We start from the raw sequence: 56,236 nt of genomic DNA on the forward strand, positions 1-56,236 counted from the left end.
TCGACAACGCTTACGGCGACAGAAACCTAATCTGCACATGCCCCCCAATGGACGCTTACGAAGAAGCCGCAGAGTAAGCGGGCTGAAACTCACGGCCGATCCCCAAAACTTCGGGGGTCGGCAATAAGGAATGGGCGGTGCCCCGAGGGACAAAGCCGAAGACCATCAGGTGGAGGAACAATGAAACACTATGTCCTCAAAAATGCCCGTTCACGGCAAGCCTGCGTTGCCAGGCAAACACCCAACAGAAATCATCACGTCGATGTTGTCCTCTCTGGCGCGGACATCGAAGCATCTGCACAGATCGTCCTGGATTTCTTTGATGCCTTGAACAGGCTGGTCGAACATCATTCTTACATCATCAACATTCGCAGGTTGGCTAAAGACCCGGTCGGAGGGCCGCTGTACTGGTCTGGGCGAACGGCACTGTTTTGGGGGGATATCCACGAAAACTGGCGGTTGGATGACTCTGAGAAATCCTGGACCTCACAGGTTGTGAACCTGTCGTCACGCACAATACTTGTCGGCAGTGCCGTTTTGCTGCTTGCTCAGATCGGGCGGGCAGAAAAAACAGTCGCCGCAGTGCACCCCAACTTCACGGCCGCAGCGCAGGAAATCGGTCTGATCGAGGATGGCTCGGGAATCCACATGGCCTATGATAACCGTTTGCACAGCGCATCGACCCGGTTAAGCGCATTACGCTTGTTGTCCAATTTCGTTTCGATCGATCACGGAGAGCACCTCGCAGACACTCTGCGTGGATACATCGGCCTGTCCGAGCCCAAAAGGACCGCCAAGAGCCATCTTGCAGTCCGGCTTTTCCAACGGTCCGAGGCCGATCCACAAGTGCGCCGAGCCATCGAAACGATGAGTGATAATCTTGAGGAGCCGTTGCGGATCTCGGATCTGGCGCAAATGCTGGGTACGTCTACCCGACAGTTGCAGCGTCGGTTCCTGAACAGAACCGGCACAAAGCTTTTGACAACGTACAGAGAACTTCGTCTGGAACGGGCTGACACGTTGCTTCGGACAACGGATCTGTCGCAGCGAGAGATTTCGGCAGCCACCGGGTTTTCTTCTGCCGTCGCTTTGGGTCGCGCCTTTCGCGCCCATTACAAGACATCCCCGGACGACATCCGAAATCAACGCTTTGCGGGACAGTTATCCGCCAGGTAGGACGAAAAGGACCGCGCCCTGGTAAACAGTCGGTTCGTCACCCCCACCTCAAGTCAAACACACTCGCTGACTCACGCATCGGGTGAGTTGCCGCTCCCATTGGGCCGTCTTCAGAGTGCGCACTGAAGCCGTTTTGGTTGGCCCAGTCTTGTAGATTGTAGGCGCGCTTATCGCTGGCACATGACCGCCTGCCCCCGCCTTTTGAAGTTACGACGGGCGCAACTCCCTGCATTTGTCAGGGATAGGGTGCACAAACGTGAGGCGCCGCCCGGCTTTCGACCAGGCGCGCCAATTCAAAGGCCGAAACGCGGGTTCCTATGCCTTTCAGATCGAACGGTCCCGCCGGGGTCATATCTATCCGGACCTGACGCGCAGTTGCATTTGAGACAAGCACCTGACCGTCCTTGGCGATTTCACACAGGCGTGCCGCCAGATTGGGCGCAGGCCCGATGGCCGAGTAATCCAGACGACCCTCAAAACCAATCCGACCCAAGGTTGCTGCGCCCGTTGCGATCCCAATGCCGAGGCCAAGACCATGCTGCGCTATACCGGCCCTGTATGGGACCATCGCCTTTCGGACATCCACTTGCATTTTCTGGGCCAGATCAACGGCTCTTTGTGCAGCATCATCCAGCGGCACAGGCGCGCCGAACAAAACCATCAAACCGTCGCCGAGAAACCGTTCCAACGTTCCCCCGCAGGCCTCAACAAGCGGCCCGCAAGTGCCGTGAAATGAGTTCAGGGCCGCGACGACCTGATCCGCATTGGCAACGGTGGCGAAGGCCGTGAAACCGCGCAGATCGGCAAAAAGAACTGTGATCTCGGCCTTACGGGTTCTCAAGACATCCGCCTCATCCGTCGCGCCGACAATCATCGCTGCCACCTGAGACGGCAGGAAGCGCTTCAGACGATTGGTGCGCTCGATCACTTCTATCTGGTTGGCGACCCGAGTTTCCAACGCTGCATTCAAATCGGCCAGTTGGGCTTTTTGCACTTCGACTTGCCCGTAAAGCGCACCCAGTTTTTCGCTGGTCTGGTTCACGTGGTTCGCCAGCTCGCCCAGTTCGTCCCGATTGGGAACCGTAATCCGGGTGTCGAACCCACCCCGGGACAGCTTGCTGAGCACCGCATGGATGCGTTCGATTGGCCACAACAGGGACGACGAAATCGAATATCCCAACAAAAGGGCAATCCCAATCGCCGCGATCGCCGCAGCCGTAATGCTTAGACGTGAAGTCAAAAATGCCTGTTCTGTTGTCCTCGCCAGTTCGCGCACTTCCTGTTCGACATCCTGCGCCACGGTATACGCCTCGCGCTGCATGGCTTGGAGCGGCTCGAACATGTGGTCGATACCGTGTTGCGCTGCGGATAACAGATCGCCTTCGCGGTTCAGACGGCGCAGTTCAGTGATTGCCGGTAAAATGTCCTGAAGGTCAGATCGAAGGTTCGCGATCGCCTGTGCATCCGGCATTCCGGGCTGCCCGAAACTGCGAAAACCAAGGGCAAGGTTGCGCTCCAGCGCCGCCGAGACGTGAAGTATCGAACGCGTTGAAGCCCCCAGAATTCCATTGTGGTGAAGAGGGTCTTTCAGATTCTGCGGAACGAACAACGACAGAAGATGTGTGTTCAGGTTCGAGATCGTCGTTTGGGTGTCATTGAAAAACGCAATACGCTCCTGATCGCGCATCATCGTCTCTGACCGCAGATTGGCCTGATGTAAGGCATATAGACCAAACAACACCAAACAGACCAGCAGACCGGTTATTCCTAGAAAAGCCACCAGCAGCTTGGCCCGAACCGAAAGAGCGACCTTGGCGACGCTGAGCGCAACCAAGGGCGGCCTGTCAGGGCCACCGTTGCGGTCGTGTGTCATGCTGCACCCCCCGCCGAAATACGCGGCAGAACTGGCATGATTGTACACAAATATGCGAAAAAACGCTAGCAAATATGCTGAAATGTCTGCGCAAATAACCCTGTGAAGCGGAATGTACGCTACTTCTCGGACGAGTCGCTTTCGGCGTAGTCGCGCAGGCTTTGGATATCCGCGATTTCGGCGTGATTACGGTTGATTTTCACACCCACCGGCTTGAGCCGCGAAAACGCCCGGCTCAGACTTTCGGGTTTCATGCCCAAGCGCCCGGCAATCAGCATTTTATCATAAGGCAGCTCAACCTCGCAGCCGCCGGACACCTTGTCGGACAGGTTCAGCAAAAACTCGGCCACCCTTTGCGCCCCGGTCTGGGCCTTGAGTTGCTCTAGCTGCGCGACCAGTGAATGCAGATGGGTAAAGGTCGAAGCCAGGATCGACACGCCAATCTCAGGGTCTTCGCGCATCAGGGACAAAAGAAGCGGGCTGGGAATATGCATGATTTCGCAGGCGGAAACAGCCTCGGCAGAGACTGGGTAAGGCACATTGCGCAGCGCAACCGCCTCACCAAAGCTTTCGCCACGGGTAAAGACGCTGACGACGGCCTCGGCCCCTGTTGGCGCCATGCGAAACAGCTTGACCCAACCCGCCAGAACCACGTGAACCGCCTTGGCCTCTTCCTCCTGCAGAAAGATCGTCTCACCCCGGTCGTAGCGCCGCCAGATCGCATGGCTGAGCAGCTTGTCGATATGGTGCTCTGGCAGGCTTTTCAGCAATAGCGACTGTCTGGCGATTGCCTTTTGTGTTTCATGGGCCAAGAAGTGCCCCCTTTTTCCCTGGCCAATCTCTCAGCCGGTACATTCGTTGCCTTATCGCTATGCCAAACCTGAATCCTCTGCACCAGCTTTTTCCTGCGCCACAACTTGACAATTGTCATGTCATCGCACCGCCACCATGCCTAACCTCAGGTCAAAGCCAGTATTCCCGGGAGTGTGTGAGATGGACTACCAGCGATTTTTCACCCAGAGCCTTGATGATTTGCGGGATGAAGGAAACTATCGCGTTTTCATAGATCTGCAACGGAACTGCGGGGCCTTCCCGAACGCGCGCCAGACTGATGGAGCGGTGCAGCGAGATGTGCGGATCTGGTGTTCCAACGACTATTTGGGCATGGGGCAGCATCCGGAGGTGATTGGTGCGATGCATGACGCACTGGATCGCTGCGGTGCAGGTGCGGGTGGCACGCGCAACATCTCGGGCACAACACATGACCACGTGCTGCTGGAAAATGAACTGGCCGATCTGCACGGGAAGGAGGCCGCGCTGCTGTTCACTTCGGGTTATGTCTCGAACTGGGCCGCACTAGGAACTCTGGCGGCCAAAATCCCTGGGCTGATCGTTTTCTCTGATGCGTTGAATCACGCGTCGATGATCGAAGGCATCCGCCATTCGCGCGCGCAAAAGGTCATCTGGAAGCACAACGACCTTGAAGACCTCGAGGCGAAACTGGCCGCGGCCGCCCCCAACGCGCCCAAGATGATCGCGTTTGAATCTGTCTATTCGATGGATGGCGACATCGCTCCGATCAAGGATATCTGCGATTTGGCCGACAAATACGGCGCGATGACCTATCTGGATGAAGTTCACGCCGTTGGTCTTTACGGCCCCCGTGGCGGTGGCATTGCTGAGCGTGAGGGGCTGATGGACCGGCTGACCGTGATCGAAGGCACGCTAGGCAAGGCATACGGCGTGGTTGGCGGGTATATCGCCGCCTCGGCTGCGCTGTGCGATTTTGTTCGCAGCTTTGCCAGCGGGTTCATCTTTACCACCGCCCTGCCCCCCGCAATTGCGGCAGGTGCTGCCGCCTCGATCCGACATCTGAAGCAGTCGAATGCCGAGCGTGACTTTCAAAAAGCGCGCGTGGATAAGGTCCGGGCCCGGTTGGATGCCGAAGGGATTCCACATCTACCCAACCCTAGCCACATTATCCCGGTGATGGTCGGTGATCCGGTGAAATGCAAATTCATCTCGGATACGCTGTTGGAAGAGTTCGGTATCTATATCCAACCGATCAACTACCCCACCGTTCCGAAAGGAACCGAGCGTTTGCGTATTACCCCTTCGCCCGTGCATACGGATGAAGATATCGACCATCTGGTCGGCGCTCTGTCGGCGCTGTGGCACCGCTGCCAGATCGCGCGGATGCCGATGGCGGCGCAATAGTCAAAGCGCCCCCTCGTTTCAAAATCGCCGCCTCATCGAGACGGTTTTCTCGGCGCGACAAACTTCTGCCCAATTCACATTCTAACCGGAAAGCATGAAGCAGTTTATTCCTTTAGGTTGTATAGTCCTCGCCCTCAGTGGGTGCAGCCGAGAAACCCCACGCGACAAGATGTTCGATGAATTGCGTACGCAAAAGAATGTTCAGACGCCTTTTCCAAGCGCAGGTTTTACCTATGCCAGCTTTGACACCGGCCACGGCTATCAAATCGAGTATCTGGATTCCAATGGGCGCGCTTTTCTTTGGTACCCGGGCAATCGCAGTGCTGTGTCGGGCGAATGGAAAATCGTGCTGGACGAGATTTGCTATCGCTACGATTCGAACACGTTCAACCCTCAAACATTGCAGCGAGGCGGATCTTGGAGCTGCAATTTCACGGGACGGGCTGGCTATCTCGTCACTGCCTATCAAAAAGGTGATCCCTTCAATCTGATATCCGGGAAAATCCCTTATGCCCGCAGCAAATGCGATCTTCCCAAAGAATTAAATAACATCAAGAAAGTGAGTTGCGAATGAGGATTGTATTATCTGCTGTGGTTCTTGTTCTCATGAGCCACGCAGCAGTTAGTGCCTGCACCAGCATGAAGCGCTTGCCCGTATTCAACTATAAGAAACATGCCAGTGGTGACGCTGATTTCTATGGCCTAGACCCCAAGAAAGGTCGATAAATCGTCATCCAGCACACGGGCGGCATTTCTAAAATCGAAATTTCAGCAAAACGTGGTGCAAAGGCGCAATACACCCGAGCGGGTACCGGAGACCCCTTGCCTGTGACCGTTATGGTTTCCGAAAACCTCTGCGCTCAAGGAAGTAAGCGTCTGTTCACAAAGAAATTTCATGCCCGATTAAAGGAACAGTACTCAACGCAGTTCTTTTTGCCGTTTTCCGCTTCTCAAAACAAGACCCCGGCTATTAATCTGGCTCAATCGGTTCTGCGGGCAACGTACTGCCCAAAGGGTAAAATCGCGCTCAACCACAAGTTTCAATACGTCGACAAGTCCGGCAGCAACCCTGTCGTGAAAACTGCGCCCGCAGCCCGACCCTGGGGGTCCGATCCATTCGATGAAAAGTGGATCATTCAACTGACCTGCTCTGAATGGCGAAGCATCCAATAGGAACTATGGCGGACGGCTTCAGATCAGGAACAGTGCCAGAATAAGGCACCCGAAGGCGATCATGACAAAAGTGAACCCGCGCAGCCACGTGGGGCTATCGGCAAGGTCCAGGTAACGCGCGAGGATCACCCGCGCTTTGATCAGCGCCAGAATCAGAATGCCTCCACCAAGTAAGGCCGAGTGCACTGGCAACATGGTCAGCAATGTGGATGCCAGGCTGAGTGCCAGCAAGGCAATCCATGCCTGTGTCAGCAGATTCGAATGCCTCCGGCGGGAGGAGTTGGGAAAAGAAGAAGCGCTAGGCATGCCTATCAACCCAGCAAATAGATCACGGGAAACAGCATGATCCAAACCAGATCGACCATGTGCCAGAACTGCGCACCTGCCTCGATGTTACGGACATCGTCGCGCCAGGCGACTAATAGCAGGATACCCACTCCGGCCAGCACATGTGCCGCGTGAAAGCCGGTCAGCAGAAAATAGAACATGAAAAACGGGTGGGTCTCAAACGTGATTCCCTGCGCCGCTTTGCCTGCGTATTCGACACCTTTGATGACCAGGAACACCACGCCCAACAGAGCCGCGCCAATCAGCGCGAGGCGGGCGATGCCACGATGGCAAGCACGGCGCCAAAGCAGCGCCTGCGCGGCGAGGTAACCTGACGTGACCAGCACTGCTGTATTGAAGGCCGCACCCGTGCGATAGAGATGCGACTGCGCCTCAGCAAAGCCCGCCGGGTCGGTCAGGCGAACCGCCATGAAGGCGATCAAGCCTGCCCCGAATACCAGCAGCTCCGAGATGATGAGCACCCACATCAACAACTCACCCGGAAGCTCGTCGATCAGGGAGGTGTCGCTCATGCGCCGACCAGTTGGCGGTAGATCTGCGGCAGCGCCATGGTCAGCCGGTGCGGGTCGGGGATGGCGGCGAAACCGCCCTGTCCGAACATGCGGGGGAACCAGCTTTTGCCTGTCTTGTCGATGGTCACACCAAACACTGATTGCCCGGCGCGGCGGGCCTCGCGGACAGCCATGCAGGTGTCTTCGATACCGTGGCGGCCTTCGTAATGGTCCAGATCGTTGGGCTTGCCATCGGTGATGACCAGCAGCAGGCGACGCTTTCGCGATTGTGCCGCCAGGTCGGCTGAACAATGTCGGATCGCAGCCCCGAGCCGGGTATAGTGGCCCGGTCGCAGCGATGCGATGCGCTGTTCGACGGTCGCACCCATCGGCTCATCAAAGCGTTTGCAGCGCTGTACGTAGACGCGCTGGCGTTTTAGCGAACTGAAGGCGTGGATGGCGAAATCGTCACCACAGGCGTTCAGGCCCCAAGCGAGCGCGGCCAGCGCCTCACGTTCGATGTCGATCACGGCCCGGCCTGTGACGGCGCTTTCAGTGGAGCGGCTGACATCCAGCAGGATCGAGACGGCAAGGTCGCGCGCCTCGGGACGGGATTGCATCCAGATACGCTCGGTTCCTTCGCCATTGGCGCAGCGATCGACCTGCGCTCGAACGGCGGCCTCGATATCCAGTTGGTCGCCATCCAGATGGCCGCGCGTCATAACACGACCTGGGCGAAGGGCTTCAAATTGGCGCTTAACGGCGCGGATCCGGCGGGCGGTCGCTGGGTCCTTTCCGAACGCAGCCGCGTCATCGCGAATTTCGGCATCCGAGAGCAGAACGTTCACGTGGTCGGGCAGATATTGCCCCGTGCGCACGTCCCACTCGGGGTAGAGGATGCGGCCCGACAAACGTTCTCGGTTCACATCTTCTGGGGCGAGGTCCAAATGCAGTTTCAGCTTGGTGGGAGGGGCTTTGGAGATTTGTCCTAGGCCAATCTCTTCTTGGTCGTCGGCAGCCTTTTTGGCGTTGTCGGGATCATCGTCATCGATACGGCGATTGATGTTAAGAAACTCAGCCCAGCTGAGGATGGCTTCGAACTTGTGCAGGATGAAACTGTCACTGCGGGATGCCTGATCCGATTTGCGGCGGCGCGCCCGATGGGTCTTTTCGCCCGATTCCTCGGGCGGGCCTTCGGTGTCCGGGTTTTCAACCTCGTTATGTTCGGAAAAGCCGACGGCACGCAATTCCGGCCAAAGCGGAACCGGACGGAAATGCTGATAGCTGCGCGAGGCGGTAAGGTCATCGTCAAGCGCCCGAAGCTGTTCTGCCCGGGGCGAAAGCGGCGTGGTATCACCCAGCATTTGGCGGACCAGTTCTTCGACGGCGGCCTCGACCGGGGGCAGATCGGGTACGTCGCGCTGGTGCAGCAGCCCTTTGCAAAGCTCGGTATACAGCGGGCGAAGGCCGGGGGCGTCCTGCAGCGTCGCCGCAACCATTTCTTGCGCGGCGATCAGCGCACTCAAGTCAGCGCGTAACGGATCATCGTCATCAATTCGGGTTCCGGCATGGGCCGCCGCAGCCGCCAGCCAGACGTACAGTGCGCCGTTGGCCGCGCGCACGGGAAACACCGCCAAACGGTCCGGCAGGCGCAGAACCTCGCCATCAAACGAAGCGCGCGGCATCAGTTCCACCTCAGTGGCCAGCCGACGGCGCCAGCTTAGGCGATGGCGGGAAACCTCGGGTGAGACCGGGCGTAATTCTACGCCCGGACTACCCCCAAGTCCTCGGAAGAGGACAGCCAGCCGCCCCGCGACCTCAGAAAGGTCGACCGCGGCTCCAACATGCACCTCAGGTGCATCGAAGCGGCTGGCAAGGGTGTGCCACAGTTTCCCGATCGTTTCTTCGGGTTCCCATGGCTCAAATTCGATCTTGACCATTGGCCGGCCTCACCCAAAGACAGCCGTGACAAGATCGAGGAGCCCGCGTTTGATATCCTCGTCATCGGTCAGAGGTTCGATCATGGCGGCGAGGATGGCGCGGTCGGTCGACATGCCCTGTGCGATCAGAGTCGCAGCGTAGATGACCAAACGGGTGGAAACGCCTTCCTCTAGATCCTGACCTTTGAGGCCCCTCAGCTTGCCTGCAAGGCGCACCAGTGGCTTGCAGCGTTCCAGTGTTAGACCGCTTTCCTGGGCGACGACTTCGGCCTCCATTTCCGGTGATGGAAAGTCGAACTCCAGCGAGATAAAACGCTGACGGGTCGAGGGTTTCAGGGTTTTCAGGATGTTCTGGTAACCGGGGTTGTACGAGGCCACCAGCATGAAGCCAGGTGTGGCCTCAAGTTCTTCGCCCGTGCGGTCGATCGGCAGGATACGTCTGTCGTCAGTCAACGGGTGCAGTACGACGGTCACGTCTTTGCGGGCCTCTACCACCTCATCCAGATAGCAGATTGCGCCCTCGCGGACAGCGCGGGTCAGAGGGCCGTCGACCCAGATGGTCTCGCCCCCCTTTAGCAGATAGCGACCGATCAGGTCTGCGGCGGCCAGATCGTCGTGGCAAGCCACTGTGTAGAGGGGCCGACCTAGATGCGCGGCCATATGAGCCACAAATCGGGTTTTTCCGCAGCCTGTCGGACCTTTCAGCAGGACCGGCAAGTTGTTGGTATAGGCGGCGGTGAATACATCGCATTCATCGCGTTGGGGCAGGTAGAAGGGGGCGCCAGCCGCCCCCGTTCCCATTTGAATGGAGCCATCCATTTGCATCACTCCGCTGGGGTTTCAGCTGCGCCCGGCTCGATGATCTCTTTGCGAGGCACCCAGACCGAGTAGATGAACAACAGGGCACCAAGGACCACCACAACTCCGGACCCAAAGCGCATCCAGTAGAAGATCGCGATCTGGTCTTGCACGTCCATGAAGTAGTCTCCGACCACGCGCTGCATGTGCGTCTGCACGGTTCCGCCGAAAGTCAGCACGAAGGTCATGAAGACCATACCGCTGGTCATCAGCCAGAACGACCCCATGTTCATCACCTGATTGTACGGATCGCGGTTTTTAAGGATCGGCATGGCATAGCTGAAGATCGCCAGGTTGAGGCAGACATAGGCACCGTAAAAGGCCAGGTGACCGTGGGCTGCGGTGATCTGCGTACCGTGGGTATAGTAGTTCACCCCGTGCAGCGTGTGCAGGAAGCCCCAGACGCCAGCGCCAAAGAAGGCAAGCGTGGCACAGCCAAGCGACCACAGCAGCGCGGCCTTGTTGGGGTGGTCCCGACGGCCCTTCCAGACCATGACGAAGGCAAAGGCCATCATCGCGAAGAACGGGATCACCTCGAGGCTTGAGAAGATCGACCCGATCCACTGCCAGTAGGCCGGTGTCCCGATCCAATAATAGTGGTGGCCGGTGCCCAGGATGCCTGAGAACAGCGCGGCGGCGACGATGACATAGAGCCATTTTTCGACTACCTCACGGTCAACACCGGTCAGCTTCAGCATCAAGTAGGCCAGGATCGAGGCCATGATCAGTTCCCACACACCTTCGACCCACAGGTGGACAACATACCACCAGTATTGCTTGTCCAGCGAGAGGTTGCCCGGGTTGTAGAAGGCAAACAGGAACAGCAGCGCCAGCCCCCAAAGACCCAGCAACAAGATGTTGGTAATCGCGGTCTTCTTGCCCTTCAGAACGGTCATCGACACGTTGTAAAGGAAGATCAGTGCGGCCACGACGATGCCCGCCTTGACCCATTTGGGTTGCTCAAGGAACTCGCGCCCCTCTTTCCCCAGCAGCCAGTTTCCTTCGAACAAGTTGAACGTATAGGTCAAAACCACGCCCAGTGTACCGACAACCAAAATGATCAGTTGCAGATAGGCCAGCATGGGCGAATGGATCTCACGCTCGGCCTCTTCCGGGATCAGAAAATAGGCCGCACCAAAGAAGCCCAGGATCAACCAGACGATCAACGCATTTGTATGTAGCATCCGCACAATGTTGAACGGCAGAAGCTCGCTCAGGAAATTGGGCGATACATAAATCCAGCCGGCGATCAGACCGCCGATTACCTGGATCGCGAACAGGCCCATCGCTACGGCAAAGTAGGCGTAGGCAATTTTTTGGGATTCGTATTTCATTGCTCCGTTCCCTTCCTCAGCCAGCCTCGTTGGGCGGCCAGTCCTGAGCATCGATATTATCCGTCCAGATCAGGAAGTTGGTCAGATCACGGATTTCTTCATCGCTAAGGTTGAATTGCGGCATCTGCCGACGTCCGGGGATGCCGGTAGGCTGTGCTTCCATCCATCCCTTGAGGGCATCAAAAGCCGATTCCGGATCATCCAGAACATCCCACCGGGTCATCACGTTGCCGACCTCGGGGGCAAAGTAAGCCCCTTCACCCAGGATCGTGTGACAATTGATACAGGCGTGTTTTTCCCAGACATGTTTGCCCCGCACCACGCTGTCATCAAGATTCGCGGCATTCTCGGAATTCACGATGTACCAGTGGGAATGGGCCGACAAAGCCAGAAAGATAAGAATAAAGAACAGTGACCCGCCATAGAAAATATTGCGGGCCATGCTCTTGGTCATGACTTCTCGCATCGCGCTCTCCTTTGCGCAGATTAGCTTGTGAAGATCAGCATGCAGTTGGGGACGGTGCAGCGCCTTAACGAAAGTCAAGACTGGCAAACATCGCTGATGAAGCACCCAGAGCCCGCAACAAAAGACCAACCCGACTGTGGCCTGCGGGAGACTATTGCACCTACAATTGGTCTAAATACCCCAAAAATGCCGTCTTAACGCCTTGAAAAACGTCGCCAGACTTAGCAACATTTTTTCGTGAGCACTCAGTAGCGTCGCTTTTGCGCGGCCTCGCAGAAGCAAAGCACACAAAGGTCAGGGTAACGATGGCAATTGATATTTACGGTGCATTCCGTTCTGACTCGACGATGTCGACCAGTCAGGCGCAGCTTTACCAAGTCAATACTACATTCCAGATATCTCAATACAGCCAGATTACGATTTCCGACGGTGCCGATCCTACGATCATCGACGGGGACAACGTATCCAATGAAACTCCCAATGACCCAACCCAGACATATCTTGGGCGCGCGTTTGATTGGGATTACACCATCCGGGTCCGTGATGAAGATGGCAATACTTATGAAATCGGCGTCATGGATTGGGACATCAACAACAACGGGTCTATGAATACCGACTCCGCTGAGCAGGGTTACTTCCTTGGCTTTATTGACGGCAGCGTCCCTCCTCTGAACACGACGCTCACTATTATCGAATTGACCGACAATGGCCCGGACATTCCGGTTGATACGGTTGTGCCGTGTTTCACAAAGGGTACGCTGATCGAGACGCCAAATGGCATGCGCCCTATCGAGACGCTTGCAGTCGGGGATGAGGTGGTGACGATGGACCGGGGTCCGCAGCGTATTCGCTGGATCGGTGCTCGCGCGCTGACCAGCCAGGAGTTGTTGGAAAAGCCCAAGCTCCGACCCATCCGTATCGCGGCGGGTGCACTCGGCAGCGGGCTGCCGCAGCGGGACTTGCTGGTGTCTCCACAGCATCGCATGCTGGTGCGATCAGCTGTTGCGATCCGTATGTTCGAAACCAGCGAAATCCTTGTGGCTGCACACTCGCTGGTCGGCATTTCCGGAATATCCGTCGAGGAAGACGCGGAATCGGTCGAATATTATCACATGCTCTTCGAACAGCATGAGATCGTCTTTGCCGAAGGCGCCCCATCCGAAAGTCTGTTTGCCGGCTCCGAAGCCCTTAGGACTGTGCCGCCCGAGGCGCGGGCAGAAATGCTGGAGCTGTTTCCCGCCCTGGCCACAGAGGGTTTCGTCCCACCATCCGCCCGTCCGATTCCTACCAAAGGCAAGCAGGTTCGGCACATGGTGCAACGCCACATCAAGAACAGCCGATCGTTGATCGAGTGACATTAGCCTCTTGGAACAACGAGGTGTCTAGCTCCGCGTTGCGCGCGGGCCGGTCAAAGCAGGCCACATCGAGATCAGGTAAAGCGCAAAGGCGGTGACCCACAAACCGTCCGACAAAAGCATCGCGACGAGATAGCCCGCATTCAACTCGGCCCCGACCCAGCGCGACAGTGCGGCCACCGCCATCAAACCATAGGCTACAACCATCAGCCCAGGCGCGACCAGCGCGCGACCGCTATGTCCAAGCGCAGCGCGGCTCATGACGGCCAATGTCATGCCACCTACGCAACCGATACCAAGGACATGCAAGGCTGCAACCTCATTGCCAATGCCCAGAACCGCCAACCCCCACAGGATCAGACCCAGTGCCAGCATGCCCAACCCCAGATGCAGCGCCAGCAGGATCGGCTCCCGTGCGGCCCAAGCTGTCCGCCACCGGGCCATGCGCAGGATTTGCACGACGCCCAACACCAGGGCAACTACACCGGCAGCACCCCAATCGCCTGATGCCAAAACGCTCAACGGTAGGATAAGCGACAGTCCGATACCCAGCTTGTCCAATGCACCGACGGAAACGGGCCAATCCGTTTCGGGCACACCGGCGCGTTTCATGGCATTACGGGTAAAGGCCGGCGTGATCCGTCCGCCCAGAATGGCAATCATCGCGCAGAGCGCCAGCAGACCCGCCCGCAGCCCAGATTGCAACGTGTCATCCGTCAACCCAATCCACTCCAGATGGGTCAGCAAGTCCGCGACCCAGATCAAGCTGAGCAGCAAGAGGAAAATCAGGTTCTGTGGTTTTGGTCGGCGCATCAGCTGCGTCGCGATCTTCGCCGCGAGGATCGGAACAAAAGCAAGGTCCACCGCTGCAACCACCACCGGCGGCAATACACCCGAAAACCACATCGCCATACGGCCAGCCAGCCACACCCCGGCCGCGATCGCAATAAACCGCGCGCGCACGTCCGGCGCGCCAGTCCAGTTTGGCACTGCCGTCAGAAAGAAGCCGCCCAACGCTGCGGTCGCATATCCAAAGATCATCTCATGCGCGTGCCACATGGGCGGCGTCATGCCGTAATCCGGCGACAGGTAAGGCACCGTCAACCACAGCCCCCAAACCAATCCGACAAACAGGCCATACAATCCGGCGGACAGAAAGAATACGCGGAACCCCTCACCAAATATCCGGGTGATGATTGCGGGCATGGCTGCTCTCCTTGGTCGTTTTCCCAAGCCCTAACATCCCATCTGTGTGCAGCACTTAACCAAAATCAAAACCGGCGGAAAACATGTCCCTAGAACACAGAATTTCTAAGGTTTTTTTGCGCATTTTTTGCATCCATGCCCCTGTTTGCGCGCCATCCGTTGACTTTCGTCAAGGAGCGGAAGGCCACGATGGGCCACCCTTGGACCTGCCTCACCAGCAAATGGAGAGTGATCATGTCACTTGGAATCAGCTACAAAAAAACTGGCCGTGCCTTTGGGGTCGGTTTGGCGATGCTGCTGGGCAGCGTCGCTGCCCCGACACTCGCCGAAGAGCCAACCCTTGATAAGGACGCCTTTGAATCGTCAAAACAATTGTACTTTGAACGCTGCGCCGGGTGCCATGGCGTATTGCGCAAAGGGGCGACCGGTAAAAGCCTTGAACCATTGGTGGAAACGAAAAACGCCGACGGCACCGTGACCGAATCCGGCACCCTGAAACTGGGACAGGAACGGCTCGAAAAAATTATCGCCTGGGGCACCGAAGGCGGGATGAACAACTTCTCGGACGTGATGTCCGAGGACGAGATCCGCAATATGGCAACCTACATTCAGATGGAGCCGCCCAAGCCGCCGGAAATGTCTCTTGAGCAGATGATGGCGACCCGCAAGGTCTATGTCGAACCCGAAGATTACCCGACCGAGCCACTGCATGGCCGCAACTGGGAAAACTTCTTCGTGGTTATCGAACGTGACGTGGGCAAGGTGGCCGTGATCGACGGCGACACCAAGGAAGTGCTGGCACATATTCCGACAGGTTATGCCGTTCACGTCCTGAAAGCGTCCGAGCATCACAAGCTGGAGGAACCCGAAAACCCTGGCCGCTTCTGGTACACTATGGGCCGCGACGGCAAGATGACCAAGATCGACCTGTGGCAGAATCCTGAAAACATGCTCGTGGCCGAGGTGACCATTGGCTATGACGCCCGCGACGTAGCCGTATCTGGCGACGGTAAATATGTGATCGGTGGGGCATATTGGCCACCGCATTTTGCAATCGTGGATGCCGACACAATGGAACCGAAAAAGGTTGTCTCTACCCGGGGCTACAATGTGGACGGGGACTATGTGGAAGAGGCTCGCGTGGCCGCAATCTACACCACCCCGAATGAACCCACATGGATTGTGGCCGTGAAGGAACTCGGTCAGCTGTGGCAGGTGGATTATTCCGATCTGGACAACCTGCGGATCGACAAGATCGACAGCGCCAAGTTCCTGCATGACGGTTTTTTTGATCCAACCGGCCGTTACTTCCAGATCGCCGCCAACGCGTCGAACAAGATGGTTGTGGTCGATACCGAGACCCACAAACTAGAAGCCATGATCGACACTGCGCCGCTGCCACACCCCGGTCCGGGCGCCAACTGGGAAGACCCGAATTGTGGCCCGGTTGCCGGTACGACCCACCTGGGCGAAGGCACTGTCACCGTCTGGGGCAACGACCCCGAGGGGCGCCCGGACGACGCCTGGAAAGTCTGCTACGAGGTGGAAACCGACGGACCCGGTCTGTTCATTCGGACACACCCGGAATCGGACTATATCTGGGCCGACCAGACCAAGCACCCTGAGCCTGAGGTTCAGCAATCGGTGCAGGTCATCGACAAGGCCACTGGTGAGATCGTGAAAACGATCCAGATCACCGAAGAGGAAGGCAATGTCGCCGTCCACTTCGAGTTCAACCAGGACGGTTCCGAGGTTTGGGTTTCCAAGTGGAACCGCTCGACCTCGAAAGAAGCGAACGGTGAGATCGTGATCTACGACTCCAAGACGCTGGAAGAGATCGGCCGCGTGAAGGGGCTGTTTGCGCCCACCGGCAAATTCAACGTCTACAACCGGTCGAACCACGTGACCTGACGGGTTCTAAACCAACTTTGGAAAGGGCGGGCCCCTCGCCCGCCCTTTCTTTGTTTGACAGCTCAGCCAAATTCACCGGCCTGACAAATGAGGCCAGACAAGAAAGCCAATACGGAGCCCGGATATGACCTCCGAACCAGAAAAAAAGAAACCGATCTGGCGCCGATATTTCCTATGGGGAATGCCCGTGGCCGGTATTGCCGCAGCCTTTGTCGGCGGCATCATCTTCTGGGGCGGATTCAACACCGCCATGGAAGCCACCAACACCAAAGATTTCTGTATCTCTTGTCATGAGATGCGCGATTTTGTCTACGAAGAATACACCGGCACGATCCATGACGTGAACCGGTCCGGTGTCGGTGCAGTCTGTTCTGACTGCCACGTGCCGAAGGACTGGACCCACAAGATGATCCGCAAGATCAAGGCGTCCAAAGAGCTGTACGGCAAGGTGGTTGGCACCATCAATACGCGTGAGAAGTTCGAAGCCAAACGCGTGCATCTGGCGATGAATGAGTGGGAACGGATGAAGGCCACCGACTCGCGTGAATGCCGCAACTGTCACGACTTTGAATCGATGATGCCTGAATTCCAGAAACCCCGCGCGCGTCAACAGCACCTGAACGCGATGACCGTGGGCCAGACCTGTATCGACTGTCACAAGGGGATTGCGCACTCGGACGCCCGCGACCGGGCCGACGAAGAGTATCTGGAAGAGCTTGAAGCGCCGAACCCGGATTTTATTCGTCAGATCCCGCCGGAATACATGGCCAGCCTTGAACGGATCGAAGCCAAGGAAGCCGCAGAAGCCGAAACCGAGAAAGCGGCCAAACTGGCGCAGAATGAAGCCGTGCAAGCTCAGATTGCAGCTGCTGTGGATGCAGCCGTGGCGGAAGAACGCGCCAAATCCAGCGGCGAGGAAGCCGGAGCACCCGCAGGTGGTGGGGATGGTGGCGACGTCGCTGCGAATGTCGACTGGAACGCGGTTGCCAGCGCCGACTTGAAACTGTTCTACCCCGGTCAAGCTTCGTTTGAATGGGTCCAAAACGGTAAGTCCCACGGCGGTGCCCGTCCTCTGACCAAAGGGGGCGACCAGTGTACGACCTGCCACGCCAAAGAGCTGGACACGATCGGCAACAAGATTGTTGCGGGCGGCGAATTGGAGCCGACCCCAATCCCCGGCAAACGCGGCGTGATCGACGCAACCGTTCAGGCAGCGCATGATGACGAGAACCTGTATATCCGCCTGCAATGGCCGGATGCAGGTCACAATCCCGCGCCTTTCGCGGACGGTGGAAAGATGGACCCTGACAACCAGATCAAGGTCGCCATGATGATCACCGGCACTGGGATCGAGCTGGGCGATCAGGTTGGCTGCTGGGCTTCGTGCCATGCCGACAACAGCTATATGCCCTTCGCACCTGAGGCGGATGCGATTGCCGCAAATGGTGACGTTTCGGGCCGTCTGGCCACTCAGGATACGGTGACCAAATACATCAGCGAAAGCCGTACAGATGTCGAGGTCAAAGGCCGTCGCGGCAAAGCTCTGGGCGGTTGGGACAAGCTGGAGGCCGAAGCACAGATCGAGCAGTACCTGGCCGATGGCACCTATCTTGACCTGATGCGGGTCTATGCCGATGGCAGTGCGACAAACGGCTATCTGCTGGAACAGCGCGTAGTCAATGACGGTGAAATCGCCGCCTCGGCCAATCTGGCCAGCGGTATGTGGACCGTTGTGTTTACCCGCCCGCTGAATTCAGGCGCGCCTGGCGACATCCCGCTTGAGCTTGGTCAGACCTACACGGTTGGTTTTGCGATCCACGACGATTTTGCCGCGGCGCGGTTCCACCATGTGACGCTGGATACCAGCCTGGCGCTGGATGACGACAGCGCGTTCATCAACGTGGTCAAACAATAACGAAACGGCGCCGGGTATTCCGGCCCCTTTCTTTTTGGAAAGGAGATTTGGACGATGAAGCCTCAACACCTTCTTCCCGCCTTGCTTCTTCTGTCTTTGCCCGCATGGGCGGATGAGGCCGCCGAGATCTGCGCCGAGGCTGAGGACCGTTATGTCGAGCTTTTGGGTCAATCATCTTCGGCCGTCGAGGATGCCGAGGTGGTGCTGATGTACAAATACAATTTCTGCCCGGCCGAACTGACCGTGAAGGCTGGCACCACAGTCCGTTGGGTCAATGTCGACAAACGGACCAGCCACTCGGTCCTGCTGAAGGATGGCGGCAAGCCGGAAAGCGACCGGTTGTTCCCTGAAGAAACGGTCGAGATTACCTTCCTTACCCCGGGTCCGCAGGAATACCTGTGCGGCCCGCATTGGGAGACACAGAACATGATCGGAATGATCACAGTCGAACCCTGAGCCGAGGCAAAAATACAGGCAGAAAGAAAGGAGCGCGGGCGCAAATCCCGCGCTCCTTAACTTTAGTCAAGGAAGTCGCGCGGTTAATGCGCAAACCTGCCCACATGACACGCCCGGCTGGCCCAGCGACGTCCTCAATTCGCCGAATGGACCCGGGTTTCGAAGACATTCAGACCAAGCGAGTTTGCACATGAGCGGTAAGGTTTTTCTGATTGGTGCCGGTCCCGGCGACCCCGAACTCATGACCCTGCGCGCACTGCGCATGCTGCAAGAGGCCGATGTGGTTGTTTATGACCGGCTGGTCTCGACCGACATTCTGGACCTGCATGCCCCCGGCGCGCGGCTGATCCCGGTCGGCAAAGCGCCCAAGTGCCATTCGGTGCCACAGGATCGCATCAACGACATTCTGGTCAAAGAAGCCCGCGCAGGCCATTGCGTTGCGCGTTTGAAAGGCGGCGACCCGATGATCTTTGGACGTGGTTCGGAAGAGGCCGCGTATCTGATGGCCCACGGTATCGCGATTGAATACGCGCCGGGCATCACTGCCGCACAGGGGGCATCCAGCTCCACTGGCGTGCCGCTGACCCATCGCGGCCTGGCAACCTCGGTTCAATATGTCACCGGTCACAGGCAAGCCGACAAGGTGCTGGACCTGGATTGGAAACGGCTGGCCGATCCTGACGCAACGCTAGTCATCTACATGGGTGTCGCAAATATTGGTCAGATCGCCATGGGCCTGATGACGGAAAACCTGCCGGGCTCGACGCCTGTTTTGGCCGTAGGCAAAGCGACAACGCCAGACGAGCGTCGACTTGTTTCAAGACTGGACAAATTGGCAGCGGATGTGCGCGAGGCGGATCTGAAGGCCCCGACGCTGTTTATCGTCGGGCAAGTGGTTACCCTTTACGCGGATCAACCTGTGACGAACCTGCTGGAGCAGGCCCATGGTTAGTGTCGTCCAATCGAACGGCGGGCTTCCGGCATGGGCCTCACGCGCTTTTCTCACAACAGCCGTCCTCATCGCCACCTCGGCCCTTGCCGCCGACGTGCTGGATGGCAACGCCCTGAAACGGCTTGTGCATCAGGATTGCGGCTCTTGCCACGGGTTGTCTTTGAAGGGTGGCCTTGGGCCGGATCTGCGGTCCAAATCGCTAGAGCATTACGATGCAAACGTTCTGACCGACGTCATCCTTGATGGCATCCCCGGCACCGCAATGCCCCCGTGGCGGCCCCTGATCAGCGAGGAAGAGGCCGAATGGATCGCCCGCTATCTTCTGGAATCGGAGGCACAATGAAACACCTCATCCTTAGCCTTGCAGCCACCCTAATGATGACAACGGCGCAGGCCGAGCCCACCGCCACAGGCGATTTAGGTCTGGTAGTCGAACGTGCCAACGGTTCGGTTCTGCTGGTGGATCAATCTGACCGGGCAGCGTTGGCACGGATCGAAGGCTTAGGTGATCTGTCCCACGCTTCACTGGTCTATTCGCCTGATGAACGTTTCGCGTATGTGTTCGGACGCGATGGTGGGCTGACCAAGGTCGATATTGTGACTCGCCAGATCGTGAACCGGGTCGTGCAGGCAGGCAACGCCATCGGCGGTGCTATCTCGGATGACGGTCAACTGGTGGCCGTATCGAATTATGAACCCGGCGGTATTCGCGTCTTCAATGCCGAGACGCTCGAGATGGTCGCGGACATCCCCACCGATAGCAAAACCATCGGTCTGGTCGATGCACCGGGCCGCCGGTTTGTGTTCACCATGTGGGACACGGGCGAGACCTGGATCGCCGATTTCTCAGCGGGCACCCCCGAAATCACCAAGATCCAAGAGATGGGCAAGAACCCCTATGACGCGCTTATTACCGCCAATGGTCGGACCTACATCACCGGGCTATTCGGCGAAGACGGGCTGACAGCGCTGGACCTCTGGGCCGACAACCCCGAACCAATCCGCGTGTTACCCGACTATGGCCGTGGGCAAGAGGAAATGCCTGTCTACAAGATGCCTCACTTGGAAGGCTGGGCGCTGACCGGGCGCGAATTCGTGTTGCCTGCAGTTGGTCATCACGAGGTTCTATGGATCGACGCCGATACTCTGACCGAGACCGGTCGGACGCAAACTCACGGTCAACCGGTCTTTGCCATGGCGCGGCCCGACGGACGGCAGGTCTGGGTGAATTTTGCCCACCCGTTGAACGACACGATTCAGGTGATCGACAGTGTCAGTAAAAAGATTATCCGCGAGTTCAAACCAGGGCCCGCCGTGCTGCATATGGAGTTCACTCCGCGCGGGCATGAGGTCTGGATCAGCGTGCGGGATGCCAACAAGGTCATCGTCTACGACACACAAACCTTCGAAAAGCTACGCGAGATCGAGGCGGACAGCCCATCTGGTATCTTCTTCACTGCCCGCGCGCACAAAACGGGGCTGTAGGCGATGGAACATATCACCGACCCGATCGATCGCCGCCTGCTGGATGAGTTTCAACGCAATTTTCCGTTAACGGACCACCCTTTCCAGGTTTTGGCTTTCACGTTGGGGCTGGACGAGATTGAAGTGTTGGATCGCCTAGCCCGAATGCGGGCGACCGGCCGGATTACGAGAGTCGGCGCGACCATTGCCCCTGGCGCGGTTTCTGCCAGCACTCTGGCCGCCGTCGCTGCACCGGGTGAACGCCTGGAAGAAGTGGCCGCTCTGATCGACGCCGAACCGGGTGTGAACCATAACTACCAGCGCGAGGACGAATGGAACCTCTGGTTCGTGGCAACCGGTCCGGACCGGGCGCATGTCAATGACACGCTGGCTCGGATTGCCCAGCGCACAGGGCTGCAGGTTCTCGACCTTCGGTTGGTTCGTCCGTTCAACGTGGATCTGGGGTTTCGCATGTCCGGCCAGACCCGAAACGTTCCAAGCCCGCGCAAGATAGATCGATCGGTCTTGCAAGACGGCGATCGCGCGTTGCTTCAAGCCCTCAGTTCGGGTTTGCCGCTGGTCGCTGAACCCTATGCCGTACTGGCCCAGTCAATAGGTCGCGACGCTGCGGATGTGATGGATCGGATCGAGGTACTGCACAGGGCCGGTATCATATCGCGCCTGGGCGTGATCGTGCGTCACCGTGCGCTCGGATGGTCAGCCAACGCAATGATTGTCTGGGACATGCCATCCGAGCAGATCGACACCGCCGGTCCCGCCCTTGCAGCCCACCCCGGAGTGACCTTGTGCTATGAACGGTGCCCGGTCGAAGGGGTCTGGCCTTATCGCCTCTACTCAATGATCCACGCCCGAACCCGCAGCGAAGCGCTGGAGATTCTGGCCAGTGCGCGCGCGCTGCCGGACCTGTTTGGCGCGCAGCACAAGGTTTTGTTCTCGACGCGCTGTTTCAAACAGACCGGCGCGCTGATCCAACCGAAAGAGGCCGCCGCATGACACTGGATGGAACCGACCGCGCGATCCTGAACCGAATGCAGGACGATCTGCCCTTGGTATCGCACCCTTATGTAGCCGTGGCAGAGGAGTTGGGCATTCCTGAAAGCGAAGTGCTTAACCGCCTGACCCGTATGAAAGACGCCCGAGTGATCACCCGCTTTGGTCCGTTCTTCGACGCCGCCGCCATGGGGGGCGCTTTTTGCCTGTGTGCAATGGCGGTGCCAACTGAAGAATTCGAAACCGTCCTGACCAAAGTCAATGCGCATGCAGAGGTTGCCCACAATTATGAACGTACGCACCGGCTGAACATGTGGTTCGTGCTGGCCACCGAAACTCCCGAGGGGATCGTGGGCACTGCTGATGCAATCGAACGGGAAACGGGAATCTGCGTTCTTCGTTTCCCCAAACTACAGGAATTTTTCATCGGCTTTCGGGTGGCGGCATGATCAACGCAAGAGATCGAGAGATTGTCGAGGCGCTGCAAGGCGGCCTGCCCCTTGTGCCCGCGCCCTATGCGCAGGTGGCCGAGATACTTGGCATGGATGAAGATGCCCTTTTGTACCGCTTGGCCGAGTTGAAGTCGCGCGGTGTGATCCGTCGCATCGCTGCCGCGCCGAACCACTACAAATTGGGCATGACATCGAACGGGATGACCGTCTGGGATGTGGATGACGACCGGATCACCGAATTAGGTGCCCGGATCGGTGCGTTGCCCTTTGTCACTCATTGCTATGAACGCCCCCGCGCCCTGCCCGATTGGCCATACAATCTGTTCGCCATGGTACACGGCGCTGATCGTGACGAGGTCGAAGCAAAGCGCGCTGAAATTGCTGCCATTCTGGGCGATGCCTGCCGGGTCAAAGATATCCTTTATTCCACGCGCATCCTGAAAAAGACCGGGCTGCGCCTGAAAGCGAAAGGCTGAGACATGTTCCGCCTGACCGAATACATGCACCAACTGGTCAATCCGACCCTGGTGCGCAAACGCCGCCCCGGACCGGTGAAACCAGTGGTGATCTGGAACCTGACGCGGCGCTGCAATTTGAAATGCCGCCATTGCTATACCGTTTCGGCGGATGTGGCCTTCCCCGGTGAGCTCAGCCATGAGCAAGCCATGGTAACCCTTGAGGATCTGGGCCAATTTCGCGTCCCGGCCCTGATCCTCTCGGGTGGAGAACCACTGGACCGGTTCGATTTCTTTGACATCGCCAAACGGGCCCGCGATTTGGTGCCGATGCTGGCACTGTCGACCAACGGCACGCGGATCTATGACGAAACAGCCGATTTGATTGCCGATGTGGGATTCAACTATGTTGGCATCTCGCTAGACGGGATCGGAGCCACGAACGATTGGTTTCGCGGTGTCGAGGGCGCCTTTTCCGACGCCCTGCGCGGTGTCCGCGAATGTAAGAAGCGCGGCATCAAGGTGGGACTTCGCTTTTGCCTGACTGAAGGTACTCAACACCATCTGCCCGATCTGCTGCAGCTGTGCGACGACGAGGGTGTCGACAAGTTCTACTTGTCCCATCTGGTTTATGCCGGGCGTGGCGACAAAAACCGGGGAGAAGATGCTGAACATCTGCGTACACGGAAAGGGCTGGACCTGCTGTTGGAGCGCGCATGGGAGGCTGCCTCGGGTGGTCGTCCTCTGGATATCGTGACCGGTAATAATGACGCTGACGCGGGGTATTTCCTGAACTGGGTCCGCGCGCGTTTCGATGCTGAAAAAACAGCTCATATACGCAAGCATCTGGCGGCATGGGGTGGCAACTCCAGCGGCCTAGGCGTGGCCAATATCGACAATCTGGGCCGCGTACACCCCGACACTTACTGGTCGGACTACACTGTCGGCGATGTGAAGACCCGGTCGTTCTCGGAACTTTGGACCGGCGATGATCAAATGTTGGCCATGCTGCGCACACGTCCCCGCCCCTTGAAAGGGCGCTGCGGCGCCTGTCAGCTCAAGGATGTCTGTGGCGGCAACACCCGTATCCGGGCTTTGCAGGTGACCGGCGACCCGTGGGCGGAAGATCCAGCATGCTATCTGTCAAACCAAGAAATCGGCGTGGATGAGGCGGGCGGTCGCCTGCAGGTCACGCCGTTCCGGGGGAAACGCCATGATCCGGCGCATCAGTTCTTCTAAGACACTCAAACTCGGCACTCTCTGCTCGCTGTTGTTGATCGGAACCGCATGGGCTGACGCTCCTTCGGATTACGCTGAATTTTGTGCGTCCTGCCACGGCGAAAACCGCTTAGGCGGCGTGGGTCCGGCGCTTATCCCTGAAACGCTGAAGCGGATGCGCGGTCCTCGCGTTGCCGCAGTTATCGCCGAAGGGCGGACCGCAACCCAAATGCCTGCCTTCTCGCACGAGCTCGACGCTTTGCAGATTGAAGAACTGGCGGGTTGGTTGAAATCACCGCTGGAAAGCGATCCCGAGTGGGGTGAGGCCGACATAATGGCCAGCCGAATTCTGGACGAGAATTACGTCGCAGTTGAAGCACCCATCTGGGACAGCGACCCGATGAACATTACTCTGGCTGTTGAGACAGGGGACCATCATGTCAGCGTGCTGGACGGTGACACTTTCGAGGTTTTGGACCGGTTCGAGACACCCTTTGCCGTTCATGGCGGTCCAAAATTCAGCCCAGACGGGCGATATGTGTTCATCATGTCACGTGATGGCTGGGTCCAGAAGTATGACATCTGGGCCTTGGAACAAGTTGGCCGCGTGCGCGCTGGCCTAAACAGTCGCAACATCGCCATGTCGGGCGATGGCAAATGGGTGGCAGTGGCAAACTACCTGCCCAACAGCCTGACCTTGCTGTCGACCGAAGACCTGTCCGTGGTCAAGGTCATCGACATCAAAAGCAAGAAGGGCAAGCCCAGCCGCGTTTCGGCGGTCTATCAGGCCCCCCCACGCGAGAGCTTTGTTCTGGCCCTCAAGGATGTGCCCGAGATCTGGGAGGTCTTCTACGGGGCCAATCCTCCTCAATTTGGTATCGGTCATGATTTCCGCATCGAAGGACAATTCAAAAACCCTGACCCTTTCCCGGTGCGCAAGATCACCACGCCGGACTATCTGGATGATTTCTTTTTCGACCAGAGCTATGAATACGTCATGGGCGCATCCCGAGGCGGCGAGGGCGGTCAGGTGATTGATCTGGTCATCGGTCAGAAGGTCGCCGATCTGGATCTGCCGGGGATGCCGCACCTGGGCTCGGGGATCACGTGGAGGTATGGCGATACGACCGTGATGGCAACGCCGCACCTGACCGATGGCACCGTTTCCGTGATCGATATGGAGACCTGGAAAACTGTTAAGCAGATCAAAACCGAAGGGCCGGGGTTTTTCATGCGCAGCCATGAGAATTCTCCTTACGTCTGGGCCGATGTGTTCTTTGGACCCAACAAGGACGCTATGCATGTGATCGACAAGCAGAGTCTTGAAATCGTTAAGACTCTGCGCCCGGCCCCCGGTCAAACCGTGGCTCATGTGGAATTCACCAAAGATGGCAGCCACGCACTCGTGTCCATCTGGGAAGATGATGGCGCGGTTATTGTCTATGACGCGCAAACATTGGAAGAGGTCCGCCGCCTGCCGATGCGCAAACCTTCAGGGAAATACAATGTCTGGAACAAAATCACCTTCTCGGAAGGCACCAGCCACTGAGGGCAATTGGCCGGTCTGGAAACTGGCCATCCTTTTGTATCCGGCCACGGCTTTGACCGTGGCCATCAACCTGTTTCTAGCGGGGCTGATCGCCAACAGCGCCGGGTTTGGCGTGATTACGCCTGTAGCCGCGATCCTGTGGTCAATTCCCCTGGGCGTACCCGCCGCGTGGTTGGCAGGGCGTTGGTTGCGCGGGTTGATGGATGAAGCGGACGAATAACGCGAAATTTCCTGCAGCCTAACCGAAGTCAAGTATCACCACGCGAGAATCCCCTACGGCTTAGGAACGATTTCCGAGTTGGATTCTCCATGCCCGCCCTTAGCCCTCTGCACAGCCTCCCTGTTCGCGCGTTGCGTGCGACGTGTGCGTTGGCGGGCATCCTTCTGCTGTTGTTGCAAATGCTTGGCCCGGCGCTGGCGAGTCCCGGCCAAAGCATGTGGGTGGAAATCTGCTCGGAGGCAGGAGCGGTCTGGGTCCAGATAGACCTTGAGGAGGAAGATCAAGACCCAGCCGCGCCCTGTCCCAAATGCGCCGACTGCGCTTTGTGTGCTGTCACCGCCGCGGCCCCGGTGCCGGACTTGCCCGTCCTGATACGGGACAGCATCGTTCGCACCGCACGCCCTTCGCCCTGCGATCTGGTCCAGGTCTGCAACTTGAAACGATTGTGGCCTGAAACCCGTGGCCCCCCGGCTGCGCCCAAATACAAAGCCGAACGCGCCCAGCGCGCGTCCATAGCGTCAATCCAAGTATCCGGAGGTGCGCTGTGGTCGTAAGTCGCGCAATCCAATTCCTGCTGGCCATTGCCCTGTCCTGCCTGATGGCGATCAGTGCCCATGCCGACAGCCTCGCCAGCTTCCTGCCTGACATCACCCCTTCTGAGTTGGTTCCCGGTGCCGATGCCTTTGGCCCGGTACGTGATGACGTGCCTGTTGCCCCGGTTCTGAAGGGTGGCGAGACCGTCGCCTGGGCCTTCCTGACCTCGGATTTCGTCGGTACCACCGGTTATTCGGGCAAACCTATCCACGTGGTCGCCGCCATCGACGACGACGCAGTTTTGACCGGTGTGAAACTGGTCAAACACTCGGAACCCATTGTTCTGATCGGCATCCCCAATTCGCGCATGGTAAAATTGACGGAAGGCTATGCTGGGCTCGACCTGAAGGTTGAAGCTGAGACCGGTGGCGAAGGACATGACCTCGATATCATCTCGGGCGCGACCGTGACGATCATGGTGATTGATGACAGCCTGGTTCGTGGCGGCATCAAGGTAGCGCGCGCGTTGGGTCTAGGTGGTCTGTCGCCGCTACAGGCCGATGGTCCCAAGCGCGAAATCGATATGGCTAAGAACTCAGTCTATGACTGGACCACTCTGTCCGGCGATGGCTCGGTCCGGCGCCTGACGCTGGATGTCGGTCAGGTCAATACCGCCTTTGCAGCCACAGGCGATCAGCGCGCCATCAAACGCCCGGAACCGGGCGAGCCGGATGACACGTTCATCGACATGCATGTGGCGCTGGTCTCTGTCCCTTCGATCGGCAAGTCCCTGTTGGGCGAGGCTGAATATCAGAACCTGACCGATCGGCTGGACGAAGGTGAACAGGCCATTCTGGTGCTAGGTCGCGGGGCCTACAGCTTCAAGGGATCGGGCTATGTGCGTGGCGGAATCTTCGATCGGATTCAACTGATCCAAGGTGATAACTCGGTACGGTTCTTTGACAAACAACAAGAGCGCTTGGGCAGGGTCGCAGCATCGGATGCACCCAGTTTCACCGAGCTGGATATCTTCAAAATCCCGGCCGAGGCCGAGTTCGACCCGGCCGAACCGTTTCGCCTGCAACTGCTGGTACAGCGTGCCGTAGGCGCGGTTGAGAAAACCTTCCTGACCTTCGATCTGGGCTACAAACTGCCCGAGCAATATCTGCTGCCCGTCACCGCCCCGGCGGTCGTAGACGATGCCACGGGTGAAGCCGCGGCCAAAGCCGCACTTTGGAAGCGTATCTGGAAGGATCGCACCGTCGAAATTGGTGTCCTTGGCTTCATGCTACTGGTTCTGAGCGCGACTTTCTTCTTCCAGTTCCACGCCACAATGAATGCACGGTTCTTCTACTGGTTCCGCATCGGTTATCTGACCATGACCCTGTTCTTCATCGGCTGGTATGCCAATGCACAGCTGAGCGTGGTGAACCTCATGGCGCTGGCAGGCAGCTTGCGCACCGGGTTCAGTTGGGATGCCTTCCTGTTGGATCCGCTGGTCTTCATCCAATGGTTCGCCGTCGCCGCCGCGCTGCTGTTCTGGGGTCGTGGGGCCTATTGCGGCTGGCTGTGCCCGTTTGGTGCCTTGCAAGAACTGACCAACAAGATCGCCCGCGCGCTGAAAGTGCCGCAATGGACTCTGCCCTGGGGCCTGAACGAACGCCTCTGGCCTGCAAAATACATGATCTTTCTGGGTCTCTTCGGCCTCAGCTTTGTCTCTATTCCGCTGGCCGAAAAATATGCCGAGGTCGAGCCGTTCAAGACCGCGATCATTCTGAAATTCATGCGCGACTGGCCGTTTGTGGTCTTTGCGCTAGCCCTGCTGGGGATCGGGCTGTTCATTGAACGCTTCTATTGCCGCTACCTCTGCCCGCTGGGCGGAGCGCTGGCGATCCCGGCCCGAATGCGCATGTTCGACTGGCTGCGCCGCTACAAGGACTGCGGCACGCCCTGTCAGACCTGCGCCAATGAATGCCCCGTTCAGGCGATCCACCCCACCGGTGAGATCAATCCGAACGAGTGCGTCACCTGCCTGCATTGTCAGGTGCTCTACCAGTCCGAGGACAAATGTCCCGTCGTTATCCGCCAGCTTAAGCGGCGGGCCAAGACAGGGTCGGTCGATCTCAAGACCCCACTCGGACAACCACCGGCGAACCATCCGAACGCCAAACCGAAAACCGTTTCCTAAAGGAGGAACGATCATGTCGGAACATGACAACAAACTGAACATCACACGTCGCGGGATGCTGGGCGCAACCGCAACCGGCGCCGTGCTGGCCGGGACCGGTCTGGGTTCGACCCTGATGACCGCAAAACAGGCCAGCGCCGCCGCCAATGCCAATCTGCAGCCCGGCGAACTGGACGAATACTACGGCTTCTGGTCCTCGGGTCAGACCGGTGAACTGCGTATCCTTGGCTTCCCTTCCATGCGCGAGCTGATGCGGGTGCCGGTGTTCAACCGTTGCTCGGCCACCGGCTGGGGCCAGACCAATGAATCGCTGAAGATCATGACCGACGGCCTGCTGCCGGAGACCAAAGAGTTTCTCGCCAAGCGCGGCCTGAAAACTTATGATAACGGCGACCTTCACCACCCACACATGTCGTTCACCGATGGCACCTATGATGGCCGCTATCTGTTCATGAACGACAAGGCCAACACCCGCGTCGCTCGTGTGCGCTGCGATGTGATGAAATGCGACAAGATCACCGAAATCCCGAACGCCAAGGCGATCCACGGTCTGCGTCCTCAGAAGTTCCCGCGCACCGGCTATGTCTTTGCCAATGGTGAGGATGAAACGCCGCTGGTCAACGACGGCACAGTGCTGGACGATCCGTCGCAATACGTGAACATCTTCACCGCGCTGGACGGCGACACCATGGAAGTCGCTTGGCAAGTGATCGTGTCGGGTAACCTCGACAACACCGACTGCGACTATCAGGGCAAATACGCCTATTCGACCTCGTACAACTCGGAAATGGGTATGAACCTGGCCGAGATGACCGAGAACGAGCTGGATCATGTCGTTGTCTTCAACCTCGCAGAAATCGAAGCAGGGATTGAGGCCGGTGACTATCAGGAACTGAAAGGCGTCAAGGTTCTGGATGGACGCAAGGGTCAGAACAAGAAGTACACCCGTTACATCCCGATCCCGAACTCGCCGCACGGTATCAACACTGCGCCTGACGGCAAGCACGTCTGCATCAACGGTAAGCTGTCGCCGACCGTATCGATCATGGACGTGACCAAGCTGGACGCCCTGTTCGAAAGCGATGCCGACCCACGATCCTGCATTGTGGGTGAACCGCAGCTTGGTCTTGGCCCGCTTCACACCGCCTATGACGGCCAGGGCAATGCGTTCACCACGCTGTTCCTCGACAGTCAGATCGTGAAGTGGAACATCGAAGACGCCATCAAGGCCTATGCCGGTGAGGACGTGGACCCGATCATCTCGAAAGTCGACGTGCATTATCAGCCAGGCCACAACTCGACCACCATGGGTGAAACCAAGGAGGCCGACGGCAAATGGCTGATTTCGATGAACAAGTTCTCGAAAGACCGGTTCCTGAACACGGGCCCGCTGAAGCCTGAAAATGAACAGCTGATCGACATCTCATCCAACGAGATGAAAGTGGTTCACGACGGGCCGACCTTTGCCGAGCCGCATGACTCGATCATGGTTCGCGCCGACATCGTCAACCCGGTCAACGTCTGGGACCGCGCCGATGTCACATGGGAAGACGCCCGCAAACAGGCCGAGGCTGATGGCATCGATCTGGAAGACGGCGCCGAGGAACCAATCCGGGACGGCAACAAGGTGCGGGTCTATATGACCTCGCAGGCCCCGACCTTCAGCCTTGAAAAGTTCACCGTCAAACAGGGCGACGAGGTGACGGTTTACATCACCAACCTGGATGACGTGGACGATGTGACCCACGGCTTCTGCCTGGGCAACTACGGCATCGCGATGGAGGTGGCTCCGATGGCAACCGCATCGGTCACCTTCACCGCCGACCGCCCGGGCGTGCACTGGTTCTATTGCCAGTGGTTCTGCCACGCGCTGCACATGGAAATGCGCGGCCGGATGCTGGTCGAACCGGCGGGAGCATAACCCATGCGTTGGTCCCTGCTCATACCGCTCCTGCTTGGCTCGCCCCTTTGGGCGGCGGACTGGGATGTGCCCAACCGGGCGGGGGCCATCAATGAAACGCTGGCGCAGGCGGCGGATGGGGACACCCTCCGCCTGAGCCCCGGTGTTTACACCGAAACACTTGTGCTGGACCGGCCCGTCACCATCGACGGGCTGGGACTGGCCACCATCGACGGACAAGGTGAAGGCAGTGTCATCACAGTGACTGGGCCCGGCGTAACCGTGCGGGGTCTGACAGTGATCGGTTCCGGTTCAAGCCATGACGGGATCGACAGCGGCATCCAGCTGACCAAAACGGCCAAGGCGCCGGTGGTCGAGGATAACGTGCTGCTGGGCAATCTTTATGGCGTCGACATTCATGGTGCCAAGGACAGCATCGTTCGTGGCAACCACATTGAGGGTCGCCAAGACCAGCGAATGAACGACCGTGGAAACGGAGTCTATGTATGGAACGCGCCCGGTTCCGTGGTGGATGGCAATGACATCCGCTATGGCCGCGATGGGATCTTTGTGAACTCGTCGAAAAAGAACACCTTCACCGGCAACCTGTTCCGCGACCTGCGTTTTGCGGTGCATTACATGTATGCCGACGACTCTGTTGTCAGTGACAATGTCTCGATCGGCAACGATCTGGGTTATGCGGTGATGTTCACGACCAATGTGAAAGTCGCCGACAACGTCTCAATCGGTGACCGTGAACATGGCGTGATGTTGAACTACGCCAACAAGAGTCAGATCACCGGCAACGTCGTGATCGGTGCCAAGGAAAAATGCACCTTCCTTTATAACTCCAACAAGAACGAATTCACCGACAACTGGTTCGAGGGATGCGGTATCGGCATCCACTTTACCGCTGGCAGCGAACGCAACCGCATCGTTGGCAACGCATTCATAGGGAACCGGACGCAGGTGAAATACGTCTCGACCAAATGGGTCGAGTGGTCCGAAGAAGAACGCGGCAATTACTGGTCCGATTTTGCCGCCTATGACGTGAACGGCGACGGCATCGCCGACGCCCCTTATCGCCCCAATGACAGTATGGACCATGTGCTGTGGACCCAACCCGCAGCCAAACTGTTGCTCGGCTCCCCTGCCGTGCAGCTGGTGCGCTGGTCCCAATCGGCCTTCCCCGCGCTGTTGCCGGGCGGTGTGATGGACAGCAACCCATTGATGCAAGCCCCTGAACCCCCAGCTATGAAAAAGGTGCCTCATGACGGATAAGGCCCTGAGTATTACCCAAGTCAGCAAGGACCGAGGTAAAACCCGTGTTCTTGACGATATCACCCTGTCTCTTGCCCCTGGTCAGCGCGTGGCACTGCTGGGCCACAACGGCGCGGGCAAGTCGACCCTGATCAAATCCATCCTTGGTCTGACGCCGATCCACTACGGAACCATCCGGATCGGCGACGCCGCTCCCGGCAGTGCGCAGGCGCGGCGCGAAACGGCCTATCTACCCGAGGCGGTGTCGTTCCATCCGGCACTTACGGGCCGAGAACAGCTGACCCTGTTCGCGCAGCTCTCCGGGTCCAAGGTCGATGTCCCTGGCCTGTTGGACCGCGTGGGCCTTAGCGACGCTCTGGACCGCCGGATCGGAACCTACTCAAAGGGGATGCGGCAACGTCTGGGTCTGGCTCAGGTTCTACTTGGCCAGCCCAAGGTCGCGCTGCTGGACGAACCAACCTCGGGGTTGGACCCGATTTCGCGGCAGGACCTTTACGCTATCATCGACGAACTGGCCGCCCAAGGCACCGCCGTGCTGATCGCCAGCCATGCGCTGACCGAGGTCGAGGCCCGCACCGACCGGATTGCCATCATGCGTAAAGGTCGGATGGTGGCGGATGACACGCTTAACAATCTGTCTGCCCTGGCGGGCCTGCCGATCCGCCTGAAAGTGCGTGCCAGCGCCAACCCAGAAGCACTTGCCGCCGAACTGGGCGGCAACCGGATCAACGGCGCATCGGTCGAATTGCTCTGCTCTCCGGATGACAAGATGGAGGCCCTGCGCCGCATCGCCGGACTGGGCGACGCCGTGGCGGATGTGGAAATGACCCCGCCCAAACTTGAAGACCTCTACCGCCATTACGCACAGGAGGAGATGCAATGACCCGCTTCCTCGCCATCACCCGCACCGAAATGTTGATCCTGCGCCGCAACCGTTGGCTGTTGATGGCCACGCTGATCATGGTGCTGTTCGCTTTGGCCCTGACCTTTGCGGGCAGCGCGCCGACCGGCACGCTGGGCGTCGATATGCTGACCGTCTCGGTCGCTTCGATGACCACGCTTTCGGTCTATCTTGCACCGCTGCTGGCGCTGATGATCGCTTTCGACGCCATCGCAGGCGACGTGGACCGGGGCAGTCTGTCGTTGCTGCTGTCCTACCCCGCCGGGCGCGGAGAAATCTTGCTGGGCAAGTTCGCCGCTCATCTCGCCGCTTTGGCCTTTGCCATGACCATCGGCTTCGGCACCGCTGGTGCGGTCGCCGCTTGGTTCGGCGGCGCAGGCCCCGAAAGCCTGATGGCTCTGGCGCGCCTAATCCTTACCTCCATCTTGCTGGGCGCCGTTTTTCTGGCGCTGGGGTACCTGCTGTCTGCTTTGGCAAGGGGCGCTACGGCGGCGGCAGGTCTGTCGGCCGGGCTCTGGCTGGTCTTTGTCGTCCTCTATGATCTTGGCTTGTTGGGAGCCGTGGTCATGGACGAGGGCGGCACCTTCACCCAATCCGTCTTTCCATGGGTGATGGTGGCCAACCCGGCCGACGCATTTCGGCTGTGGAACATCGCCGCGACTGAAGGCGTCGCAATGGCGTCCGGCATGACCGGTGCGGCCCAAGCCCTGCCCGTCTGGGCCGCGCCCGCCTCGCTGCTGATCTGGCCGATACTGGGCTTTGCCCTTGCCCGTGCCGCTTTCCGGAGGGTTGAGCCATGAAACGTCTTGTGCTGATTGCGCTGATTGCCTTGATGGCTTGCAAAGAGGAGGTCGCCGTTGCCCCCGACCCGGTTGATCTGACTCGCGATGCGCTGAGCTTTTTCTGCCAAATGAACATTGCCGAGCATGGTGGACCCAAAGGGCAAATCCATCTGGAAGGATACCCCACGCCGCTGTTTTTTGCGCAGGTGAGGGACATGGTAGCCTATCTCAAAAGCCCCGAACGGGACGCTGATATCACCGCCGTCTATGTCAGCGATATGAGCGTTGCAACCAACTGGCGTCAGCCAGGCATCTCGAATTGGATCAACGCCGACGGCGCGACATTTGTTGTCGGCTCCAACGTGGCAGGCGGCATGGGTGCGCGTGAGGTGGTGCCATTCTCCAACCCAGACGATGCCGCATCATTCATCGATCAGTATGGCGGTGCCGCTCTGCCCTTGTCCGAGATTCCTGATACCGAGGTGCTAGGCCCGGTCGATCTGGGCTTACTACTGGAGACACCCGCATGACCTTTCTGTCCCGCCGTCGGTTTCTGACCATCTCGGCTGCAAGCGCGGCCTGCCCTGCAATCGCTAGCCCTGCTACAGCGGCACGGTGGCGCGGTTCCGCGTTGGGCGCACCGGCAAGCATGCAGTTGGCCGGGCTGACAGATGTCCAAGCCCACCCGATTTTTGCCGCCATTGAAGCAGAAGTCACACGGCTGGAGGATATATTCAGCCTGTACCGCCCGGATTCCCAACTCTCACGCCTGAACCGCGACGGGTATCTGGCGCATCCGGCACCAGAGATGTTGGACCTGCTTAGCCTGTGCACAGTTTTGCACGAGAATTCGGGGGGCGCATTCGACCCGACAATCCAACCTCTCTGGACTGCTTTGGTGGGTGGTATCGACACCGCAACCGCCCGGAAAACCATCGGTTGGAACAAGGTCTCGGTTAACAGTGATGTCGTGCGCCTGCCCTATCCCGGCCATTCGGCGCTGACTCTGAATGGAATAGCGCAAGGGGCAATCACGGATCGCATCGCTGCCCTGCTCAGATCAAAGGGGCTACAGGACGTTTTGGTCGATATGGGGGAAGTCGTGGCCCTGGGACAACGTCACGATGGGCGCGATTGGCAAGTTGGTTTGGCAGGCCCCGAAAGTCAGATCACTAAGCGTATCTCTCTGCGCGACCGAGCTGTTGCGACCTCTGATTCCGCCCACCTGATGCTGACTGATGCTTACGGTCATATCCTCAGCCCCACCGGGCAAATATCTGCGCGCCGGGTTTTATCGGTATCTGCAAACTCCGCAGCGCTCGCGGATGGGCTTTCAACAGCCCTGTGCGCACTCCCGTACGGAGATATGCCGAACGTTCTGAACCGTTTCCAAGATGCGCGACTAGAGATGAAAATTTGACCCGGACGGCACGCGTCGGACATAAACGTCGCGCATCATCGGCAACAGATGAATTCGCGATTACTACCGATTTAGAGTGTAATGGCGGAGACGAAGGGATTCGAACCCTCGAGACCCTTCCGGGCCTACTCCCTTAGCAGGGGAGCGCCTTCGACCACTCGGCCACGTCTCCGCTGGCCGGTATATCCTTGCATGTCGACCAGATACAAGACGATTTTGATCAAGCGCGATATTTTTCTGAAATCGATTGCGCCGGTGCTGTTGAGATGCATTTGCGTGGCGAAAGTGCTGCCCCATCTGCCCCCTAATGCGATTTGGAACTATGAGGAGCGTCACCGCGACATTAACCCGGTTCGTCAGCTTTGATTGCCGCTCGCATGAGAAACAGCGTCGCCGGGTCTAGATCATTTTGTGCCATGATAGCCTCAAAGTTGGGGTTCAGTGCGTTGGTGCCCCAAGGTCGTACAGCCAAGGCAATCCAGATCGCAACAGTGCTGTCTTTGTCCAACTGATGCCTAAACACATCCAGGATTCGGGGTCGCAAATCGGGATAGGTCGTTCCGCCATCGGCCAGACTACGGATCAGGATGCGCTTTTCGTCGGCAGAGCGTTCAGGCAGCTGCAGCGACTTTTCGATTTCAAGGATTGCCCGATCCCCATCAACTGCGATACCCGCCAGCCCCCAGTCGTATAGGTTGAGGCCTCCACTGCGAAGCGCGCTTTGATAGCCAAGCCTTACACGTTCTTTGGCCTTTGGACCCGACTGAAGACCCAACAATCGTATAAGTGCCGGTGCGTAGGCTAAACGATTGGGATTGCGAAGATCCTGCAATAATTGTGCGGTTGGCACGGTATCGGTCAGGTGGGTCAAAAGCCAAAAGGGCGCGCGATGGATTTCGATCAGCGCCGTGTTGCGCAACAGGCGATCTTCATGTGTGAGATAGGCACTGAAAAAGACAACCTGCGCCGCGCGATCCGGCGCACCACTGGCCCAGCCCTGCCCCTCGGCACGCAGTGTATTAAGGAAATGTGCCCGATCCGGTGTCATCAAGAACCCTTTGGTCCAACCGCTGGGCAGGCTGCGACCGGCCTTGTCCTGATACCCCGCCCCGTAGACCATCAAAACCGTTCTGTCCGGATTCGCACGAAAGGCGGATCGCATGACACTGTCGACCAGGAAAGGTATTTCGGGCAAAGCCTCAACCTGTTGCGGCGTGCCTTTCAAAACCGACACGGGGAAATACCTGAAAGGGTTGTCTGGCGACGGTGCCGCCAGCACAATCACGCGTGCCGAAAGAATCCGGTCCGCCAGAGAATATTCCGGAAGCTCAACGCAGACGCCGCAGGCGTGGGTCGGGCGGGACTGGAAGCCCACGCAAAGCGCGAGTACCGCAAACATTTGCAAGACGCGCCACATGGATCACGCTCCGTCTAATAGAACCCCAGCCTGAATGCGGGCTTTCGGATAACCTGATCATGTTATCCGAAAACCGGGCATTAGGCGAATGGATCGCAATTTGCGGGCTGCACCGGTTGCACATAGCCGGTGCACTTACATCAGGTCGTTTTCTACATCCTCAGCCGAGATTCCCAGTGCATCCAAGCCATTTTCAAGGTGATCCGACAAGTGCGGCGTACCGATCAGGTAGTCCGCGCAAGGGGTCGAAGCCTCGGACTTGGCTGTTGCGATGGCCTCAGGCAGATCTTCGGCGAAAAAGCTTTCGCGCCCGACCCACATGACAGCCACCAGTTCGGCCTGTTCGTCCTCGCTCATCCGGTCGATGAAGGCGCGCAATTCGCCCTCGGCGCGACCCAACTCGCGCCCCATCATCGCAACCTGAGCGATTTTCCTTGGCGAAATTTCCATCATGACCCAGCTCCTCGTATTCGCGGTTTCAATAATACCACAACCATGAGGAGGGGGCTGAGTCTTTGATCTTAAGCAAAGACCCAGGGGCTAAGGCTTGCGACTGCGGGATATCGGCTGATCGGGCACAGGGGCGGTTCGGAACGGAACAAACCGGGCCTTTTTGATCTTAAGTTTGATCGCCTGCCAGACAATCAGGAAAAACGCACGTCGCGCACCGAAGGGACGCCGCAGCAACGACCACAGGATTGCCCGGTTGGTCAGCGGCGCGCGCGGCCCGGTCAGGGTGGCAATCAATCCACCCGCTTTTCGACCATAGTCAATCCAGACGCCGATACGCTCGGGGCGATGGTCGAACCGGAACTCATACGTCCCTTCGATCTTTTGAAACGGTGAGACATGCATCAGCTTGTCCGCAACGATGCGATCACTCGGCTGGATCGGGGCAAACCCGGGATTGTTGCACAGATAGCTGTGGCGCGTGCCGTAAGTGTTCGTAACCTCTGCTACCACCGCATATAGTTGTTCATCGGCATCGAAACAGAACCAGAAGCTGACCGGATTGAAGACATGCCCCAGCACCCGTGGCTGCGTCAGCAACTCAAGTCTTGCGGGTTGCGTCACACCCATTTCGTTGAATTTGGCTCGCAACCACGCCGCACCCTTCCCATTGCCGGGTTCACCGCCATGGTCACGATCTCGCCAATACATCGCATTTACGCGGTTCATCGAAAACAAAAGCGGTGTGTCAGGCCGGGCTTCGGGGTCCAACAAGATGTAGTCGATGGAATACCGGAACGCATTCTCGATCCCGCCTTTTCGACCGTGGTAAGTATGGCCTGAAATATGGTCGATCCTGTTCATTCTCGTCAGTGTTCCAATTCGCCTGCAAGCCGTTCAAACGGCGCTGTTTTCTTCGACATATAGATACTTATCATACGAAACTTGGTCCGGTTCGGATTAAAATCGCATCACAATGTGATCCAGCTTGGGGCTTACCGCGTAATGTTGTTATGTTTACCGAGATCGATACCGCGACCTTGGATGAACCGGTGGCCAGCAGGCCTTCACAGAAACCGTGGCGCGCAAAGAAACGCATCAAGGGAAAACCGGTGAACCGAGCGCAAGACAGTTGTGACAAACGAGCTGAGTGGGTGGACCACGTCAGACGCATAAGGGACGCACAGGATCAGGCAGCGTTTGCTGAGTTGTTTCAGCACTTCGCGCCGCGGATCAAGGCGTTCCTGATCAAGTCGGGCTCAGATGCGGCCATGGCCGAAGAGTGCGCACAAGAGGTCATGGTCACGCTGTGGCACAAGTCACATTTGTTCGACCCCACGCGGGCAACCGTGGCCACATGGGTGTTCACGATCGCCCGGAACAAGCGAATCGACGTCCTGCGCAAACAACGCCGCCCCGAGCCCGAAGAACTGGGATGGGGACCCGAGGCTGAACCGGAGCAGGACGACATACTCGTGCTGCAACAGGAAACCGCGCAGCTGCGCAACGCGATGACCGAGCTGCCAGAGGCGCAAAGACAACTGATCGAGAAAGCCTATTTTGGCGATCTGAGCCATCGAGAAATCGCTTCTCAGACTGGATTGCCACTGGGAACGATCAAATCACGGATACGGCTGGCGCTGGACCGCTTGCGCCATGCGATGAATTGAGATGACGGATATGAGCAATAAAATCAAACATCACCTGACAGACGACCTGCTGATGGCTTACGCCGCAGGCACTTTGCCCGAGGCTTTCGACCTGATGGTCGCAACACATCTTTCCCTGTGCAATCAATGTCGTGCGCAGGCCGAAAGCTTTGACGCCGTTGGCGGATATGTCCTGGAAGAACAGGACGAGACCGTTGCGATGAACGACAAAGCACTTGCGGAAACGATGGCTTTGATCGCAAACGGTGCGCCGAATGCCAAACCCAGGCGACCCGGCTGCTCGGTCTTGCCAACCCCGTTGCAGGATTATGTGGGCGGTGACGTGAATGACATCCGCTGGCGACCAATCGGCATGGGGGTCAAACAGGCGATCCTGCCGACGAGCGGCGAAGCAACAGCTCGGTTGCTGTTCATTCCGGCGGGCACCGCAGTTCCGGACCACAGCCACAACGGCGTGGAACTGACCATGGTTCTGCAGGGCGCGTTTTCGGACGAGGTCGACCGTTTTGCCCGTGGTGATGTGGAGATTGCAGATGAAGACCTGCACCACACGCCGACAGCCGACATCACCGAGGATTGCATTTGTCTGGCTGTCACTGACGCGCCGCTGAAATTCAGCAAGTTGATGCCGCGTCTGTTCCAACCGTTCCTGAAGATCTGACGCAATCAGCGCTCATGTGGTACGCTGCCCTGCAAGCTGATTGGTGGAGGCATTTGAAATGATCCGGACTATGTTCTTTTTTCTTGCCCTTATGGGTTTTTCATCTGTCGCTTCGGCCCAGCTGGTCGCTGACGTGAAGTTCGAACCGGGCAATTTCGGGACGATGGTCAATGGGACCGTGACCGGGAACGAGTACTTCGACTACAAGCTGGGCGCAAAGGCCGGGCAAGAGATGTTTGCCGACCTGAAGGTAAGCGATACAAATGGCAATGGCGTGATCTACTTCAACATTCTGCCGCCCGACAGTGATGGCGTTGCGATCTACAACGGATCGATCGACGGGAATACCGCTCGCATCGAACTTCCAGAGGATGGAGATTACACAATCCGAGTCTATCTGATGGGCAATGACCGCGATACGGACAAGACGGTCGGCTATAACCTGGATCTGTCAATCCAGTAGGCCTACCCCTCGGACTGCCCCAAGGGCACAACGTTGGTCTGATCATCCGGTGCCAACTCCTCGAAATCGAAGTTATCCAACCGCTGAGCCCGGCGACCAGCCTTTTCGGCACTGATCTTAATTTCCGAGATATCCTTGGCCGCCTGCCCGAAATGGCGGTCCAGATTGCCGACCCGATCACCCAAACGCTCAACATCCTTGTGCAGCAAACCCAGTTCTTTGCGGATCGCCCCAGCTTGTTCCCGCATCCGCGCGTCTTTGAGGATCGCACGCATCGTGTTCAGTGTCGCCATGCAGGTGGTGGGCGAGACGATCCATACGCGTTTGGTAAAACTCTCCTGCACCAGTTCCGGAAACTTGGCGTGCAGTTCGGCATAGACCGCCTCGGACGGCAGGAACATCAGTGCTCCATCAGCCGTTTCACCGTCCAGAATGTACTTCTCGGAAATATCTGTAATGTGCTTGCGCACCGTGCTGCGGAACATCTGAACCGCCGCCTTCAACTCCATGTCATTGGTCGAACCGATCAGCGCCTCATAGGCCTCCAACGGGAACTTGCTGTCGATGACAATCGGCCCTGGAGGGTTCGGGAGGTTGATCAGGCAATCTGCGCGCCGCCCATTCGACAGGGTTGCCTGCAGCTTGAAACTATCCGACGGCAGCGCCTTAGAGACGATATCATTCAGCTGAATCTCTCCGAAAGCACCACGCGTTTGCTTATTCGACAGGATATCCTGCAAAGACAGCACGTCGCCCGACAGTTTGGTGATATTGTCCTGCGCCTTATCGATGGCGGCCAGACGTTCCTGCAACTGTGTCAGCGATGTCGCGGTTTGTTTGGATGATCCATGTAGGGATTCCTTCATCCGCTCCTGCATCTCGGCCAAGGCACGCGCCGATTTCATCGCGTTATCTGCCAGCCGATCATTCATCTGCTGCTGGACCGAGGACAGGCGGGATTCAACCGTTTGGATCACCTGCACCTGTGCATTGGCCTGCGTGTCCGAGACATGCTGCAAGCCACCGCGCAATTGTTCCTGCCCCTGCCCCAACTGCTGCACATGCTGGCCCAGGTGCGCCATCTGGCGGGACAAAGGTTCTGCCATACGGGCCGACCGGTTGGCTGCGCGCAGCGACAAAAACAGCAACAGCAGGATCAGCGTAACAACCCCACCCACGGTCAGGATCACGGGGTCGTTCAGCGCATATTGGGTTCCTGCTATCTCGATCATGTCGCCTCGGATGTTCTTGTTTTATTCTCCATAGCCTAACCAAGCCAATGGATCAACTACGGCCGAACAATCGCTCGATATCGTTCAGCTTCAATTCCACATAAGTCGGCCGCCCGTGGTTGCACTGACCGGAATGGGGCGTGGCCTCCATTTCCCGTAGAAGGGCGTTCATTTCTTCGGCCCGCATACGGCGACCCGACCGGACCGACCCATGACAGGCCACCCGGCTGAGAATCGCCTCAATCCGCGCCTGCACGGTCTGGCTTTCGCCCTGATCGGCCAGTTCGTCGAGGACATCGAGGATCATCGCCCGCGCGTCCACCTCCCCCAGAATGGCCGGCGTTTCACGCACAGCGACCGCACCGCCGCCAAAGGGTTCAATCGTCAGTCCCAGCTTTGTCAGGTCGTCCGCAACCTGCATCAGGCGCGCGCAATCGCTGTCGGACAGTTCAACGATTTCCGGGATCAGAAGCGCCTGAGCCGCGACGCCATTCTCGGCCATCTGGTTTTTGAGCTTCTCATAAACCAGCCGCTCATGTGCCGCATGTTGATCGACGATCACCATGCCGTCTGCGGTTTGGGCGATGATGTAGTTCTCATGCACCTGCCCACGCGCCGCCCCCAAAGGCAGGTCTTCGACCGATGTTTCTGGGGCCGAAGCCGGTTCGACAATGCTGCCGCTGTAGTCCTGAGACAGTTCGGCAAATCCCGGTGCCTGTGCCTGATACGCCACTTTTCGAGCAGCTGGCGAGGGACGGTCCATCTGATAGACGCGTGCCGGCGCAGGTTGTGCCGGTTCCGGACGCATAGCGCCCAAAGTCGCATTCGCCACTGTGGAGGAGGCCCTGTGTCCGGCCTCGGCCAGCGCGTGCCTCAGGGCCGAGACGATCAACCCGCGCGCGACGCCCGGATCGCGGAACCGGACCTCGGACTTTGCCGGATGCACATTCACGTCGACCAACGTCGGATCGCAATCGATGAACAATGCTGCTGCCGGATGACGATCCCGGCTGAGGAAATCGAAATAGGCCCCCCGCAGCGCGCCCGTTAGCATCTTGTCGCGCACAGGACGACCATTGACGAACAGATACTGCGCCACCGCCGCGCCGCGCGAATAGGTCGGCAAGGCGGCGTAACCGTACAACCGGATCCCCTCGCGCGTGGCATCGATCTGCAGGGCATTTTCAGCAAACTCGCGCCCGATCACGCGGGCCAGCCGGGCGTGAAGCGCGTCGAATAGATCACCATTTTCACGGTCAGCGCGGAAGGTAACGCGCCCTTCTCCACCACCAGAGACGTCACGCAAAGTGAAAGTCACCGAAGGCTCGGCCATGGCCAGCCTTTTGACGGTGTCGGAGATTGCTTGGGCTTCGGCCCGGTCGGTGCGCATAAATTTCAATCGCGCAGGCGTTGCAAAAAAGAGATCGCGCAGTTCGACCACTGTGCCAGCACGCAAGGCCGCAGGTTTCACCCCGTCCATCCGACCACCTGCCACGTGGATCGAGGCCGCCTCGCCCCCTGGCACCCGGCTGGTGATGGTCAAGCGGCCGACCGCGCCCAGCGAAGGCAGGGCCTCACCCCGGAACCCGAAGGTGTGGATATTCAACAGATCGGACCCGTCAATTTTCGAGGTCGCGTGGCGCGACAAAGCCAATGGCAGATCTTCCGCAGAAATCCCGCAGCCATCATCGGTGACGCGAATCAGCGTCTTCCCCCCATCGGCAATGTCGATCGCGACGCGGGTTGCGCCTGCGTCGATGGCATTTTCCACCAATTCCTTGACCGCGGAAGCCGGGCGTTCGACAACCTCGCCTGCCGCAATACGGTTGATTGCTGCGTCGTCAAGTTGCCGGATGACCGGTCGATTTTCGCTGATATTGGGGTGTGCCTGCGCCATACCACCAGACCTAGCACATTCGCGCACGATTCTGCCACCGCTTTGGCTTGTATTTAATGTGAGGAGGGGGCGTTCGAACAATCACACCGTGCCAGCCTAGACTTGCGGCCAGTCTGGGCGCGATTGCTCGAACGATCCGGAGTGAGTGGTGGTCATCCAATAATCAATGGACCAATTTATACCACGAATACGGTTTCACGATGTGAAGACTCTCCGCGCCCCAATTCAGGTGGCGAAGTTTGGCCGATAACACGCAGGACCCAGCGGCGGGAAAATGCCGGGTCACGCGGCTCCGGGTGCACCCGCCCGGGTCCGGCACGGCCCCCACAAAGCCGCAAACGCAAGGATCAGACCGGACATTGTTGCGATCATGCCCGCAGCACTGACCGCGTCCGCCGCCCCCAGCCAGAGCGGACCATATCCAGCCAGCACGTACCCGGAGACAGCCGATAGGATGGCAAAGACGATGCTCCAAGCGATCTGGGTTTCCAGCCGGTTGGTCATCATGCGCGCCGCCGCCGGGGGGCAAATAAACATGGCAATCACAATGATCGAACCCACTGCGTCAAATGCCGCCACGGCGGCAATCGCTGCCGTTATCACAAGGGCCATGCCCAGAACTCCGGTCCGGACACCAATGGTGCGCGCGAACCCTTCGTCAAAGGTGGAAATCTTCAGCGGCCGCCAGAACAGCCATACAAAGACAGATACCCCCAGCAAAGTCAGCGCAATCCGAGGCAATTCCGGCGGCAACCCCGCCAGCGCCACGGGATCCAATACCGAAGACCAGCCCACCGCGTCCAACCAGATCAGGCTTTCCAGATTGCCATAAAGCGCATGTTCAACATCCAGATGCACGGTCGAGGTATCGGTTTGTTCCAACAGCAGCACACCGGCTGCAAACATCGTGGTGAAGACCACCCCCATCGCGGCACCCGCCTCGATCTGCCCCAGGCGCCTGACGGCTTCGATCAGAACTACAGCCACCACCGCCGCGCCCGCGGCGCCCAGCATCATGGGCCAGGTTGAAATCGTTCCGGTCAGCAGAAAGGCCACGACAATACCCGGCAGCACGACATGGCTGATCGCATCCCCGATCAGAGCCTGTTTGCGCAGGACCAGAAAGTTCCCGGGCAAAGCACAAGCGATGGCGGCAAACGTGCCGATCAGCAATGGAGTCAATGACAGAGGTACGAATTCTTCACCGCTCATGCCGGAACCTCTTGCGGGCCGCCGATCTGACGGTCGATCTCGGCGATCTGATCTTGGGTCAGCACGGTTTCGATGTCCCGCAACCCGTCATAGAGCGCAGCCGTTGCCTCATGCATCTGATCAGCCCTGACGATTTCCCAGCGCTTTTCATCGCGCAGCGCCTTGGCAGCGCGGGCCCTGCCGGTTTCGGTGGCCACGCCATCTGCCCGCGCCAAACCTGCACGCCGCAAGAGACGCAAGGTCAGCGGCTCATAGATCTTTTGCCCCTGCGCCAGTGCCAGCAGACCCTGCCGAATGTGAACCCGGCGCTGGAACCTCAGTTGCCGCAGAACCGCTGCCAGAACACCCCGGACAGGCGCAAGTAACAGGGACAGTGCGAAAAAGCCAAAGCTGACCAGTACAATGATCGGGCCGGTGGGCAGATTGGGGGCCGAGGCCGACATCGCCGCACCCAGATAGCCCGCCAACCCTCCGGCCAGTCCAGCTAGCAGCACCACGCGGTCCGAGCGGTCCGTCCAGAACCGCGCCGTGACGGGTGGGATGATCAGCAGCGCCACAATCAGGATTAGCCCGACAATTTTCAGGCCCACCACAGTAACTGCCATGACCAGCCCCATCATCGCCAGATCAATCCGGTGCACCGGCAGCCCCCGGGCAGCGGCATATTCAGGGTCGAAGGCTACCATGGTCATCGGCCGGCGTATGATCATGACCAGCAACAGCGTCGCTGCCCCACCGATTGCGATGACCAGCGCATCCGCCCACAACATCCCTGCGGTCGAGCCCAGCAGGAACCCTTCCAGCCCGGCCTGACGACCGACGCCCATGGTCTGGATCACAGTCAACAGCACGATGCCAAGACCGAAGAACACCGACAAGATGGCACCAATGGCGGCATCCTCGGCCAGTCGTGTGTGGCGTGTCAGCCAGTTCATGCAAAGCAATCCAACCCAGGCCGACACGGCCGATCCGGCCAGCAGACCGATCAGGTTGCGCCCATCGCCGCCAAGCGCGACCAAAACAATGAACCCAAGGCAAACGCCGGGCAGAGTCGCGTGGCTGATTGCGTCGCTGACCAGCGCGCGTTTGCGCAGGAACAGAAACGTGCCGGTCACACCAGCGGATATACCCAGCAAGGTCGCACCAATCGCGACCAGCGTGGCGTTATAGCCCAGCTGAAGGCTCAGAGCATCCCAAAGCATGATTTACCCCAATGCGCGCGAAATCTGGTCGATCTGCGCAGTGGCCAGACGGCCGCCATACGCCGATTGCAGGGTTTCGGCGGTAAAGGCCTCGGCCACAGTTCCCTCGGCAACTTTGCGGGTATTGATCAAGAATACATGGTCGAAGTAATCGGTTACGGTGGCCAGATCGTGATGCACGACCACGACGGTCTTGCCCGCTTCTTTCAGCGACTTCAGCACTGCAATGATTGCTTTTTCCGTCGCGGCATCGACACCTGCGAATGGCTCGTCCAACAGGTAAAGATCAGCATCCTGCGCCAGAGCACGGGCAAGGAAAACGCGCTGCTGCTGGCCGCCGGACAATTGACCAATCTGACGATCGGCAAAATCGCGCATCCCGACCCGGTTAAGACAGTCCATGGCCCGGGACATATGCCGGGCACGGACACGACCCAGCAAGCCCAGCTCGCGGGACAGACCCATCAACACAACATCAATCACGCGCGTCGGAAAATCCCAGTCGACGCTTGCGCGTTGCGGCACATAGGCAATTCGTGCACGCTGTTTCTCCAGCGGTTCACCAAAGACGGACACCTGCCCGGACAAGGGCGAAACGATGCCCAGCGCCGCCTTCAGAAGCGTAGACTTCCCCGCCCCGTTCGGGCCGATGATCGCCGTCATCGCGCCGGGTTGCACGGTCATATCCACCGAAAACACGGCAGGTTTCTGACCGTATGAGACAGTCAGGCCGCGAATGGCCAGCGGGCAGTCCTTTGTAATTTTTTCAGCAACCGAAGCACCCTGATGCGCAGCCAGCGACAGCATCGTTCAAGACCCCGCCGACAATTTGCCGTTCATGCCGCGTTCGGGCACGTCTGCGCCCAGCGCTCCGGCAATCACAGAGATGTTGTGATCCAGCATACCGATATAGGTGCCCTCGTAGGTGCCCGGTTCTCCCATTGCGTCGGAATACAGCTCTCCGCCGATGCCAACATCATGGCCTTTGGCCGCGGCCCCTTCGATCAGCGCGCGCATGGACCGATCAGAAACCGAGCTTTCGACAAACACCGCCGTCAGCTGCTGATCCACCAAGGTATCGACCAGCTCGCCAATCCGGTTCAGACCGGCCTCTGACTGGGTCGAGATGCCCTGAATACCAAGCACTTCATAGCCGTATTCCTCACCGAAATAACCGAAGGCGTCATGGGCTGTCACAAGCACACGGTTGTTTTCCGGTACGTCGGCCAGCGCTTGCTTGCCATAGGCTTCCAACTGATCGATTTCAGCCAGAAAGGCCTGCGTGTTGGCCGCGAAAGCACCCGCCGCCTCGGGGCGGGCGTCTGTCAGGGCTTTTTGAACCTCGACCACCACATCGCGCCAGACGGCCGGGCTCATCCATACATGCGGATCATACTTGTCGGCATAGTCGTCATGCGCGCGCAGCTTGGACTTTTCTACCCCCTCGGCAACAGCAACAACCGGGCGTTTACGCCCAAGATCATGGAAAAAGTTTTCCATCTGCGCCTCAAGGTAAAGACCGTGCCACAGGATCAGGTCCGCGCGCGTCATTGCCACGATATCGCTGCGGGTCTGACGATAGGCATGCGGGTCGACGCCCGGGCCCATCAAGCCCTTGACCTCAACCTGATCGCCACCGATCTGACGCGCCGCATCAGCGATCATGCCCGTGGTAGCAACCACTTTCAGCGGTGCCTCGGCCCAGGCTGCGACCGGCAAAGCGGCGGCAAAAGCCAAAGCCGCAAGAAAACTACGACGAATCATTTCTGACCCCATTTAGGTATCCTCTTGAGAATGAATATGCGAACCATTCGCAACTAAGTCAACGCTATTGCGAATTATTCGCAAGAAAACGTTAATTTTGTCCATTTGGTCAAAAAAATTGCGCGCGAAAGGCTGGTATGCCTTCCAATCGGCCGCAAGCCGTGCGAATTTGGCGCAAACCTCCCAAAGGATGTGAAGATGGAAACGCAGAGCTCAGAAAGCCCCGTGCGCACCGCGCATCTGCCGCAAGTGACCGAGCCCAGAAACCCTGGAATGGAATTGGATCTGGACTGGGTACGCGCCGTGCAGGTCAATACTTCGGCCATTGAACGCCGCGCCGCGACCCTGCCTGGTCGTCGGTCTGTCAAAAAAGAGTATCAGGCCGCATGGCTGTTGAAGGCGGTCACGATGATCGACCTGACCACCCTGTCGGGTGACGATACGGTCGGACGTGTGCGCCGTCTGTGTGCCAAGGCACGGCAACCCGTTGCACCTTCGGTTCTGAAGGCGCTGGATATGCCGCCGATCACAACCGGGGCCGTTTGCGTCTATCACGACATGATCGAAACCGCCGTGGACGCGCTGCATGGCACCGGCATCCCTGTAGCCGCGGTTTCCACCGGCTTCCCGGCTGGTTTATCGCCATTCCATCTGCGCGTGGCCGAGATCGAAGAAAGCGTGAAAGCCGGTGCCGAGGAAATCGACATCGTGATCTCGCGCCGTCACGTGCTGTCTGGCGACTGGCAAGCTTTGTATGACGAGATGAAGGCGTTCCGCGTGGCCTGCGGTGATGCGCATGTCAAAGCCATCCTTGCCACTGGCGAACTGGGCAGTCTGCGCAATGTCGCACGCGCCTCGCTGGTCTGCATGATGGCCGGGGCGGATTTCATCAAGACCTCGACCGGCAAGGAAAGCGTCAACGCCACCCTGCCCGTTTCGCTGGTGATGATCCGCGCAATCCGTGACTATTATGACCGCACCGGATACCGGGTCGGCTATAAACCGGCAGGCGGCATATCCAAGGCCAAGGACGCGCTGGTTTATTTGTCGCTGATCAAGGACGAACTGGGTGACCGCTGGTTGGAGCCGGACTTGTTCCGCTTTGGCGCGTCGTCCTTGTTGGGCGATATCGAGCGACAGTTGGAACACTATGTAACTGGCGCATACTCCGCCGGTTACCGTCACTCCATGGGCTGAGGACAAAAACAATGACAGTCAAAGAGATATTCGAAACCATGGATTACGGCCCTGCCCCCGAAAGTGCCGCCGAGGCTCTGGCCTGGCTGGTCGATCAGGGCGACAAGTTCGGCCACTATATCGATGGTGCGTTCACCAAACCCGGCAAAGGGTTTGACAGCCGCAACCCGGCAACCGGAGAGGTGCTGGCCAAACTGACCCAAGCAAAACAGGCCGATGTCGACGCTGCCGTTTCTGCCGCCCGCAAGGCGCAACCGAAGTGGGAGAAGCTGGGCGGCGCAGGCCGCGCGCGGTACCTCTATGCCATCGCGCGCCTGTTGCAGAAGCATTCGCGGTTGTTTGCGGTGCTGGAAAGCCTCGACAACGGCAAACCGATCCGGGAGTCCCGTGATATCGACATCCCGCTGGCGCAGCGGCATTTTTACTATCACGCGGGCATGGCGCAGCTGATGGAAAGTGAGCTACCGGATTCTGAGGCGCTCGGCGTCTGCGGGCAGATCATTCCGTGGAACTTCCCGCTGCTGATGCTGTCGTGGAAGATTGCCCCGGCCCTGGCCATGGGCAACACGGTGGTTTTAAAACCTGCCGAGTACACCTCGCTGACCGCGCTTCTGTTTGCCGATATTTGCTCGCAGGCAGGGCTGCCAAAGGGCGTCGTCAACATCGTCACCGGTGACGGTGCTGTGGGTGAGATGATCGTATCCTCAGACGTGGACAAAATCGCCTTCACTGGCTCGACTGTGGTGGGCCGTCGTATCCGTGAAGCGACCGCTGGTTCGGGCAAGGAATTGACGTTGGAGCTGGGTGGTAAGTCGGCTTACATCGTCTTTGACGACGCCGATATCGACAGTGCTATCGAAGGTTTGGTCGACGCAATCTGGTTTAATCAGGGTCAGGTCTGCTGCGCAGGGTCCCGCTTGCTGGTCCAAGAAGGCATCGCGGACCGTTTCCACGACAAACTGCGCGCACGGATGGACTCGCTGCGCATCGGCGATCCGCTGGACAAGTGCATCGATGTGGGCGCGGTTGTAGACCCTGTCCAACTGCAAACCATCAAGAGCATGGTCGAAAGCAACACCGCTGGTCACGTGCACCAAGCGGCATGCGATCTGCCGGCGAACGGGTGTTATTACCCGCCGACGCTGATCTCGGGCCTCGAAACTTCCGACCCGCTGATGCAGGAAGAGATCTTTGGCCCGGTGCTGGTGTCCTCGACCTTCCGCACGCCGGAAGAGGCGGTGGAGCTGGCCAACAACACCCGTTACGGGTTGGCTGCGACCGTGTGGACCGAGAATGTGAACCTTGCACTGGATATCGCGGCCAAGCTGGTCGCGGGCGTGGTCTGGGTGAATGCCACCAACCTGTTCGACGCGGCAGCCGGATTCGGTGGCGTGCGCGAAAGCGGCTTTGGCCGTGAAGGCGGCTGGGAAGGCTTGACCGCGTACACCAAGCCCAAAGGCAAAGCTAAGCCGTTGGCGAAGGTCGAAGCAGGCACCGGTGATGGCGCACCGGTCGATCCGATTGACCGTACCGCCAAGATGTATGTCGGAGGCAAGCAGGCACGGCCCGATAGCGGCTATTCGAAACCCGTCTGGGGTAAATCCGGGCTGTTGGGCCACGTGGGCCTCGCCAATCGCAAGGACGTCCGCAATGCGGTTGAAGCTGCGGCAGGGGCCAATGGATGGTCCAAGACCACCGGCCATCTGCGGGCGCAGATCCTGTATTACATCGGCGAAAACCTCTCGGCTCGCGCCGACGAGTTTGCCGCTCGCATCGACGGGATGACCGGCAAGAAAGACGGTGAGAAAGAGGTCGAAGCTTCAATCCAGCGCCTGTTCACCGCCGCCGCCTGGGCCGACAAGTATGACGGACAGGTGCACGGCGTTCCGATCCGTGGCGTGGCGATTGCCATGAAGGAATCCGTTGGTGTCATCGGCGCGCTGTGCGCGGATGAGACGCCTCTGCTGGGTCTGGTCTCGGCCATGGCCCCGGCGATTGCGATGGGGAATCGGACAGTCCTGGTGGCCTCAGAGCCCTACCCTCTGGCAGCGACTGATTTCTACCAGATCCTTGAGACATCTGACGTCCCCGCTGGCGTGGTCAATATCTTGACCGGCAGCCATGCAGAGCTGGCAAAACCGCTGGCTTCGCACCTGAACGTAGATGCGGTCTGGTCGTTCTCATCCACCGATCTGTCGAAAGAGATCGAGGTCGTCTCGGCCGGGAACCTGAAACGGACCTGGGTGAATAACGCGACGGCAATCGATTGGGGCGTGGACCATTCTCGCCGCTTCCTGCAGGCTGCGACCGAAGTCAAAAACATCTGGGTGCCCTACGGCGAGTAGGGCTCCCCGCCAAGGGAGGCCTACATGGACTTTTCAGGAAAAACCGTCGTCGTCATCGGCGGAACCAGCGGTATCAATCGCGGCATTGCCGAGGCTTTTGCGGCCTCGGGTGCCAAGCTGGCGGTCGCCAGCCGATCGCAGGAAAAGGTCGATGACACCATTGCTGCGCTGAAAGGTGCAGGGGCACAAGACGCCATCGGCGCGGCCTTTGACGTACGCGACCCAGAGGCCGTGGCAGACGGGCTGAAACAGTTCCACGACGCGTTCGGTGATTTCGACGTGCTAGTATCCGGCGCGGCGGGTAATTTCCCAGCGCTCGCGGCGGAGATGTCGGTCAATGCGTTCAAGACCGTGATCGATATCGACCTGATGGGCACGATCCACGTGATGAAAGGTGCCTATCCCTACCTCAAACGTCCGGGTTCCAGCATCATCAACATCTCGGCCCCGCAATCCTACCTGCCTTACGAAGGCCAAGCCCATGTCTGTGCCGCCAAGGCAGGCGTGGATCAGATCACCCGCACCCTGTCGATGGAATGGGGCGTCGAGGGTATCCGCGTGAACTCAGTCGTGCCGGGCTTTATCGAAGGTACTGAAGGGGCCAAGCGTTTGGCCCCTACGCCAGATGCCGGAGAAGCGCTACGCAAGGACGTCCCCCTGGGCCGTTGGGGTCAACCGCAGGACGTGGCGAACGCCTGTATGTTCCTAAGCTCCGATCTGGCCAGCTATATAAGCGGCACGGTATTGGCCGTAGACGGCGCGCTGTACCAGCGTGGTTCGGGCAAGTTCGGCCAGATGATGGGGCAAATGTTGCGCGCGCAGGCGAAAGCACGCTCATAAGACCCATTAACCTGTGAAGTTGTTCATTTACGGCTTCACGTGATTGACGCAGCGTAGGACCCATTCATTGCGAGGGTGGGTCCTTACATGCTGAATAGTCCATTTGAGTTCACCGAGTTTGTCGAACTGGCCACGATGGTCGGCGTCGCCGGGGCTGGCCTCTACATTCTGAACTACTTTTTACTGCAAATCGGCATAGTCCGAGGCAATGGCGTGCTCTACCCGGTTCTGGTTATCGTTGCCGCAAGCTGCGTTCTGATCAGCATGGTTGAAGAATTCAATCTTGCCGGTTCGATCATACAGTTGGCCTATATCGCGATCTCGGTCATCGGATTGCTGCGCGGATACCTGTCGCGGCATCTCATTCGCTTTTCCGCAGCCGAGCGCCAGTTCATCTCGCATCATCTTGGGTCACTGAAACCGCATCACGCCCGAAAGCTATTGAACACTGCGTCGGTTCAGGAGTTCGCCAAGGGCGACATTCTGATCGAAGAAGCCAGAACAACAGATTTCCTTGGCTATGTCCTGAGCGGGCGAACAACCATCCTTCAAAATGGTCAGGTCATCAATATTTGCGGCTCGGACGAGACACTGGGAGAGCTGACGTTCGGCCTTGGTTTGCCCGCAACTGCCACCGTCATCGCCTCGGAACCGACAACCTGCCTGGTGTTCGACAATTTCCGTCTGTCGCGCCTGCTGCGCCGCAACCGGCATATCGACGACGCGCTTAAAGCCGCGCATTTCAGGCATGCGCGGCAAAAGCTTCTGAGCAGCAACAAGCATACGCTTCGGGCACAAAAACAGCCCGTCGCGGCCTGAACGGGTTTAGCCGTCCAGACCCTCGGGCTTGCCGACAATGGTGAAATGAAGCCCGTCAGGGTCCAGCAATTCACTGGCGACCCGGTTGATCTCTTCCAGCGTGATCGCATTCACCTTGTCGTTGCGGGTGGCGATATAGTCGATGGGCAGGTCTTCCATCTGCATCCCGACCATGATCCCCGCGATCTGGCCATTGCCATCAAACCTCAGCGGATAAGCGCCCGTCAGATAGGTTTTGGCATCGTCCAGTTCTTTTTGGGTTACACCTTCGGACGCGGCGCGAGCCCACTCGTCGCGGATCACCTCGACCGCTTCGGCAATGCGATCATTGCTGGACGACACGGACCCCAGATAGACCGCGGCCAGGTCCTTGGGCACCAGATAAGTGCCAATACCATACGTCAGGCCACGCTTCTCTCTCACTTCCTGCATCAGGCGGCTTTCAAACCCGCCCCCGCCAAGGATGTGGTTCAGGATAAACGCGGCAAAGAAATCGGGATCATCGCGGTCAATGCCGGCATGTCCGAACAAGGCCACAGATTGCGGCGTGTCAAACTCGACCACGCTGACACCACCCGGGATGGACACATTGGCACGTTCTGGGATCGGCTTGCCTGTTTCCGGCAGGTCGGCCAACAGTTTATCCAGCAACGCGCCCAGCTCTTCGGGTGTGACGTCACCCACCGCGCCGACATACATCCGGTCTTGGACAAAGACATCCTGATAGGCGGTGACCACGTCATCGCGCGTCAGGGCGGTCACGCTTTCGATCGTGCCCTTACCTTCGGTGCCGTAAGGGTGGTCGCCATAGGCCATTTGGGCAAAATTACGACCCGCAATGTCATTCGGGTCGGTTTGATCGGATTTGAGGCCGGACAGCACCTGCGCCTTTACCCGGTCCACCGCATCCTGATCAAAGCGCGGCTCGTGAATGGTGGTGCGCAACAGGTCGATCACCTCATCCCGGTTTTCGGTCAGGAACTGCGCAGTAATTGACACCGTGTCATCGGTTGCACTGTATCGGAACGAGGCCGCCAGCGATTCCAGCTCACGCGCATAGGTGCGGGCATCCATGTCACCTGCGCCTTCCTCAATCAGGCCACTCATGAGGTAGACCGCGCCGCGTTTGTCCGCGTCATCCAGCGATGTGCCGCCGCGAAAACGCAACTCCAGCGCGGTGAAGGGGATCGAGTGATCCTCGACCAGCCAGGCGGTGATACCACCAGGAGAAGTAACCTCTTCGATCTCGATATCGGCCCACGCGGGCAAAGCGACAACAAACGCGATCAAGGTTGCGAATATCCGTTTCATTGCGTCACCTCATCATCGCGCATCAGCCAGCCGGTGACCGATGTTTCCGGTTGTATTACCTCGCGGGCAGCGGCGATGATCTCATCCCCAGTGACGGCTTGCAGAATATCGGGCCAGGCCTGCACGTCCTCAACTGTCAGGCCGCTGGTCAGCGCGCGGCCATAGCGGTTGCCAATCCCATCCACATTGTCGCGCGCATAGGTCTGCGACGCCCGCAGCTGCATCTTGATCCGGTCAAGGTCTTCCTCGTTCACACCCTCAGCGATGAAGTCGGCAACCACCTGATCCATTGCATCTTCGGCCTCTTGCAGGGAAACGCCTGCAGCCGGGACGACGATCAGGTCAAAGGTCGTATCATCCAGCGAGACACCCCGATAGAACGCCCCGGTGTAGACAACCTTCTGCTGCTCGAACTGAAGCTTTTCGTTCAGGTAGGATGTCGTGCTTCCGCCCAACAGTTCTGCCAACAGAAACAGAGCAGCCGCTTTTTCCTGTTCGCCCGGATCACGCTCGGGTGCCAGATAGCTGCGCTGCACATAGGGCTGCGACACGCGCGCGTCTTTGTATGTCAGACGGCGTTCTGCCGTTTGCGGCGGTTCCTGCGACCGGACCCGTTCGGGCAGGTCAGGGTTGGCGGGGATCACGCCGTAATACTGCTCGGCCAGCGATTTGACCTCGTCAGGTTCGACATCACCGGTGACGACCAGAATGGCGTTATTGGGCGCATAATGGGTCTGGTAGAAGGACAGCGCGTCCTCCATGTCCAGCGTCTCCATCTCGTGTCGCCAGCCGATGATTGGCACACCGTAGCGATGGTTGAGGTATTGCGACGCGCTCATCTGTTCGCCAAACAGGGCACGGGGGCTGTTGTCGGTGCGCTGATTGCGTTCCTCAAGGATCACGTCGCGTTCGGTGACAATATCATTTTCGCTCAGGCGGATATTGCGCATCCGGTCCGCTTCCATCCGCATCATCAGTTCCAACCGGTCGGCGGCAACGCGTTGGAAATACGCGGTGTAATCATACGAAGTGAACGCGTTGTCGGTGCCGCCATTGGCCGCAACAGTGGCGGAAAACTCACCCGGGGCCAGAGTGTCCGTGCCTTTGAACAGCAGGTGTTCGAGGAAATGCGCCACGCCAGATGATCCCACGGGCTCATCCGCTGATCCTGCGCGATACCAGACCATATGCTGCACAACCGGTGCGCGGTGATCTTCGATCACGACGACATCCATGCCGTTGTCCAACGTAAAGGTAGTGACCGCTTCGTGCCCCTCGCTTGCAGCAAGAGGGGTTGCGGCCATCAGGGCTGCCGACAATGCCAGGGCCCGAACCATAGGGCGTCCTCCGTTTGATTTATGCTGTTCAAACTACGGTGGCACCACGCGGGTTCAAGGCCAATGACGAAAAGTTAAAGATTATTCATCTACCGGTGGCGCCGATGGTGTTTCTATCCCGGCCTGGCGTGCCGCTTCATTCTGACGGTCGGGGTTCAACGTTTCGCGACGGTAAATCTGCGAATAACGATCCACTTTGAACAAGCGCAAGCGCGTCAGGCGGCCCTGCTTTCTGCGGAACTCGGCATCCTCGGCATCAACCACCTGCCGTGTATTTGCCGCAACCCCATACCGGCTGGAGGCCGTCACAAGGGCGGCATCCGTGGACGGAATGGCCGTATTTGCGTTCAGCGAAGATTCGTTCCCACCAAGGGCAACGACAGCCTCGGCCTTAGGGTTCGGATCGGTCAGGTTTTCGCCACCCAACGTGGGCGCAGGCAGGAACTTGTAATCCTTGGGCTCGGTCAACGGTTTGACAGGCAGGACCGAGAATTCATCCGGCCCTTGCCCGGGCGCTTCGAGATGGCGCAGTCCAATATCGGAACAGCCCGCAGCCGCAAAGGCCAATGTCAAAGCAAATATGGAACGCGGCAGCCGCATCAGAGTCTCCAGCCTGTTTCAGGCGCTTTTATCGCATTTCAAATGGCACGTCACGAGGCCTTTTTGCCTTCGAACAGCACCAGACCAATCGCTCCCGCAAAAATGAACACATCAGCAAGGTTGAACACGAAAGGGTTGTTGATGCCGCAACAGGACATGTTCAGGAAATCCAGAACATAACCATAAAGCAGGCGATCCACGACGTTGCCCAGCGCCCCGCCAATCAGCAACCCGCCGCAAACCAGCATCAGTTTCGACGGGGCTGTGCGCATCAGCCAGATCAGCACACCGATTGCGATGACCATGGAAACTCCGATCAACGCCCATCGGGCAGCATCGGTATTGCCCTGAAACAGGCCGAAATTGATGCCCCGATTCTCACCGTATTTGAACACCAGCAACGGCGGCAGGACATCAATGTTCCCATCAGCCACGCGCATCACGTGAACGACGAGATACTTGCTGATTTGGTCGATCAGTAACGCAGCCAGTGCGGCCCAGAGAAGCAGACGATAGCGCATCAGTGGCGGAAGTGGCGCATGCCGGTAAAGACCATGGCCAGACCGGCCTCATCCGCGGTTGCGATCACCTCTTCATCGCGCATCGAACCACCCGGCTGGATAACACAGGTCGCGCCGGCCTCGGCCGCTTCCATCAGACCGTCCGGGAACGGGAAAAACGCATCCGACGCCACGGCGGAACCGATTGTCAGTGGTTGGGCCAAGCCCAGAGCATCAGCCATACGCTCGGCTTTCTTCGCTGCAATCATCGCC

The 56,236-nt window shown here is 58.5% G+C and carries 54 protein-coding genes and 1 tRNA gene (1 of these 55 cut by a window edge); 31 read left to right on the forward strand and 24 right to left on the reverse strand.

Annotated features, from left to right (window positions below):
- The first annotated feature begins 180 nt into the window (after positions 1 to 180).
- Positions 181 to 1,176: a helix-turn-helix domain-containing protein gene (locus AC2FIS_RS08885; protein WP_496772922.1), complete on the forward strand. Its 996-nt coding sequence runs from the start codon at positions 181 to 183 to the stop codon at positions 1,174 to 1,176.
- Between the two features lie 235 nt (positions 1,177 to 1,411).
- Here AC2FIS_RS08885 and AC2FIS_RS08890 read toward each other — a convergent pair whose 3' ends face one another.
- Positions 1,412 to 3,049 carry an adenylate/guanylate cyclase domain-containing protein gene (locus AC2FIS_RS08890; protein WP_496772924.1) on the reverse strand — a complete coding sequence of 546 codons (1,638 nt, stop codon included), beginning with the start codon at positions 3,047 to 3,049 and terminating at the stop codon, positions 1,412 to 1,414.
- A gap of 119 nt (positions 3,050 to 3,168) precedes the next feature.
- Positions 3,169 to 3,861: a Crp/Fnr family transcriptional regulator gene (locus AC2FIS_RS08895; RefSeq protein ID WP_113790837.1), complete on the reverse strand. Its 693-nt coding sequence runs from the start codon at positions 3,859 to 3,861 to the stop codon at positions 3,169 to 3,171.
- Between the two features lie 181 nt (positions 3,862 to 4,042).
- Between AC2FIS_RS08895 and hemA the strand changes: the two genes are divergently transcribed.
- On the forward strand, positions 4,043 to 5,266 hold the full coding sequence (hemA, locus tag AC2FIS_RS08900) for a 5-aminolevulinate synthase (RefSeq protein WP_496772926.1): 1,224 nt from the start codon (positions 4,043 to 4,045) through the stop codon (positions 5,264 to 5,266).
- A gap of 94 nt (positions 5,267 to 5,360) precedes the next feature.
- Positions 5,361 to 5,840 carry a hypothetical protein gene (locus tag AC2FIS_RS08905; RefSeq protein ID WP_496772927.1) on the forward strand — a complete coding sequence of 160 codons (480 nt, stop codon included), beginning with the start codon at positions 5,361 to 5,363 and terminating at the stop codon, positions 5,838 to 5,840.
- 617 nt (positions 5,841 to 6,457) lie between these two features.
- Here AC2FIS_RS08905 and AC2FIS_RS08910 read toward each other — a convergent pair.
- From AC2FIS_RS08910 to AC2FIS_RS08935, 6 genes are read right to left on the reverse strand one after another with little or no spacing between them, the layout of a single operon-like run.
- Positions 6,458 to 6,745: a cytochrome C oxidase subunit IV family protein gene (locus AC2FIS_RS08910; RefSeq protein WP_496772928.1), complete on the reverse strand. Its 288-nt coding sequence runs from the start codon at positions 6,743 to 6,745 to the stop codon at positions 6,458 to 6,460.
- 5 nt (positions 6,746 to 6,750) lie between these two features.
- A complete protein-coding gene (locus AC2FIS_RS08915; RefSeq protein WP_496772930.1) occupies positions 6,751 to 7,299 on the reverse strand; it encodes a cytochrome c oxidase subunit 3 in 549 nt (182 codons plus the stop codon).
- Complete coding sequence (locus AC2FIS_RS08920) at positions 7,296 to 9,218, reverse strand: nitric oxide reductase activation protein NorD (RefSeq protein WP_496772931.1); 1,923 nt, start codon at positions 9,216 to 9,218, stop codon at positions 7,296 to 7,298. The genes AC2FIS_RS08915 and AC2FIS_RS08920 overlap by 4 nt, the downstream gene beginning before the upstream one ends.
- Positions 9,219 to 9,227: 9 nt before the next feature.
- Positions 9,228 to 10,037 carry a CbbQ/NirQ/NorQ/GpvN family protein gene (locus AC2FIS_RS08925; protein ID WP_496772933.1) on the reverse strand — a complete coding sequence of 270 codons (810 nt, stop codon included), beginning with the start codon at positions 10,035 to 10,037 and terminating at the stop codon, positions 9,228 to 9,230.
- Positions 10,038 to 10,042: 5 nt separating this feature from the next.
- Positions 10,043 to 11,410, reverse strand: coding sequence for a cbb3-type cytochrome c oxidase subunit I (locus tag AC2FIS_RS08930; protein ID WP_058274912.1), 1,368 nt, complete (start codon positions 11,408 to 11,410; stop codon positions 10,043 to 10,045).
- A gap of 16 nt (positions 11,411 to 11,426) precedes the next feature.
- Positions 11,427 to 11,876, reverse strand: a complete 450-nt coding sequence (locus AC2FIS_RS08935) for a c-type cytochrome (RefSeq protein ID WP_113790844.1) — start codon at positions 11,874 to 11,876, stop codon at positions 11,427 to 11,429.
- A gap of 305 nt (positions 11,877 to 12,181) precedes the next feature.
- Here AC2FIS_RS08935 and AC2FIS_RS08940 point away from each other — a divergent pair, with 305 nt between their 5' ends.
- The gene (locus AC2FIS_RS08940) at positions 12,182 to 13,231 is read left to right on the forward strand and encodes a Hint domain-containing protein (RefSeq protein WP_496772935.1); all 1,050 of its coding nucleotides are present in this window, start codon (positions 12,182 to 12,184) and stop codon (positions 13,229 to 13,231) included.
- Between the two features lie 27 nt (positions 13,232 to 13,258).
- Here the strand turns inward: AC2FIS_RS08940 and AC2FIS_RS08945 are convergent, their stop codons facing one another.
- Positions 13,259 to 14,437: an NnrS family protein gene (locus AC2FIS_RS08945; RefSeq protein WP_496772936.1), complete on the reverse strand. Its 1,179-nt coding sequence runs from the start codon at positions 14,435 to 14,437 to the stop codon at positions 13,259 to 13,261.
- Between the two features lie 234 nt (positions 14,438 to 14,671).
- Here AC2FIS_RS08945 and AC2FIS_RS08950 point away from each other — a divergent pair, with 234 nt between their 5' ends.
- The 20 genes from AC2FIS_RS08950 (at position 14,672) to AC2FIS_RS09045 (ending at position 35,046) form a co-directional block, all read left to right on the forward strand.
- Positions 14,672 to 16,348, forward strand: a complete 1,677-nt coding sequence (locus tag AC2FIS_RS08950; RefSeq protein ID WP_496772937.1) for a cytochrome D1 domain-containing protein — start codon at positions 14,672 to 14,674, stop codon at positions 16,346 to 16,348.
- A 124-nt stretch (positions 16,349 to 16,472) separates the two neighbouring features.
- The gene (locus tag AC2FIS_RS08955) at positions 16,473 to 18,263 is read left to right on the forward strand and encodes a NapC/NirT family cytochrome c (protein ID WP_496772938.1); all 1,791 of its coding nucleotides are present in this window, start codon (positions 16,473 to 16,475) and stop codon (positions 18,261 to 18,263) included.
- Between the two features lie 54 nt (positions 18,264 to 18,317).
- A complete protein-coding gene (locus tag AC2FIS_RS08960; RefSeq protein WP_496772939.1) occupies positions 18,318 to 18,719 on the forward strand; it encodes a cupredoxin domain-containing protein in 402 nt (133 codons plus the stop codon).
- A gap of 190 nt (positions 18,720 to 18,909) precedes the next feature.
- On the forward strand, positions 18,910 to 19,671 hold the full coding sequence (cobA, locus tag AC2FIS_RS08965; RefSeq protein ID WP_496772941.1) for a uroporphyrinogen-III C-methyltransferase: 762 nt from the start codon (positions 18,910 to 18,912) through the stop codon (positions 19,669 to 19,671).
- Positions 19,664 to 20,014: a c-type cytochrome gene (locus AC2FIS_RS08970; protein ID WP_496772942.1), complete on the forward strand. Its 351-nt coding sequence runs from the start codon at positions 19,664 to 19,666 to the stop codon at positions 20,012 to 20,014. Before cobA ends, AC2FIS_RS08970 begins: the two co-directional genes overlap by 8 nt.
- Positions 20,011 to 21,156, forward strand: a complete 1,146-nt coding sequence (locus AC2FIS_RS08975) for a cytochrome D1 domain-containing protein (RefSeq protein ID WP_496772944.1) — start codon at positions 20,011 to 20,013, stop codon at positions 21,154 to 21,156. Before AC2FIS_RS08970 ends, AC2FIS_RS08975 begins: the two co-directional genes overlap by 4 nt.
- 3 nt (positions 21,157 to 21,159) lie before the next feature.
- Positions 21,160 to 22,149 carry a siroheme decarboxylase subunit beta gene (ahbB, locus tag AC2FIS_RS08980; RefSeq protein WP_496772945.1) on the forward strand — a complete coding sequence of 330 codons (990 nt, stop codon included), beginning with the start codon at positions 21,160 to 21,162 and terminating at the stop codon, positions 22,147 to 22,149.
- The gene (locus AC2FIS_RS08985) at positions 22,146 to 22,595 is read left to right on the forward strand and encodes an Lrp/AsnC family transcriptional regulator (protein WP_496772946.1); all 450 of its coding nucleotides are present in this window, start codon (positions 22,146 to 22,148) and stop codon (positions 22,593 to 22,595) included. The genes ahbB (AC2FIS_RS08980) and AC2FIS_RS08985 overlap by 4 nt, the downstream gene beginning before the upstream one ends.
- Positions 22,592 to 23,074 (forward strand): siroheme decarboxylase subunit beta, encoded by a 483-nt coding sequence (ahbB, locus tag AC2FIS_RS08990; RefSeq protein ID WP_496772947.1) that lies wholly within the window; start codon positions 22,592 to 22,594, stop codon positions 23,072 to 23,074. The genes AC2FIS_RS08985 and ahbB (AC2FIS_RS08990) overlap by 4 nt, the downstream gene beginning before the upstream one ends.
- 3 nt (positions 23,075 to 23,077) lie before the next feature.
- On the forward strand, positions 23,078 to 24,292 hold the full coding sequence (nirJ, locus tag AC2FIS_RS08995; protein ID WP_496772948.1) for a heme d1 biosynthesis radical SAM protein NirJ: 1,215 nt from the start codon (positions 23,078 to 23,080) through the stop codon (positions 24,290 to 24,292).
- The gene (locus AC2FIS_RS09000) at positions 24,267 to 25,820 is read left to right on the forward strand and encodes a nitrite reductase (RefSeq protein WP_282121463.1); all 1,554 of its coding nucleotides are present in this window, start codon (positions 24,267 to 24,269) and stop codon (positions 25,818 to 25,820) included. The genes nirJ and AC2FIS_RS09000 overlap by 26 nt, the downstream gene beginning before the upstream one ends.
- Positions 25,777 to 26,040 carry a hypothetical protein gene (locus tag AC2FIS_RS09005; RefSeq protein WP_058274926.1) on the forward strand — a complete coding sequence of 88 codons (264 nt, stop codon included), beginning with the start codon at positions 25,777 to 25,779 and terminating at the stop codon, positions 26,038 to 26,040. Before AC2FIS_RS09000 ends, AC2FIS_RS09005 begins: the two co-directional genes overlap by 44 nt.
- Before the next feature lie 89 nt (positions 26,041 to 26,129).
- Positions 26,130 to 26,594, forward strand: a complete 465-nt coding sequence (locus tag AC2FIS_RS09010; protein ID WP_496772950.1) for a DUF2946 family protein — start codon at positions 26,130 to 26,132, stop codon at positions 26,592 to 26,594.
- Positions 26,595 to 26,638: 44 nt separating this feature from the next.
- Entirely contained in the window at positions 26,639 to 28,762 is a 2,124-nt protein-coding gene (locus AC2FIS_RS09015; protein ID WP_496773337.1) for a 4Fe-4S binding protein, read from the forward strand.
- A gap of 13 nt (positions 28,763 to 28,775) precedes the next feature.
- Complete coding sequence (gene nosZ / locus AC2FIS_RS09020; protein WP_496772951.1) at positions 28,776 to 30,683, forward strand: TAT-dependent nitrous-oxide reductase; 1,908 nt, start codon at positions 28,776 to 28,778, stop codon at positions 30,681 to 30,683.
- A gap of 3 nt (positions 30,684 to 30,686) precedes the next feature.
- Positions 30,687 to 31,943, forward strand: a complete 1,257-nt coding sequence (locus AC2FIS_RS09025; RefSeq protein WP_496772952.1) for a nitrous oxide reductase family maturation protein NosD — start codon at positions 30,687 to 30,689, stop codon at positions 31,941 to 31,943.
- On the forward strand, positions 31,933 to 32,826 hold the full coding sequence (locus AC2FIS_RS09030; RefSeq protein ID WP_496772953.1) for an ABC transporter ATP-binding protein: 894 nt from the start codon (positions 31,933 to 31,935) through the stop codon (positions 32,824 to 32,826). The genes AC2FIS_RS09025 and AC2FIS_RS09030 overlap by 11 nt, the downstream gene beginning before the upstream one ends.
- Positions 32,823 to 33,644 carry an ABC transporter permease gene (locus AC2FIS_RS09035; RefSeq protein WP_113790860.1) on the forward strand — a complete coding sequence of 274 codons (822 nt, stop codon included), beginning with the start codon at positions 32,823 to 32,825 and terminating at the stop codon, positions 33,642 to 33,644. The genes AC2FIS_RS09030 and AC2FIS_RS09035 overlap by 4 nt, the downstream gene beginning before the upstream one ends.
- The gene (locus AC2FIS_RS09040) at positions 33,641 to 34,156 is read left to right on the forward strand and encodes a nitrous oxide reductase accessory protein NosL (RefSeq protein WP_496772954.1); all 516 of its coding nucleotides are present in this window, start codon (positions 33,641 to 33,643) and stop codon (positions 34,154 to 34,156) included. The genes AC2FIS_RS09035 and AC2FIS_RS09040 overlap by 4 nt, the downstream gene beginning before the upstream one ends.
- Complete coding sequence (locus AC2FIS_RS09045; protein ID WP_496772956.1) at positions 34,153 to 35,046, forward strand: FAD:protein FMN transferase; 894 nt, start codon at positions 34,153 to 34,155, stop codon at positions 35,044 to 35,046. Before AC2FIS_RS09040 ends, AC2FIS_RS09045 begins: the two co-directional genes overlap by 4 nt.
- Before the next feature lie 82 nt (positions 35,047 to 35,128).
- Here the strand turns inward: AC2FIS_RS09045 and AC2FIS_RS09050 are convergent.
- From AC2FIS_RS09050 to AC2FIS_RS09065, 4 genes are all read right to left on the reverse strand, one after another.
- Positions 35,129 to 35,218, reverse strand: a tRNA-Ser gene (locus tag AC2FIS_RS09050).
- A 171-nt stretch (positions 35,219 to 35,389) separates the two neighbouring features.
- Entirely contained in the window at positions 35,390 to 36,445 is a 1,056-nt protein-coding gene (locus AC2FIS_RS09055; RefSeq protein ID WP_496772957.1) for a hypothetical protein, read from the reverse strand.
- 153 nt (positions 36,446 to 36,598) lie between these two features.
- The gene (locus AC2FIS_RS09060; RefSeq protein WP_058275224.1) at positions 36,599 to 36,916 is read right to left on the reverse strand and encodes a DUF3775 domain-containing protein; all 318 of its coding nucleotides are present in this window, start codon (positions 36,914 to 36,916) and stop codon (positions 36,599 to 36,601) included.
- An 87-nt stretch (positions 36,917 to 37,003) separates the two neighbouring features.
- A complete protein-coding gene (locus AC2FIS_RS09065; protein WP_496772958.1) occupies positions 37,004 to 37,777 on the reverse strand; it encodes a DUF1365 domain-containing protein in 774 nt (257 codons plus the stop codon).
- Between the two features lie 149 nt (positions 37,778 to 37,926).
- Here AC2FIS_RS09065 and AC2FIS_RS09070 point away from each other — a divergent pair, with 149 nt between their 5' ends.
- From AC2FIS_RS09070 to AC2FIS_RS09080, 3 genes are read left to right on the forward strand one after another with little or no spacing between them, the layout of a single operon-like run.
- Positions 37,927 to 38,583, forward strand: coding sequence for a sigma-70 family RNA polymerase sigma factor (locus tag AC2FIS_RS09070; protein ID WP_496772960.1), 657 nt, complete (start codon positions 37,927 to 37,929; stop codon positions 38,581 to 38,583).
- 10 nt (positions 38,584 to 38,593) lie between these two features.
- Positions 38,594 to 39,244, forward strand: a complete 651-nt coding sequence (locus AC2FIS_RS09075) for a ChrR family anti-sigma-E factor (RefSeq protein ID WP_496772961.1) — start codon at positions 38,594 to 38,596, stop codon at positions 39,242 to 39,244.
- Between the two features lie 58 nt (positions 39,245 to 39,302).
- Positions 39,303 to 39,707, forward strand: a complete 405-nt coding sequence (locus AC2FIS_RS09080; protein WP_496772962.1) for a hypothetical protein — start codon at positions 39,303 to 39,305, stop codon at positions 39,705 to 39,707.
- Positions 39,708 to 39,709: 2 nt separating this feature from the next.
- Here AC2FIS_RS09080 and AC2FIS_RS09085 read toward each other — a convergent pair whose 3' ends face one another.
- The 6 genes from AC2FIS_RS09085 to AC2FIS_RS09110 all read right to left on the reverse strand — a co-directional run bounded on the left by AC2FIS_RS09085 (position 39,710) and on the right by AC2FIS_RS09110 (position 47,014).
- The gene (locus AC2FIS_RS09085) at positions 39,710 to 40,939 is read right to left on the reverse strand and encodes a DNA recombination protein RmuC (protein WP_496772964.1); all 1,230 of its coding nucleotides are present in this window, start codon (positions 40,937 to 40,939) and stop codon (positions 39,710 to 39,712) included.
- Between the two features lie 52 nt (positions 40,940 to 40,991).
- Positions 40,992 to 42,836 carry a DNA mismatch repair endonuclease MutL gene (gene mutL, locus AC2FIS_RS09090; RefSeq protein ID WP_496772965.1) on the reverse strand — a complete coding sequence of 615 codons (1,845 nt, stop codon included), beginning with the start codon at positions 42,834 to 42,836 and terminating at the stop codon, positions 40,992 to 40,994.
- A gap of 282 nt (positions 42,837 to 43,118) precedes the next feature.
- On the reverse strand, positions 43,119 to 44,048 hold the full coding sequence (locus AC2FIS_RS09095; protein ID WP_496772968.1) for a metal ABC transporter permease: 930 nt from the start codon (positions 44,046 to 44,048) through the stop codon (positions 43,119 to 43,121).
- Entirely contained in the window at positions 44,045 to 45,250 is a 1,206-nt protein-coding gene (locus AC2FIS_RS09100) for a metal ABC transporter permease (protein WP_496772969.1), read from the reverse strand. The genes AC2FIS_RS09095 and AC2FIS_RS09100 overlap by 4 nt, the downstream gene beginning before the upstream one ends.
- Before the next feature lie 3 nt (positions 45,251 to 45,253).
- Positions 45,254 to 46,057, reverse strand: a complete 804-nt coding sequence (locus AC2FIS_RS09105) for a metal ABC transporter ATP-binding protein (protein WP_058274943.1) — start codon at positions 46,055 to 46,057, stop codon at positions 45,254 to 45,256.
- A 3-nt stretch (positions 46,058 to 46,060) separates the two neighbouring features.
- Complete coding sequence (locus tag AC2FIS_RS09110; RefSeq protein WP_496773339.1) at positions 46,061 to 47,014, reverse strand: metal ABC transporter solute-binding protein, Zn/Mn family; 954 nt, start codon at positions 47,012 to 47,014, stop codon at positions 46,061 to 46,063.
- 198 nt (positions 47,015 to 47,212) lie between these two features.
- Here AC2FIS_RS09110 and deoC point away from each other — a divergent pair, with 198 nt between their 5' ends.
- From deoC to AC2FIS_RS09130, 4 genes are all read left to right on the forward strand, one after another.
- Positions 47,213 to 48,211 (forward strand): deoxyribose-phosphate aldolase, encoded by a 999-nt coding sequence (gene deoC / locus AC2FIS_RS09115; RefSeq protein WP_496726335.1) that lies wholly within the window; start codon positions 47,213 to 47,215, stop codon positions 48,209 to 48,211.
- Positions 48,212 to 48,222: 11 nt separating this feature from the next.
- Positions 48,223 to 50,556, forward strand: a complete 2,334-nt coding sequence (locus AC2FIS_RS09120) for an aldehyde dehydrogenase family protein (protein WP_496772970.1) — start codon at positions 48,223 to 48,225, stop codon at positions 50,554 to 50,556.
- Between the two features lie 24 nt (positions 50,557 to 50,580).
- Complete coding sequence (locus AC2FIS_RS09125) at positions 50,581 to 51,396, forward strand: SDR family oxidoreductase (RefSeq protein WP_496772971.1); 816 nt, start codon at positions 50,581 to 50,583, stop codon at positions 51,394 to 51,396.
- Positions 51,397 to 51,483: 87 nt separating this feature from the next.
- Positions 51,484 to 52,215, forward strand: a complete 732-nt coding sequence (locus AC2FIS_RS09130; RefSeq protein WP_496772972.1) for a cyclic nucleotide-binding domain-containing protein — start codon at positions 51,484 to 51,486, stop codon at positions 52,213 to 52,215.
- Between the two features lie 6 nt (positions 52,216 to 52,221).
- Here AC2FIS_RS09130 and AC2FIS_RS09135 read toward each other — a convergent pair whose 3' ends face one another.
- The 5 genes from AC2FIS_RS09135 to purH form a co-directional block, all read right to left on the reverse strand.
- Positions 52,222 to 53,526: a M16 family metallopeptidase gene (locus AC2FIS_RS09135; protein WP_496772974.1), complete on the reverse strand. Its 1,305-nt coding sequence runs from the start codon at positions 53,524 to 53,526 to the stop codon at positions 52,222 to 52,224.
- Positions 53,523 to 54,863, reverse strand: coding sequence for a M16 family metallopeptidase (locus AC2FIS_RS09140; protein ID WP_282170221.1), 1,341 nt, complete (start codon positions 54,861 to 54,863; stop codon positions 53,523 to 53,525). The genes AC2FIS_RS09135 and AC2FIS_RS09140 overlap by 4 nt, the downstream gene beginning before the upstream one ends.
- Before the next feature lie 81 nt (positions 54,864 to 54,944).
- Entirely contained in the window at positions 54,945 to 55,463 is a 519-nt protein-coding gene (locus tag AC2FIS_RS09145) for a DUF3035 domain-containing protein (protein ID WP_496772975.1), read from the reverse strand.
- Between the two features lie 50 nt (positions 55,464 to 55,513).
- A complete protein-coding gene (gene lspA, locus AC2FIS_RS09150) occupies positions 55,514 to 55,984 on the reverse strand; it encodes a signal peptidase II (protein ID WP_496772976.1) in 471 nt (156 codons plus the stop codon).
- Positions 55,984 to 56,236 carry the 3' portion of a bifunctional phosphoribosylaminoimidazolecarboxamide formyltransferase/IMP cyclohydrolase gene (purH, locus tag AC2FIS_RS09155; protein WP_496772978.1) on the reverse strand. 1,337 nt of this gene lie beyond the right edge of the window, so the window shows 253 of its 1,590 coding nt (coding positions 1,338-1,590); its start codon lies off the right edge, out of view; its stop codon occupies positions 55,984 to 55,986. The genes lspA and purH overlap by 1 nt, the downstream gene beginning before the upstream one ends.

Source organism: Ruegeria sp. CDSB113 (assembly GCF_059611045.1).

What these genes read in the sequence shown, in the direction of transcription:
- AC2FIS_RS08915 (WP_496772930.1), bottom strand. Translation starts at nt 7,299, where the DNA reads ATGAGCGACACCTCCCTGATCGACGAGCTTCCGGGTGAGTTGTTGATG.
- AC2FIS_RS09110 (WP_496773339.1), bottom strand. Translation starts at nt 47,014, where the DNA reads ATGATTCGTCGTAGTTTTCTTGCGGCTTTGGCTTTTGCCGCCGCTTTG.
- AC2FIS_RS09120 (WP_496772970.1), top strand. Translation starts at nt 48,223, where the DNA reads ATGACAGTCAAAGAGATATTCGAAACCATGGATTACGGCCCTGCCCCC.
- AC2FIS_RS09030 (WP_496772953.1), top strand. Translation starts at nt 31,933, where the DNA reads ATGACGGATAAGGCCCTGAGTATTACCCAAGTCAGCAAGGACCGAGGT.
- ahbB (WP_496772947.1), top strand. Translation starts at nt 22,592, where the DNA reads ATGATCAACGCAAGAGATCGAGAGATTGTCGAGGCGCTGCAAGGCGGC.
- AC2FIS_RS08920 (WP_496772931.1), bottom strand. Translation starts at nt 9,218, where the DNA reads ATGGTCAAGATCGAATTTGAGCCATGGGAACCCGAAGAAACGATCGGG.
- AC2FIS_RS09025 (WP_496772952.1), top strand. Translation starts at nt 30,687, where the DNA reads ATGCGTTGGTCCCTGCTCATACCGCTCCTGCTTGGCTCGCCCCTTTGG.
- cobA (WP_496772941.1), top strand. Translation starts at nt 18,910, where the DNA reads ATGAGCGGTAAGGTTTTTCTGATTGGTGCCGGTCCCGGCGACCCCGAA.
- AC2FIS_RS09015 (WP_496773337.1), top strand. Translation starts at nt 26,639, where the DNA reads ATGGCGATCAGTGCCCATGCCGACAGCCTCGCCAGCTTCCTGCCTGAC.
- AC2FIS_RS09005 (WP_058274926.1), top strand. Translation starts at nt 25,777, where the DNA reads ATGTCTGGAACAAAATCACCTTCTCGGAAGGCACCAGCCACTGAGGGC.
- AC2FIS_RS08955 (WP_496772938.1), top strand. Translation starts at nt 16,473, where the DNA reads ATGACCTCCGAACCAGAAAAAAAGAAACCGATCTGGCGCCGATATTTC.
- AC2FIS_RS09140 (WP_282170221.1), bottom strand. Translation starts at nt 54,863, where the DNA reads ATGGTTCGGGCCCTGGCATTGTCGGCAGCCCTGATGGCCGCAACCCCT.
- AC2FIS_RS08950 (WP_496772937.1), top strand. Translation starts at nt 14,672, where the DNA reads ATGTCACTTGGAATCAGCTACAAAAAAACTGGCCGTGCCTTTGGGGTC.
- AC2FIS_RS08985 (WP_496772946.1), top strand. Translation starts at nt 22,146, where the DNA reads ATGACACTGGATGGAACCGACCGCGCGATCCTGAACCGAATGCAGGAC.
- nosZ (WP_496772951.1), top strand. Translation starts at nt 28,776, where the DNA reads ATGTCGGAACATGACAACAAACTGAACATCACACGTCGCGGGATGCTG.
- nirJ (WP_496772948.1), top strand. Translation starts at nt 23,078, where the DNA reads ATGTTCCGCCTGACCGAATACATGCACCAACTGGTCAATCCGACCCTG.
- AC2FIS_RS09145 (WP_496772975.1), bottom strand. Translation starts at nt 55,463, where the DNA reads ATGCGGCTGCCGCGTTCCATATTTGCTTTGACATTGGCCTTTGCGGCT.
- AC2FIS_RS08890 (WP_496772924.1), bottom strand. Translation starts at nt 3,049, where the DNA reads ATGACACACGACCGCAACGGTGGCCCTGACAGGCCGCCCTTGGTTGCG.
- AC2FIS_RS09045 (WP_496772956.1), top strand. Translation starts at nt 34,153, where the DNA reads ATGACCTTTCTGTCCCGCCGTCGGTTTCTGACCATCTCGGCTGCAAGC.
- AC2FIS_RS09095 (WP_496772968.1), bottom strand. Translation starts at nt 44,048, where the DNA reads ATGAGCGGTGAAGAATTCGTACCTCTGTCATTGACTCCATTGCTGATC.
- AC2FIS_RS08940 (WP_496772935.1), top strand. Translation starts at nt 12,182, where the DNA reads ATGGCAATTGATATTTACGGTGCATTCCGTTCTGACTCGACGATGTCG.
- AC2FIS_RS08970 (WP_496772942.1), top strand. Translation starts at nt 19,664, where the DNA reads ATGGTTAGTGTCGTCCAATCGAACGGCGGGCTTCCGGCATGGGCCTCA.
- AC2FIS_RS09085 (WP_496772964.1), bottom strand. Translation starts at nt 40,939, where the DNA reads ATGATCGAGATAGCAGGAACCCAATATGCGCTGAACGACCCCGTGATC.
- AC2FIS_RS09105 (WP_058274943.1), bottom strand. Translation starts at nt 46,057, where the DNA reads ATGCTGTCGCTGGCTGCGCATCAGGGTGCTTCGGTTGCTGAAAAAATT.
- AC2FIS_RS09130 (WP_496772972.1), top strand. Translation starts at nt 51,484, where the DNA reads ATGCTGAATAGTCCATTTGAGTTCACCGAGTTTGTCGAACTGGCCACG.
- AC2FIS_RS08910 (WP_496772928.1), bottom strand. Translation starts at nt 6,745, where the DNA reads ATGCCTAGCGCTTCTTCTTTTCCCAACTCCTCCCGCCGGAGGCATTCG.
- AC2FIS_RS09125 (WP_496772971.1), top strand. Translation starts at nt 50,581, where the DNA reads ATGGACTTTTCAGGAAAAACCGTCGTCGTCATCGGCGGAACCAGCGGT.
- AC2FIS_RS08905 (WP_496772927.1), top strand. Translation starts at nt 5,361, where the DNA reads ATGAAGCAGTTTATTCCTTTAGGTTGTATAGTCCTCGCCCTCAGTGGG.
- AC2FIS_RS09100 (WP_496772969.1), bottom strand. Translation starts at nt 45,250, where the DNA reads ATGCTTTGGGATGCTCTGAGCCTTCAGCTGGGCTATAACGCCACGCTG.
- AC2FIS_RS09055 (WP_496772957.1), bottom strand. Translation starts at nt 36,445, where the DNA reads ATGTTTGCGGTACTCGCGCTTTGCGTGGGCTTCCAGTCCCGCCCGACC.
- AC2FIS_RS09135 (WP_496772974.1), bottom strand. Translation starts at nt 53,526, where the DNA reads ATGAAACGGATATTCGCAACCTTGATCGCGTTTGTTGTCGCTTTGCCC.
- AC2FIS_RS09010 (WP_496772950.1), top strand. Translation starts at nt 26,130, where the DNA reads ATGCCCGCCCTTAGCCCTCTGCACAGCCTCCCTGTTCGCGCGTTGCGT.
- AC2FIS_RS08945 (WP_496772936.1), bottom strand. Translation starts at nt 14,437, where the DNA reads ATGCCCGCAATCATCACCCGGATATTTGGTGAGGGGTTCCGCGTATTC.
- hemA (WP_496772926.1), top strand. Translation starts at nt 4,043, where the DNA reads ATGGACTACCAGCGATTTTTCACCCAGAGCCTTGATGATTTGCGGGAT.
- AC2FIS_RS08930 (WP_058274912.1), bottom strand. Translation starts at nt 11,410, where the DNA reads ATGAAATACGAATCCCAAAAAATTGCCTACGCCTACTTTGCCGTAGCG.
- AC2FIS_RS08935 (WP_113790844.1), bottom strand. Translation starts at nt 11,876, where the DNA reads ATGCGAGAAGTCATGACCAAGAGCATGGCCCGCAATATTTTCTATGGC.
- AC2FIS_RS09065 (WP_496772958.1), bottom strand. Translation starts at nt 37,777, where the DNA reads ATGAACAGGATCGACCATATTTCAGGCCATACTTACCACGGTCGAAAA.
- AC2FIS_RS08925 (WP_496772933.1), bottom strand. Translation starts at nt 10,037, where the DNA reads ATGGATGGCTCCATTCAAATGGGAACGGGGGCGGCTGGCGCCCCCTTC.
- AC2FIS_RS09040 (WP_496772954.1), top strand. Translation starts at nt 33,641, where the DNA reads ATGAAACGTCTTGTGCTGATTGCGCTGATTGCCTTGATGGCTTGCAAA.
- AC2FIS_RS09070 (WP_496772960.1), top strand. Translation starts at nt 37,927, where the DNA reads ATGTTTACCGAGATCGATACCGCGACCTTGGATGAACCGGTGGCCAGC.
- AC2FIS_RS08885 (WP_496772922.1), top strand. Translation starts at nt 181, where the DNA reads ATGAAACACTATGTCCTCAAAAATGCCCGTTCACGGCAAGCCTGCGTT.
- mutL (WP_496772965.1), bottom strand. Translation starts at nt 42,836, where the DNA reads ATGGCGCAGGCACACCCCAATATCAGCGAAAATCGACCGGTCATCCGG.
- AC2FIS_RS09075 (WP_496772961.1), top strand. Translation starts at nt 38,594, where the DNA reads ATGAGCAATAAAATCAAACATCACCTGACAGACGACCTGCTGATGGCT.
- deoC (WP_496726335.1), top strand. Translation starts at nt 47,213, where the DNA reads ATGGAAACGCAGAGCTCAGAAAGCCCCGTGCGCACCGCGCATCTGCCG.
- AC2FIS_RS08975 (WP_496772944.1), top strand. Translation starts at nt 20,011, where the DNA reads ATGAAACACCTCATCCTTAGCCTTGCAGCCACCCTAATGATGACAACG.
- AC2FIS_RS09060 (WP_058275224.1), bottom strand. Translation starts at nt 36,916, where the DNA reads ATGATGGAAATTTCGCCAAGGAAAATCGCTCAGGTTGCGATGATGGGG.
- AC2FIS_RS08960 (WP_496772939.1), top strand. Translation starts at nt 18,318, where the DNA reads ATGAAGCCTCAACACCTTCTTCCCGCCTTGCTTCTTCTGTCTTTGCCC.
- ahbB (WP_496772945.1), top strand. Translation starts at nt 21,160, where the DNA reads ATGGAACATATCACCGACCCGATCGATCGCCGCCTGCTGGATGAGTTT.
- AC2FIS_RS09080 (WP_496772962.1), top strand. Translation starts at nt 39,303, where the DNA reads ATGATCCGGACTATGTTCTTTTTTCTTGCCCTTATGGGTTTTTCATCT.
- lspA (WP_496772976.1), bottom strand. Translation starts at nt 55,984, where the DNA reads ATGCGCTATCGTCTGCTTCTCTGGGCCGCACTGGCTGCGTTACTGATC.
- AC2FIS_RS09035 (WP_113790860.1), top strand. Translation starts at nt 32,823, where the DNA reads ATGACCCGCTTCCTCGCCATCACCCGCACCGAAATGTTGATCCTGCGC.
- AC2FIS_RS09000 (WP_282121463.1), top strand. Translation starts at nt 24,267, where the DNA reads ATGATCCGGCGCATCAGTTCTTCTAAGACACTCAAACTCGGCACTCTC.